This is a genomic window from Paenibacillus aestuarii (assembly GCF_027789125.1).
GTDB lineage: Bacteria > Bacillota > Bacilli > Paenibacillales > NBRC-103111 > Paenibacillus_E > Paenibacillus_E aestuarii.
On the sequence record NZ_JAQFVF010000033.1, the window covers coordinates 230686 to 288356 of the forward strand.

Consider the following 57671-nt stretch of genomic DNA (forward strand, 5'->3'; position numbering starts at 1 on the left):
ACTATGACATCATTCACGTTCATACACCGAATGCAAGTGTGATTTGCCGGATAGCCGCAAGGCTAGCTGGCTGTAAGACTGTCATATATACTGCACATGGATTCCATTTTTTTACAGGTGCTCCTTGGTTAAATTGGCTCATTTACTTCCCTGTGGAATGGTTGATGTCGTTCTGGACGGATACGCTGATTACGATTAATCAAGAGGATTATCAGCGCGCCCAGAAATTCCCTGTTCGGAAGAGGGCTGTTTATGTACCGGGTGTCGGGGTAGATATTCAATCGTACAGAGGGCTTGCAGGGCCTAAACGCAGGCAGCTTCAGCAAGAGCTTGGTCTGCACGGAGGCGAATTTGTCATCTTGTGTGTGGCTGAGTTGAACAAAAATAAAAATCACGAGCAACTGATTCACAGCGTTCACGAAATGACGAAGCAAGGAATCCCGGTTGTATGTTTACTTGCAGGTGTTGGTGACCGTGAGTCAGCATTAAACGATTTGGTTAATCAACTCAAGTTGGAAAAAAATATAAAGTTTCTGGGGTTTCGTAAGGATATTCCTCAGCTCATGCAGATCGCGGATACGGTTGCCTTATTATCTCAGCGTGAAGGTCTTCCGAAAGTGTTGCTCGAAGCGTTGGCGGCCGGTAAACCGATGGTGGCTACGAGAGTTCGCGGGAGCAAGGATCTGGTGAAATCACAAGTCAATGGATATGTGGTTTCACTTCATGACGTTCCAGCGACGGTTCAGGCGCTCACAGCGCTCTATAGGAATGACCATCAGCGCAGTGAAATGGGAAGAAGCAGTTTCGAGCAAGCAGACATGTATGACATCAAGGAAGTTATGCAGAAGCTTGAAGATATCTATGAGGACAAGAGGAATACGCCATCGACATCGACATCGTCCCAAATCAATGGAGAGGGAATGGTATTATGACTAGCACACCTCGCTTAACAGGGCTCAAAGGAATGGTTTCTGTTCTTGATTTCGCCGTGATTCTAGCCTGTTATTTCTTCGCTTTTCAAGTCAGGTTTTATAAGCAGATACCAGATGTTGAGCTTAATTCATTCTTGCACTATATTCCTTGGTTCGGTGTGCTTGGCCTAGTGACCTATCACTTTTTTAATCTATATGCGTTTACAGGCAGGGTATCGATTACGAAATATTTTTATAACCTGTTTATCGCTCATGTCGTTATTGCCATTGAGCTCATCCTATTAAGCTACTGGCTGCAAGTTTTTATTTTACCTAGAAGCATTGTCATCCTTGCGTTAGTCCTTCAACTTATTTGTATTATCGGATCGCGTTCCATACTGCTCTATATGCAGTTCAAGATGGTTGGTAAGAAAAAAGCAGTCGTTATTGTGAGCAATACCAAGGATGAAAGTACGCTCGTTGAAAAAGTACTCTCTAAAGGGGAGAAATGGTTTGATGTCAAAGGGATTATTCAGTCTGATGGCACTGAAGTTAAGAATGAGGCAAAGTTATTCACGGATATAGATCTGTTTATTCTCAGCCATCAAGTAGACGCGAAGCAGAAAGTGGAGATTATGCGGTATGCCGGCAGAGAAAGCAAAGAGGTTCTGCTTATTCCTGAGTTCTATGAGCTCTTCCTCGCCGGGGCAGAATCCCAACAAATTGATGATATGCTGGTATATTCCGTGCAGTCTCCTTTGATGAGCCGTGTCGATCGCATTGTAAAACGAACAGTTGATCTTATTGTTTCTATCGCATTATTGATTCTGACTTCCCCAATCATGCTGCTCATGCTGGTGCTGATCCCGCTGACATCGAACGGTAAAGCCTTTTTCGTACAAGAGCGGGTAGGAAGGGAAGAGAAGCCCTTCATGTTGTTTAAATTTCGCAGTATGGTGGATAATGCGGAGAAAAACACCGGTCCTGTCTTAGCGCAAGAGCAGGACAACAGGATTACAAAGCTTGGAAAATTTATACGTGCGACAAGAATCGATGAGCTGCCCCAATTAATCAATGTAATTAAAGGGGAAATGAGCATCGTAGGGCCGCGTCCGGAGAGAGAGTTCTTTGTAAATTCGTTTAAGCAAGAGCTGCCTGATTACGCGTATCGTTTCAAAGTGAAGCCTGGCATTACAGGCCTTGCCCAAGTGATGGGCAACTATAGTACGATTCCATCGGATAAACTGCGGTATGACCTGATGTACATTAAGAATTACTCGCTCCTGTTAGATCTCAAAATCTTATTGCAGACCATTGTTGTTGTCCTGCAGCGGGAGCAATCTAAGGGAGTCGCTTCGCATGAAATCAAAGCAAGCGGTAAAGTGGCTCGATTGTTAAATACAAATACCCAAGTCGTGATTCCGAAGGAGTAATTATGAGAAAAATTGTAACGATCGTTGGTGCCAGACCGCAATTTATTAAAGCAGCGCCTGTTTCTAGAGTCCTGCGAAGGACTTATCAAGAAATACTTGTGAATACAGGACAGCATTATGATTTTAACATGGCTGGCGTTTTTTTCGACGAGCTGCAAATTCCACGCCCCGACTATAATCTAGAGGTCGGATCTCATTCCCATGGCAAGCAAACGGGTATGATGCTTGATAAAATTGAGGATGTGCTATTTAGAGAGAAACCGGACGGCGTCCTGGTTTACGGGGATACGAACTCAACACTTGCCGGTGCATTAGCGGCGAGCAAGCTGTACATTCCGCTATTCCATATTGAGGCCGGCCTAAGAAGTTATAATAAACAAATGCCAGAGGAGATTAATCGGATATTAACCGATCAGGTCTCTGACTTGTTGTTTGCGCCTACAGAGACAGCTGTTCATAATCTGGCGCTGGAAAATATTAAGCATCATGTACATATGAGTGGCGATGTGATGTACGACGCAGTGCTCTATAACTATGAGCTTGCTCAAAGTAAATTTGATGTTTCCAAATATGGGCTGTCAAAGTACGCCTATTATTTGTGCACCATCCATCGTGCAGAGAACACGGATCATCCAGAGAGGCTCAAGGCCATTGTCGAGTCATTAGTCCGACTGGACCTGCCTGTCATTGTACCTCTGCATCCCAGAACGCACAGGATATTGAAAGAGCAAGGTCTATGGGATTTTATACATAGGCATCCGCACATTCATCTCACTGAACCGGTATCCTATTTAGAGATGCTGATTCTTGAGATGGAGGCAAAGGCAATTATTACCGATTCTGGGGGTGTTCAGAAAGAAGCTTATTTTGCCAAAGTTCCTTGCTATACACTTCGTGATGAGACAGAGTGGGTAGAGACTGTGAACATAGGTTGGAATCAATTAATTGATCCGTTCACGATGGACTTAAGTGCTATGATCAAGCAGGCTGATTTGGGCCCTTACCAGGAGAATCTTTATGGGGATGGTCTTGCATCGCAAAAAATCATTAATGCCATTCAGGAATACTTCGAAAACTAGGCACTAGAACTGTCTGGCGCCAGGGGGCCACCAAATGCAAAGTGGAAAGGCAAGAGCAAAAAAGATACTTCTCACGTTTGATTATGAGATCTTTTTCAAAAAGTCGGGGACTTTTGAAAACTGTATTCAAAATCCTGTGGATGACCTGATATCTTTTTTTGAAAAACATACGATTGGTGCGACCTTCTTCGTTGATGTTCTGTATTATTTGCGATTAATAGAGCATGAAGAAACCAAGCATACGGCTGAGCTTCTGAAAAGCCAGCTGCAGAAATTGGTGAGGGCTGGAAGTCGAATCGAGCCCCATCTGCATCCTCACTGGCTGGATGCCGTCTATATTAACGGAAGATGGGAGTTCCCGCATTATAAGCGGTATCGGCTACAATCTCTAAATGAAAGTGAGATCTATGAGTTATTCAGTAGATCCTGCCGTATTTTGGAGGAAATTGCGAGTGAAGTGGAACCTGGTTATAAGATCATGTCCTATCGCGCCGGAGGATGGTGTATTCAGCCTTTTGAGCTTATGAAAAAATCGTTTGCTGAATGTGGAGTGAAGGTAGATAGTTCCGTCGCCCCGGCGATCAAAGGGGAAAGTAGCGTACATTATTTTGATTTCACTCATGTTCAACCCGTTAATCATTATTTTTTTGATAAGGATCCCGCTCAACTTGAGACTAAGGGCGAGTTTGTTGAAGTACCAATCACAACGTTTAAATGCAGCTTTTTTGCCAAAGTTTTGCGGAAAATAAAAAATAAATTCCATCGTAATGAGTTATTACAGTACGGTGATGGCAGCGGCATTCCGCTGACATCGGTTAGCAGATTCCTCCCAACCTATGAGATGGTTTCCCTGGAAAGGACGCACCCGGACGATTTGCGCCGAGTCATTAAACGTCTGAAACAGGACGTCGTCAACATCATATCGCATCCTAAAGGATTATCCCAAATGTCCTTTAAGTGTCTGAATCAGCTCGTTAAGGAAAATCATCGTTTCATGACATTAAAACAATATTATGAGGAAGAAGTGCTAAGAGACACTGTAAGGGAAGGCAGAATTGAATAGATCATACAAACAAGCACCGGCGAAATCGCCGGTGCTTGTTCATTTACTTTTATATTAGGTGGCAGGACGCTCAAGCTGTATAGTTGAATTGTTTTTATCAATTTGAATAGTAAAGGCTTTGGCTTGTATGGTATTGTCTACACAAAGAATATTTAGCTGCTTCTGGTTCTCTACGTACGTCGTGAAGTCGATTCCACCGCCATTAGGCATAAGAATCTGATTATCGCTAACCGTGCCACGTGAGGCATTTTGCCAGCTCCAGATTCCCCGTTCTCCGTTCTCCAATGTATTGGAGGTGATAGTAAAGTCCTCGATATTTCCCATCCGAATGCCTGCTGTACCCTTCTGATTGCTTTGCGGACCCATCGTGACCTTGTTCGCACTGACCTCGATACTTTTAACTGTTTTGGAGGAAGAGATCTCAATGGCTGAATAGAAGCTTCCTTTGCCGTCTATGGTATTATTAGAGGCTTTAATATTATTTCCATAGATACTAATGGCGGCATACATATCAGGTGCTAGTTTGCCTTTATCTTTACCTTGATAATAATTGTTGTTCAAGTAGTCATTAATAATGTGATTTCCTGTGACGACAATGCCGTTGGCATATAGCTTTATGGCACGTTTGGCACAGTTATAGAAGGTGTTGTTGGTAATGGTACTGTTAGTATTCTGAACAATGTTGTTATCTAGTCCAGGATCCTCATAATAAATCCCGTCACCATCATCTGCAGGCCCGATATCGTGAATTTTAGAATTAGTAATAGTGAGGTTTGCCGAAGCTTTCTCTACGGATCCTGGGGTGCTTGTGATATAAATTCCCCTGGCTATCAAGCTTCCATCGAGAGGATGGAGTGCAACCATATTACGAACTTCCGTATGATCGATGCGGATAGAATCGGTATTCCCATATACGATAATTCCGGCTACGACAGTAGAATAGGAATCATTGGAGGAATCATTGCTTTGAGATGCGTTAGCCACGAGGACGTTGGAGATTTGCACATAGGAGCTTCCAGGTTTGACGACTAGCACGCGATTCACGGCATGGTTGCCATCCAAGTTTATTTTATTAACCGTAATATTCTTACCAGATAAATAGAGTAAGCTCCAACCGAAGGGGGCGTGGTTCGCCTTCACAATGGAACCTGCACCGTCGCCGATCAGCTGCGTGTTCGAGTGGACGGTAACATTCTTGTTAGGGTCAATGATATATGTACCGGAGGGGAAGTATACAGTTCTTCTTATTGAAGTTACGGCAGCCAAAGCTTTCTGAATGGCACCGGTATCATCTTGGATCCCGTCCCCTTTTGCGCCAAAGTCTCTTACGTTAATCGTTTGAGAATTAAGGTAATAATACTTATAACAAGCATAGCCACCGGCTGACAATAAAATGATTAATAAAAAGAAGTACAGCATGTATTTCCTCTGAATTTTAAAAATCAAGGGGATCTCCTCCAGATAGAATTTGTCACGTAATGCCTTCGTTACATATTGTATCATACTTTGGACTCGAATACATATGTAACATTATGCTGTAATTCATCGGCATTTTCATGCACAATTCTAAAAAAAAATTAATAATGTTGACTTTGATACAAATCGTAACTTAATATATAGTCTTAGAGATACAAAATGTAGTCATAAGGTCATAAATCGTAGTCTAAAGGTAATAAAACGTTTTCATTGCAGATAAGCAATTCGTCTCATTTTTCCTGTTTTGCACACTCGCAAATTTACGATTGGGAATATTAGGAATCACTATATGGAAGTGAAATAGATGTTAATCTTCTATTAAACTATATAAAATTCACAACTTTGTTCTTGACGTGATACAAAACGTATCGTATTATTAGCGGTGTAAGTGATACGAAATGTATCGAAATTTGAGAAATGCTGGAGGATGACCATGGAGATCGAATTAAAGGATTATTTGGCTATTTTAAGAAAACGAATTTGGCTCATCGTAATCGTTGTATTGATAGCATGCGTATCTACTGCAGCGATAAGCTTTTATTGGATGAAGCCGGTATATGGAGCAAGCACCAAATTAATTGTGAACAAGTCAGCGGATTTTCAGGGGTTGGACAAGATCGACCTTAATTCCCTTAATGCGAATATCCGACTCATTAATACTTATAAAGAGATTATCAAGACACCGGCGGTCTTGGATAAGGTTGCAGCCAAGTATGCGGATCTACACTTGACTCCAGATCAACTGAGCGCGAAGCTTCAGGTGCAAGCGTCGAACGACTCGCAAGTCATGACAATCAGTGCCGAGGATTACTCGCTGGATCAAGCAGTCCGCATCGTCAACGCCGTCGCCGTCGTGTTCCAAGAAGAAATTCCCACGATCATGAAAGTCGACAACGTCGCCATCTTAAGCGAAGCGAAAGCAGCTGAACATCCTGCACCGATCAAACCGAATAAAACGCTGAACGTCGCCATCGCCTTCGTCGTATCACTCATGGTTTCGGTGGGTATTATCTTCCTACTCGAGTACTTGGATGACACGGTTAAAACGGAGAAAGACGTCGAGGAATACCTTGGTGTGCCCACTCTTGTAACGATTATGAAAACAAAGCAACTAGATTTCAATGATAATAACACGAATGCAAATACGATGCAGAAGGTTGTAGGTGAGAAATCATATGCCAGCGTCAACCAGTAGAAACTACGCTTTGATTACAGAAGTAAATCCGAAGTCTCCAATTTCAGAAGCCTATAGAGCGCTGCGAACAAATATACAATTCTCATCGGTTGATGATCCGGTAAAGGTGATCGTCGTGACATCCGCTCAACCGGAGGAAGGCAAGTCGACAACGATTTCCAATCTGGCCGTGACCTATGCTGCAGAGGGAAAAAAAGTGCTGTTATTGGATGCAGACTTAAGAAAGCCAACGCTTCACCGCTACTTATCGGAGTCCAATAGGTTGGGATTATCCAACTATTTAAGCGGTAAATACGCAGTCGAGGATGTCGTCCTGGATACGAAGATCGCCAATCTCTCACTCATCACATCAGGCAGTATTCCACCGAATCCTTCAGAGCTTCTGTCTTCCAAGAAAATGTCGGCTTTAATCACACAGCTAAAAGAAGATTTTGATATGGTTTTAATCGATTCTCCGCCGGTCCTCGCCGTTACGGATGCTCAAATCCTGTCCAATATCGTGGACGGAACGGTACTCGTCGTCAACCACGGCAAAGTAAAACGCGACGCTGCACGTAAAGCCATCTCCCAGCTTACGCATGCCAAAGCCAAAGTGCTGGGGGTCGTACTCAATAATAAAGAGATGAGTAAAAAAGAATCGTCCTACTACTATTACTATGCACAGAAAGATTAGTGTGTAATACGTTCAGGTAATGTCTACTGTACCTCTATCACTGTAGACACTCGTTCATGCTGTGGGCTTAGGCCTTAGACGTATAGCGTCAGTGGTGTGAAGAGAGGAGGGGTTCGATGCCCCGCTTTAATTAAAAAGCGAGTCCTGTTGTTCTATTTACTAGAAAAACAGGGCTGGGTTTTTAATATATTTTTTGTAAAGGTTGCAAGGTGAATCCGCTTGTTTCTTAATTTTCAGAAAAATCAGTTATTTATAACATTAAATTTTGATCAACAAGCAATATTCTATTGACGCTAGATATTCCAGCACCTAGCCGTGGGCTGTTTATCCATTTTTTTGGAAGTATAAAGAAACAAAAGAAAATCAAATGAAATCATTTTTATTTGAATTTTCAGAAATTTATAAAGTCAAGCGATTCAGGTCTACCGTACATATTTAAAATAGTCTTTAAGTCTGATGATTTAATAAGCTATATACCTAGAGTTTTATAGGTATTTAGTTTTGTTGTAAAAAAATTCCTAGTCAAAAAATATAGGCACATCTTGGAATTTATGCTACAATTCGTCTTAAAGTTAACGAAAACAATGACGTAGCTTGTTAGATTTGTCCAATTTTTGATGAATATCAGGAGTTTTGTCCTATATGGTTGACATACATAATCATATTCTGCCGGGATTGGATGATGGGCCTTCCGGCTTAGAAGTAGCGGTTGAAATGGCCCGGCAAGCAGTAGCCCAAGGGATCGAGGATGTCATAGCCACTCCACACCATAGGAGTCCAAGCTACACAAACTCAGCTGAGTCGGTCATTGAGCAGGTCGAGGCGATCCAAGCCGTGCTGCGGCATAGAAAGATTCCGCTTCGTGTCCATGCCGGTCAGGAAATCCGTGTATATCCCAGCATAATAGACGATTTTGAAGCCGGAAATTTGCTAACTCTAGGCGGTTCCCGGTATATGCTGCTGGAATTCCCGTCAGATCGAGTTTCCACAGGGATTCACGAGCTGATATATGAGCTGCAATTGCTGCAAATTGTACCGATCATTGCTCATCCGGAACGAAATAGAGAAATCGTTGAGGATCCCCGAAAGCTTCTTGAGCTTATTGAAGCCGGTGCATTAGCCCAGCTTACGGCCCATTCGGTCATCGGTCATTTCGGCAAGACGATACAAAGATTTTGCTTGGATCTGTGTCGCAATCATATGGCACACTTCATCGCCTCGGATGCTCATAATACGGGCAGTCGGGCTTTTGCTTTGAGTGAAGCCTATGACACATTAAGAAATAAATTAGGACAAGATATGGTGATTCATTTCCAAAATCGCGCCAAAAGCCTCCTACATGACCTACCACTTGAAATTAGCAGCCCAGTCTGGGAGAAACCGAAGTGGTTTCAATTTTGGAAATCATAATACAATTTAATAATTTTATGGGGTGAGTTTAGCATGACAATGAAAAGAAAGGCTGCCATTACGACCTTAGCTGCCAGCATGATGCTTTCGACATTTGCAGGTCTGCCACTCAGTCAGGGTGGCTTGCTCAGCAAGCTTGGCGTGGCTAATGTTGCATTAGCAACTCCGGCAGATAGTTCCTCTCTTCTGAATCAGCTTATCGGTTTGCGAAGTGAGTTGGAAAGGGATACGGATGGCATTACTGCTGTTCAAGACGTAGCTGCCTATGTGCAATCCAATATGAGTGCACTTCCCACAGACAAGCAGCGTGAGCTGACCAATGAAATTTGGAGCAAAGTGAATGCGAAGGCTCCAGGGTTAGATTACAGCGCGGTTTTCCAGCTAATTAACAGCTTCGATCTATTCTTCAATGGATCAGCCGATGAAATTTCGGCAATCATTGATAACCCTGATTATCGGGCTGCGCTGGACGAATTGTTCGTGTCTGTCGGATTGCCTGGCATTGATGAACCGGCGGGCTTGAAGAAGTCGGACGTGATTAGCTTCCAACAAGCGGTATTACAGGCGCTTAGAAATAACAAGTCTGAGATTGTCTCGGCAATGTCAGCGGCATTTGCTGGCGGAACCGTCGATAAAGAAGCGATTATTAATCAGATCAATACGATTGTAACGAGAGATGTGCTATCGCAGAACTTGCTGATTAGCCAATTGTTGAATAAGTATGGGATTACATTGGGTGATTTGAACGTTGTTCAAAACCGCATTGCCGGCTATATTGAAGCACAAACCGGTGGTGAAGTGAAGGCGAAGAACGCGCGTACAGCAATTGAATCCGCAGCGGTTCGTTATTTGCTGAACGGCAATATTCAGTATGCCAAAGATAGCACGAGCACAGCCTTCGCAGAGAAGCCGACATTGACCGTACTTGGTGTTAAAGTGCCGGCAGGTTTCCTTAGCTGGAGCGCAGCAAGTAATTCCGGGATCAGCTTCAATGGTACTGCGTTCGTATTGACTGGCAGTACAGCGGCAACCGCTCAGGTGAAAGCTCGTGATACGAAGTTTGGCTTGCTGCTTTACATTTCCAAGGTTGATGTATCCTTAACCCCAGACACTGGTGGCAACAGTGGTGGTGGCGGAAACAATGGCGGAGGCGGAAACAGTGGCGGATCCACGCCTGCACCTGCCGGCGGTGGAGGCGGCGCTCCATCCACGCCTACAAGTCCAGCACAACAAGCCATGGAAGAGCTGAACAAGCTGAAGGATCAACTGGCGGGTGCTTCGGAAGAGAAGAAGCAGGAGATTTTCAAACAAGCGCAGGCCCAGGCGGAGCAAGCGATCAAGTCACTCGCTACCTTGGATCTGAAATCATTGATCAAGGTTGAGAATGGAACGGCGAAGCCGACGTTGAACGTAACAGATCTGGTGAACAAACTGAAAGACATCGCTGCACAAGCCAAAGCTTTGAACGATCAGTTGAAAGCACTGAATCCGGATGCCAAAGAAGTGAAGCTTCAACTGACCCTGGATTTCGGAACGATTGATGCCAAGTCGACAGAAATTCCTTTGCCGAAAGATCTCATTAGTGCAGCTATTGCCAACGGCGTAGGAACGATTGCGATTGCTATGAATGGTTTGACCTTAGGTGTCAGCCCGTCTGAATTTAATGCAGACACAACGCTGAAAGTAACCAAACAAGATGCGACTGTAGCGACGAGTGTTACTCAGCTGCCTGTAGCATCCGGTGTCTATGAGTTTGAGTTCGACTCCAACGGCAGCAAAGTGGACAGCTTCAACACGCCTGTGACCGTCAGCATTCCAGTGCCTAACGGCAGCCAGTTTGACACCGAGCTGTTAACCTTAGCGAAGATCGTAGATGGCAAATTGGAATTCTACGGCGGTAATTATGCGAACGGTACACTGAACGGCAAACGCAGCTCATTCTCCACGTACACGGTTGTCGAGAATAAAGTTTCCTTCAACGATACGGCTTCTGTGAAAGCTTGGGCAGGAAGACAGATTCAAGTTGCTGCGGCGAAAGGCATTCTGGAAGGACGCGGCGAGCAAACCTTCGATCCGAATGGCCTTGTCACACGTGCTGAATTCGCCAAAATGATCGTTAAAACATTCAGCTTGGAAAACGCAAAAGCAACCGAAAACTTCGACGATGTAGCGGATGCTGACTGGTTCAAAGTGTACGTAGCATCTGCGGTGAAGAGTGGCATTGTCAACGGCAAGGAAGCTGGCAAGTTCGACCCGAACGGACAGATTACTCGTGCAGAGATGGCCGTTATGGCGTCGAGAGCATTGGCACTCAAAGGCATTACTTTGAATGCAGATAAAGCGAATGAAGCGTTAAAAGGTTTTGTTGACGCAGACACTATTAATGATTCATTGAAGAACGGTGTAGCTCTTGCTGCGAGTGAAGGCATTATCGTAGGGGAAGATGGCAATGCGTTCAACCCGAATGCCAACTCTACACGGGCTCAAGCAGCTGTCGTTATCTATCGTTTGCTTAATAAATAATATTTAAATTCATATTCATGAGGAATCCTTCTCTCTATTCCAGAGTGGGATTCCTTCCTTTTATGGGACTTAATAAGACAAGATACGACATGAATCGACAGGGAGATTGCGGAGGTACACAAGTAATGGAATTAGATTTAAGAGATTATTTGAAAATAATACGCAAAAGGGTGTGGATGATAGTAGCCATTATCATTCTATCAACGCTAACAACAGCTATCGTCAGCTATGTTTTCCTGAAGCCGGTTTATGAAGCCTCGACTAAAATCATCGTAAATAAATCCAACGATCAAGTAGGGGTATCGCAGGTGGATTTGAATTCCGTTAACTTGAACATTCGCTTAATAGATACATACAAGGAAATTATTAAGACACCACGGATTATGGATAAAGTCGTTAGCGATTACCCGGATCTGCAGATCACTTCGACGGAGCTTATCGATAAGGTGAAGGTTAGCTCGGTAAACAACACACAGGTGATGACCATTGCCGTTCAGGATCTGTCTTATGACCGGGCGGCCAATATTGCGAATGCGGTGTCTAAGGTTTTTCGAAGTGAAGTACCGCAGATTATGAAGGTCGATAACATCACTATCCTCAACGATGCCAAGAAAGTGGTCGCACCTGATCCGGTGAAGCCAAATAAGAAGCTGAATATTGCAATCAGCTTTATCGTATCACTCATGATCGCTGTGGGGATCGCCTTTTTGCTGGAATACATGGATGACAAGTTGAAAACCGAGGAAGAAGTCATGCAATATTTGGGACTGCCAACTTTAACCGTGATCACGAAGATGAAGCCGGAAGATCTTCTGCAACAAAGTAAGCAAACGAAAGAGCAGCAAGCAAGGGAGCTATCACATGTCAAACTCAACTCTTAGAAGACGGCCCGTTATTACGCATGAGAATCCGAAATCTCCCATTTCTGAGGCGTATCGCACATTAAGAACGAACATCCAGTTCTCATCTATCGATGAAGACCTCAAGGTGCTTATGGTCACATCAGCCGAACCTGGAGAAGGCAAATCAACGACATTAACGAATCTGGCAGTCGCCTATGCACAGTCGGATAAAAAAGTTTTGATTGTGGATGCAGACCTGAGAAAACCGACGATGCACCATACATTCCGGGTATCCAATCGCTATGGAATGACCAGCCTTCTGACGAATCAAGCGGCCATTCACGAGGTGCTGCAAGAAACGTTCGTTCCGAATCTGAGCATCATTACCTCAGGTGCAATTCCTCCGAATCCATCGGAAATTCTGGCATCCAAGAAGATGGTGAGCATTCTCGATGAGCTCAAGGAGCAGTTTGACATCATTCTGATTGATGCCCCGCCGGCCATAGCCGTTACAGATGCACAGATTGTGGCGACACGAGCAGACGGAGTCATTCTAGTTGTGGATGCGGAAAGAAACAAACGGGATTTGGCCTTGAAAGCGAAGCAAAACCTAGAGAACGTGCGAGCGCGAATTCTTGGTGTGGTTCTGAACAATGTGGATCGTAAAAATAAGGATGCCTATTACTACTATTACTATGGTGAGAGTAAGTAAACGGATTCGACGCGATTAGAAATATGAAGCATCAGGTAATATCTACTGCACCTATATCACTGTAGATACTCGATCATGCCGTGGGCGTCAGCCGCCTTAGATGTGGATCATCAAAGGTGTGATGTGAGGGAGGGTTAGATGCCCTATCATTTTTATTAAAAAATCGAGGTGCACGGTTCTAAACACGTGATTAGGACAGTGAACTTGGCTTTTTTAATGTAAAAAAACTACATATCTAATTTATATATGGAAATAAAAAGGAGGAGTAGACGATGAAATCGAGAGTTAAAAAAGCAATTATCCCTGCAGCGGGCTTGGGGACAAGATTTCTCCCAGCGACAAAGGCAATGCCGAAGGAAATGCTCCCAATTGTAGATAAACCGACGATTCAATACATTGTTGAAGAGGCTGTTGCATCCGGGATTGAAGATATCATCATTGTAACGGGGAAAGGAAAGCGAGCGATTGAAGATCACTTCGACAACGCTTTTGAGCTTGAGTATAATCTCGCTGAAAAGGGGAAACATGCCTTACTGGAAGAAGTGCTAAGACCCGCCAAGGTCGAAATCCACTATATTCGTCAAAAAGAAGCCAAAGGATTGGGTCATGCGGTATGGTGTGCACGGCGCTTCATTGGCAACGAGCCGTTTGCCGTATTGCTGGGGGATGATATCGTATCCGCTGAAACCCCATGCTTGAGACAGCTCATGGACCAGTATGAACTTACGCAATCTTCCGTCATTGGTGTACAACCAGTTTCCGACCAAGAAACCAGACGATATGGCATCATCGATCCGATCGGCAGAAACGGCAGCTTGTATCAAGTGCGTGATTTTGTAGAGAAGCCGGCTCCTGGTACAGCGCCTTCCAACTTGGCCATTATGGGACGTTACATTTTAACACCGGAAATCTTTGATTTCCTCTCCCTTCAAGAACTTGGCGCCGGTGGCGAAATTCAACTGACCGATGCCATCAGTAAATTAAATAAGCTGCAGCAAGTGTATGCTTATCATTTTAGCGGCACGCGCTATGATGTGGGAGAGAAGCTTGGTTTCATACTTACATCCTTAGACTTCGCATTAAGAAATGACGAGCTCAGATTACCACTGCTGAAGGCTTTGCATGAAGTTATAGAAAGAGAAACATCCCCCCGAGCAATTGGATAGGAGGAGCAAAGTGTGTCGAATTTACCGAATGAGACCCAGGTTATGGATTCGAATTCATATTATCCAAGACCAAAAGTGTTAGTAGCTAAGGAAGTGAAGGCACACTATATCGTCACCAAACGAATCCTCGACTTCACGGGAGCACTGGCAGGCATCCTATTTTTATTGCCGGTGTTTGTGATTGTTGCTGTGTTGATTAAGCTGGAGGACCCTAAGGGGTCCATTTTCTTTTATCAGCAGCGGGTTGGCAAGGGTGAGCAAGTATTTCGCATGTACAAATTCAGGTCGATGGTCTCCGATGCGGAGCAGATGCTTGAAAGTCTTCTGGCGAAGAACGAGATTCAGGGGCATATGTTCAAAATGAAAGAGGACCCTCGCATTACGAAGGTGGGAAAATTCATTCGCAAAACCAGCATCGATGAGCTTCCGCAGCTCTGGAACGTGCTGACTGGTGACATGAGTCTGGTCGGCCCAAGACCTCCGCTGATTCGCGAAGTGGAGCAGTACACCAAGTACCATAAGCAGCGTTTGCAGGTGACACCGGGCTGTACAGGGCTGTGGCAGATTAGCGGAAGAAATAGCGTGAGCTTCGAGCAAATGGTGGAGCTGGACTTGGCGTATATCAATAAACGAAGCATTTTATTTGATGTGAAAATCATGTTGAAAACAGTGAAAGTCCTTCTTGGTTCGAAGGATGCTTTCTAACTAGATAAAGAGGTGTCGAGATGGAGCTTGGAGCAAAAATATATGTGGCTGGACATAGAGGTTTAGTTGGCTCTGCGATTTTGCGAGCTTTGCAAGCAAAAGGGTATACGAATCTAGTCGTTCGTACCCGTTCGGAATTGGATCTTAGAAATCCGAATGAAGTGGCTGCATTTTTTACGCAGGAACAGATTGATTATGTCTTCTTGGCGGCAGCCAAAGTAGGGGGCATTGTAGCTAATAACGAGTACCCTGCTGATTTCATTCGAGATAATCTGCTCATTCAAACGAATGTCATTGATACGGCTTATCGAAATAAAGTGAAAAAATTATTGTTCCTGGGCTCGACCTGCATTTACCCAAAACTGGCTCCACAACCACTGAAAGAAGAATATTTACTGACGGGCGAGCTGGAAGCGACCAACGAACCTTACGCAATTGCCAAAATTGCTGGAATAAAGATGTGCCAATCGTATAACCGCCAATACGGGACGAAGTATATTTCGGTGATGCCAACGAATTTGTATGGCTCTAATGATAATTTTGACTTGCATTCTTCTCACGTTTTACCAGCCTTAATGCGTAAGTTTCATGAAGCCAAAGAAAATCAATCACCTAACGTCATCGTCTGGGGGACGGGCACACCGAAGCGTGAATTTTTGTACTCCGATGATTTGGCGGACGCGTGCTTATTCCTTATGGACAATTATGAAGGAAACGATATCGTGAATATCGGTGTAGGTGAAGATGTTTCGATCAAAGACCTGGCGGAGACGATTGGAAGTATTGTGGGCTATAAAGGTGAAATTATTTTTGACACAACCAAGCCGGACGGAACACCTCGGAAGCTTGTCGATGTGATGAAGATCAATCAGTTAGGCTGGAAAGCAAAGGTATCCTTAGAAGAGGGCATTGAGCGGGCTTACGCGTGGTTCTTGGAAAATAAAGCGGTAATGACAAAATAAAAAAATTACGTGGAGGAACCAATGAAAAGGGCACTAATTACTGGGGTAACAGGGCAAGATGGATCGTATTTGGCAGAGTTTCTTTTGGAAAAAGGCTATGAGGTACATGGGGTCATTCGCCGTAGTTCCTCCTACAATCAAGAGCGTCTGGAAGATATTCTCGATGATGAAGCTGCAGGTGCTTTACTGAGCAACCAAAACTTTCATCTCCATTATGGGGATGTTACAGATACTTCCAATGTCATTCGGCTTATGAGTGAAATTCGCCCGGATGAGCTGTACAATCTGGCAGCACAATCCCATGTGCGTGTCTCTTTTGATATGCCAGGTTATACACTCGACGTCGATGGCAAAGGTACGCTGAACATTCTCGAAGCTGTGCGAATTTTGGGATTAACCGATAAAACGAAAGTCTACCAAGCATCGACTTCAGAGCTGTACGGCAAGGTCCAAGAGGTTCCGCAAAAGGAAACGACGCCCTTCTACCCACGTTCTCCGTATGGTGTGGCGAAAATTTATGGCTTCTGGATTACAAAAAACTATCGTGAATCGTATAACATGTTCGCAGTGAATGGTATCTTGTTTAATCATGAGTCCGAACGCCGAGGCGAGACTTTCGTCACGCGTAAAATTTCACTGGCGGCCGCAAGGATTGCCCAAGGCAAACAGAAAAAGCTATCACTCGGCAACCTGGATTCTTTGCGGGATTGGGGCTACGCCAAAGACTACGTGGAATGCATGTGGCTCATCCTTCAACATGATAAACCGGAAGACTTCGTCATCGCTACGGGTGAAATGCACACCGTTCGTGAGTTCGTTGAGCTAGCTTTTAACCATGTTGGGATCGAAATCGAGTGGACAGGTAAAGGCGTTGATGAAAGAGGGATTAACAAAGCGACCGGCGATGTTCTTGTGGACGTTGATCCGAAGTTCTTCCGCCCGACTGAGGTTGATCAACTGTTAGGCGATCCGACTAAGGCAAGAACTTTGTTGGGATGGAACCCGACTAAGACTTCGTTCGAAGAGCTGGTGCGCATCATGGTGCAGGCGGATATGAAGAAGGTTGAGAAGGAAGAGCGAGTTAAGAAGATGTTTGATTGATTCGGAAAAGATATTTTATGGGTGAAAAGATGAGAAGCGAAAAGAAAAAGCTCTTAATATACGCACACTACTATACACCGGATGTGGCCTCCACAGGTCAGATTCTGAAAGAACTGGCGGAAGGCATGCTACACGCATTTGATATAACGGTCATCTGTGTAGTTCCTTCTTATACAGGCAAGATTGCTCCTGAGTATAAGACAAAAATGTTTTATAGCGAAAAGATTAACGGTGTTAAGGTTATCCGAATCCGTGTGCCGGAGTTTTCCAAGGGCCATAAAGTCAGCAGGATTAAAAATATTCTAGCTTACTTTTTTGGGGCGTTAATAGCCACTTTTAAGGTAGGGAAAATGGATTTTGTATACTCCATTTCTCAACCACCCATCCTTGGCGGGTTATTAGGGGTTTGGGGCAAATGGATGAAGCATGCCAAGTACATCTATAATATTCAGGACTTTAATCCTGAACAAACCATGGCTGTTGGCTATAGCAACAATAAGGCGGTCCTGAAACTGATGCTGCTGCTTGATAAGTTTAGCTGTAGATATGCGGACAAGGTCATCGTCGTCGGGCGAGACATGGTTGAGACGCTGAAGGGTAGATTTGGTGGTATTAATGTACCGAATCATGTCTTTATCAATAACTGGATCGATGAGAAGGAAGTTTATCCGTTACCGGCTGGTCATGAAAAAGTGTTGGCTTTTAAAAAGAAGTATGGATTGGAAAATAAGTTTGTCATTATGTATTCGGGTAACCTGGGACTGTATTATGATCTCGAGAATTTAATGGATGTCATTAAGGAGTTTAAAAATAGGGACGATGTGGTCTTCGCCTTTGTTGGAGAGGGCACAATTAGAAATAATCTGGTTCAGTTTACAGAGAAGCATGCTCTGAATAACGTAACCTTCATTCCTTATCAGGACAAAGCGGAACTGGTTTATAGCCTGAATGCAGGGGATGCACACTGGTGTCTTAATGCCAAAGGGATTAAGGGAGTATCCGTCCCAAGTAAGCTCTATGGCATTATGGCGACGGGGAAGCCAATCCTTGCTGCGCTCGAAAAAGGATCTGAAGCACGCTTAATTATTGAGGATACGAAGTGTGGTTATGTGACTGAACCAGGTAATTACGATGAGATTAGGTTAATCATTGAAAGATTTTTAAGTGAGAAAGGGACTTCTGCACCTGCTGAAATGAGTGAACGTGGAAGAACCTATTTGGTTAAGAATTTGACAAAAGATGTTTCGATAAAGAAGTATGTTGAGTCTATTACGTCCTGTTATTGAAGTTAGAATGGCTGGAGAGGTACCTCGATATGAATAGTAACTGGTTTAAATTTTTAATGAAGCTAATGAAAGTTGAATATGGCAAGAAGCTCTTGTTGGAAGGGGTTCCTGTGATCTTCAAGAAATCTGGAGCCAAATTGGTTGTGGGCGAAAATGTCACCATTAAATCCTCCTTCCTTTCGAATTTGGTGGGCTTATATCAACGCACCATTATCATCGCGAGAACTCCGGAAGCAGAGATCCGTATCGGTGATAATGTCGGTATTTCTGGGGCTACGATATATGCAAGAAAATCCATTACAATCGGCGAGAACACATTAATCGGCGGCAACGCAAAGATTTTGGATAACGATTTTCATCCGATTGAAATCGAGGCCCGAAATGCGGATGTGAAAGAAAAGATTGGAACCAGACCAATTATGATTGGGAAGAATTGTTTTATTGGGTGTAACTCTCTGATCCTAAAAGGTACAGTGCTGGGAGACGGTTGTGTTGTTGGAGCCGGTGCTGTGGTCAGTGGGAAGTTTGAGGAGAATTGTGTGATTGCAGGGAATCCGGCTAAGGTGATTAAGAGACTAGAGATAAGTAAGTAGGGGGCTATATGGTAGATTTAACAGTTGTCATACTTACGAAAAACGAAGAAAAAAATCTAAGAAAATGTATCGAGTCATTTCGTGGCATTGCTAAGCGATTTGTTATCGTAGATAGCTTTAGCACAGACGGGACAGAGTCGCTTTGTAAAGGATTAGACTCAGAGCTACGACTGATTGGAAGTAGACTTGATTATTACCAAAATAAATGGATTGACTATGCTACTCAATTAAATTGGGGTTTAACACAGGCCAATATTACTACAGAATGGTCCATGCGCATGGATGCCGATGAAGAGCTAATGGAAGACTTGGTTGAGGAGATCGACTCTGAACTTTCTAAATTAAAGCTGGGTATTAACGGTGTCGTTCTTCGTAGACGGGTTTATTTTATGGGACGTTGGATAAAGCATGGTGGTCGTTATCCAGAACTGCTGCTTCGAATTTTTCGTACTGGTAAGGCTATGTGTGAACAAAAAGTTATGGATGAACACATGATTTTATTTGAAGGAAATACAGTGGACTTTAAGCATGATTTGATTGATAACAATACAAAAGACCTTGAATGGTGGACGAACAAGCATAACTGGTATAGCAACCGTGAAGTGCTTGATTACCAAACGATGGTTGAGAATAAGCTGAATGAAGTAGAGTTGTTGGAAAACGGTAAGTCCACGAAACAGGCTAAGATGAAGCGTGTTGTTAAGAATAAGGGATATTATGGATTACCGAAGTTCTTTAGGGCACACATATATTTCATTTATAGGTATTATTTTAAACTAGGTTTTCTAGATGGGCCGGAAGGAAGAATTTTTCACTTCTTGCAAGCTTATTGGTATCGATTTTTAGTAGATGCAAAGATGTATGAGTGTGAAAAGTTTGATAGGAAGGTAAAACCTCAGGGGGACTTAAAATTTTAGTTTTAAATATGCATATATAAATTGAAAACTAGTCTACTGTTAGGAGATATAACATATGAATAAAGCTATACTATTGGCACCTCTTCCCCCACCATACGGAGGAATTGCTACTTGGGCAACAAAACTACTGAGTACAAATTTAAAAGATGACTGGGAAATAGCAATTGTTGATGAAAAGTTTATTGATAATAGAAGTAGTCACAGTGATAGCAATAAGCCTAATTTGCTAAATGAGGCAAGGAGATGTTTTAAAATATGGAAAAATTTAATGCGCGAGTTGAAAAAGTCTAATGCGAAAGTTGTGCATGCTTGCTCAGCGGCGACTTTAAATGGCATGCTTAGGGATTCAATAAGTTCAATAATCACACGAGTATTTAGAAGAAAATTTGTTATTCATTTTCATTGTACAGTGCCAAACGAAATTAATACATTTATGAAATTAATAGTATTTAAGTTTTTATGCATGAACAGCGATGCTGTTATGGTTCTAAATGAACAAGCTAAAAAGTTTGTCGATGATAACACTAAAACAGAGGTCTTTCTAGTGCCAAACTTTGTTAAAGTGGATGATATTATTAATCAAAGATCATACAAAGAGGTCGTTAGAAAGGTAATCTACACAGGTGGAGTTACGAAGCAAAAAGGCTGTGACGAAGTTATTAAAGCGGCTAAGAGTTTTCCTCATGTAGAGTTTGAATTAATAGGTAGTGTTACTAAAGAAATAGAGTCGCTACAAATACCAGGGAATGTTAAACTCACTGGTGTTAAGGATAAGGATTATATTTATGAGAAGTTAATGGAAGCGGATGTGTTTGTATTCTTTTCCCATATGTCTAGTGAAGGATTCTCAATTTCATTGTTGGAAGCTATGGCAGCAGGTCTACCATGTATTGTTTCAAATTGGGCGGCAAATACTGAAATGGTTGAGAGTCAAGGAGGAATTGTTGTTCCGGTTCATAATGTAGAGGAGTTAACTCGAGCCATTTCAAAAATAATTAATGATCGGGTAAAAAGAGAGCAAATGGGGAAATGGAATGTAGATAAAGTAACAAGTCAGTATTGTGAACAAGTAGTAACAAGTCAATATGTAGATGTTTATAACAGATCAATTGTTGGGTAATACTTGTGTAATTAATTACAACTATTTTTATTCATGTCAACCATTTATTCGTTTGTTGTGTTACTAAGGAGAATTTTTATGTGGATAGTAATTTTTTATTATTTGCGGGTTGTTTATAATTTGTTTGCGTTACCCTTTTGGGCGGTTCTAAATGGATTCCGTATTAAATTCTCACCGATTCAAAAAATATCATCCAAGGCAAACCTTGCAGTAGGGAAAAGTGGCAGGATTATACTGGGGGCTAGATGTCTTTTAGAAACAGGCGTACTGTTGCACGCTGAATCAGGGGTAATTCATTTAGGGGAAAAAGTATTCTTTAATAGAAACTGTACAGTTGTAAGTCATCATGAGATTCGGATTGGAAAACTCTCCACGTTTGGCCCGAATGTTTGCATTTATGATCACGATCACGATTTGGGGAACTGGAACAAATTTGTTAGTAAGCCTATTATTATAGGCGAAAAAGTTTGGGTTGGGGCTAATGTAGTAATTCTAAAGGGAGTAACAATTGGGAATGGTGCTGTGATTGGAGCCGGTTCAATTGTAACAAAGGACATTCCACCTAACACAGCATTTATATCAAAGCATGGGGAATATTTTAAAGCGTTATAGAAATGTTATGTGACTTCAAGTCTTAAATACTATCAAGTTGTAACACTCTAGATGGAGGTTATATGAAAAAAGTTCTAATTGTTGTTCCTCATTTGCGAACTGGTGGTGGACAAAAAGTTGCATTGGACGTAGCGATATATATGAAAAATCCTAATGTGAATGTTCAATTACTTTCATTATATTCAAATGAAAACACAATATTCGATCAATTAGCGCACTCCAATAATATTAAAGTGAAATATTTAAAGAAAAAGTCAGGTATGGATTTGGGCGTAATAACGGAGATCTGGAAAGAACTTAGAAAATTCAAACCAGATGTTGTTCATGCTCATTTACGAGTATTGCCTTATTTAATATTGCCGATGATTTATGAAAAAGTTCCCAAACGGTTCTATACTGTTCATAACCTTGCCCATAAAGATGCATCTGGTTTTATGAGAATGCTTTTAAAGTTCTCATTTCATTTTGCACGGGTAACTCCGGTTGCCATTTCAGATTTATGCAAGAAGTCTATTTCTCAAGTGTATAGCTTACCTGAAGAAAAAATTCCTTGTATTTACAATGGAATAGATGTTGAAAGCTATTCAAATAATCAGGATGAAAAAAACGATAAAAATGGTACTTTTGTACTTATAGCCACGGGTCGATTTTATCATCAAAAAAATCACTTATTAATGATAGATGCTTTTAAAGAGATTCATAATAAAATTCCTAATACCCAGTTAGTGTTGCTTGGCGATGGAGAAATAAGGTCAGAACTCCAAGAAAGGGTGCGCTCTTACAATTTAGAAACCTCAGTTATTTTTAAGGGGCTTGTTTCAAATGTAGCTGAAGAATTGGGGAAATCAGATATCTATATTATGTCATCAAACTGGGAAGGGCTACCACTTTCTGTATTAGAAGCAATGGCAGCGGGTCTACCAATTGTGAGCACAAAAGCTGGAGGAGTCATAGATGTTATAGAAGACGATGTAAATGGCTATTTGGTTGATATAGGCGACAAAGAGGGGCTTGTAAATTCCGTGCTAAAACTAATTCATAGTCCGCAGAAACTCGTTGAGATGGCAAGTAACTCTAAAAAAATGGCACGTAAATATGACGTTTCAGTTTGTGTTAAAGGTCATGAAGAGCTTTATTTACATAGTTAAAAATTAAAACGAAGTAGGGTAAAACATGAGAGGTTATCCGGTTAAGACAAATCTTATAAGTGCTAATCGAGAAGTATTAAATTGGAAGAATGCTCTTATCTTTGTATTGTTTTTATTTCCTTTTTTTGAACCACTATCATTAAGATATGTCCTTTCAAGCTCAATAGCTCCTATTTTTGAATACTTGAGGTTTTTTTTTAGTATTATTGTGATATTTGTATATTTCAATGTAAATAAAAGAATATCAAAAAGTGTATTTTTTCTTGTTTTTTTTATGATGGCATATTTTGTTGTATCGTTAAGTTCGATTCGTTGGACATTATTAGCTTTTTTTATTGTTGATATTACTGGAATAATAATGTTTTTTGAGATCGTGATGAGGCGGAATAAAGGGACTATTATTGTTTCAATGTTTTATCTATTATTCGCATTGTGCTTTATTAACTTGATTTATTTACTAGTTCAGCCAGAAGGCATTACTTCTATAGGTTCACAAGAGGTTTGGAACACGGCAGGATATTATAATACGATTTATGACTACGTAAACTTTCTCGAACGTGATAACAGATTAATGAATTTTTTGTTACCACTTTGGTGTTCTATGATGATTTGTTATTGTAAAGGATATATAAGTAAGAGAATGACGTTTATCGTTATGCTCATTATTGGTATGACGCTTATTTTAGTTTGGAGCGCTACATCAATTATTGGAGGATTAGTAATTTCGATTACTTATTTCTTTATAGTGGTGTGTAAGAGGAAAATGAGATTACTTACATTTAGGAATTTAGCTCTATTGTTATTTATAGTTAATACTGCAATTCTCATTTTTAATATACAAGATAAGTTATCATATTTTATTGAAGATATACTTGGGAAAAGTAGTACCTTAACCGGTAGGACATTTATTTGGGAAATAGCAAAGAGTATGATAGCGGATTCGCCACTAATTGGGTATGGTACACGAGAGAAGGGATACATAATAGCTATATTTGGAAGTACATGGTATGCTCACAATTTTGTTCTAGATATACTCATTCAAGGCGGAATCGTTCTATTAGTAACTTTTTTATTTTTTATATATAGTTGCTACAAATCTGCATCTTCTTTCAAAGATGGATATGCTGTAAAAATAATGTTAGTTGCTCTAGCTGCCTGGGGAATTATGGGGGTTAGTGAGAGTTTCTTTTATCAGTATAGTTTTTGGATAACTGTATCAATCTTATCGAATATAAAATATATCGAAAATACCGCCATTCACTAATGTTAAGAGGGCAAACAATGAAAATAGTATTCGTAGTAAATTGTATTAGCGGTGGTGCAAGCAATGTTATTCAAATGCTAGCGACGCAATATCAGCGGCTTGGGAATCAAGTAGACTTACTATTGTATGATGGGATTGATGTTCCATCACGTTACGATCTTTCAGGTATAAATATAATAGAACTGCCACAATTAATGCCGAAAGGTGTAATGAAATCTTATAAGCGCATTTTCTATCAAATTAATAGTGTGAATACCTATCTAAAAAAGGCCAGGCCAGATCTGATTATCTCATTTCTAGATAATATTAATACCATTACTTGTTTTGCTAGTTGGAATCTAAATATTCCGATTATTGTTTCTGAAAGGAACAACACATTAGCTTTGAAGCCCGCATTTCCCTGGAACAATTTAAGAAGAATTGCTTATAAACGGGCAAATATGGTTGTAGTGCAATGTTCAATTTTTGCTGATTTTTATAATGGATATTTTAAAAATAAAACTCATGTAATACCTAATCCCATTGTAAACCCAAAGATTAAGCGTGTAGCCCAAAATCGTTCTGGTATTCATTTGGTTGCAGCAGGGCGATTAGCAGATCAAAAGAATTTTAACTGGCTAATAAATTCATTTGCGAGGATAATTAAAAGAATTCCGGAGGCTTTTCTTACAATTTATGGTCGTGGTGAGAAAGAGAATGAGTTACAGAGTTTGATCGATGAACTAGGACTAAGTCAGTATGTTACATTAGCTGGATACACAACCGATGTTCACGATAAACTAGCACAGGCAGATATTTATGTTATGACTTCTGTTCAAGAGGGATTCCCTAATTCTTTATGTGAAGCTATGGCGGTAGGGTTACCAGTTGTTGCTTTGAACTGCCACGATGGATTACAAGAGATTGTAATTGATGGACAAAATGGATATTTAATTGAAATGAATGATCAGGAAGCTTTTGTAGATAAAATAATTGAATTATCTCAAGATAAAGAGTTGCGTACGAAAATTGGTAAACAAGCAGAATTGGTAACTCAAAAATATTCGGAGGAAAAAGTGATTGATCTCTGGAATGAAGCTATCAATAAAGTTTTAAAAGTGAGGTGATAATTTTGAGGAGAGTATTGATTTGTACGGAAGCTAGTTTTCCCCGAGGTGGAGCAACTGCAAATTATATTGAATACCTCGCATTGGCGCTAGTATCTAAAGGATATTGTCCAATAGTAATAGGTCAAGGTAGTAACTATGAAACGGATTTGTGTGGCGATACATACGTTTATAAAAATATAATTTATTTTAATTTTCCTCAACCGAGCGAATTCTCGAGATTTAAAATCAAAAGATTTATCGACGCTAATTTATATAGTGGAAAACAAATAGTTAGTATACTCAAGAAGATGATGATAACATCGGATGATTATATTGTATTCTATTCTTCAAATTGTTTTACAATTAATGCAGTATTGAAATATACAACTAAAATGAGTGCAATGGCTACCATGTGCATTACGGAACATCTCAGAAAAAGTCAGTTTGAGAATATACTAATGTATTGGAGATATCAGTATACTTTTAAACACGTAATACCCAAAACGAAGAGTGTTCTCCCAATTAGTCGGTATTTAGATAGTTATTATAAAGAAAAAGGATGCCGCACGTTACTACTACCGATAATGGCAAACCCGTATGAGTACTCACTTGATGTTTTTAAAAATAGAAAAACTGTTAGATTCATTTATTCCGGAGCAGATTTCACTAAAGACTCATTCCTTACAATGCTAAAGTCTTTTATGCTACTAACTACTGAGGAAAAAAAACAAGTGGAGTTCCATTTAACAGGGGTAAAACGAGAAAAACTACTCAAGTATTTAGGGCATCAGAGTAAAGTCCTAGAAGATTTAGATCAGGTGTTAACAATTCATCCTTGGCTTGAATACGATAAATTAGTCGAATTGATGAAGCAGATGGATTATCTTTTTATTGCCAGAGAAATTAATCAGACAACTATTGCTAATTTCCCTAGTAAGGTTCCAGAGTTAATGTGCTATGGAGTGATTCCTTTGGTGTCTCATGTTGGCGATTATACAGACATTTATCTTACAGATGGAAAAGATAGTTTAATATTTGATGGCTGTACTCCAGAAGTCGGTGTAAATGCATTAAGACGTGCTATGCAACTACCTCAAGAACTACGTACTCAGATGAGAATGAATGCAAGAAAAACTGCTGAAGAGAAGTTCTACTATGGGGTTTGGGCTGAGAAAATAAGTAACTTCATTGAAGAAGGCGTTAAAGAAGTCATGGGATGATTTACTAACGTGCATATGAGTGCTTCATCAAGGAATGATGTGTTTGAAATAGACTGAGGGGATAATATGGGAGAAAACAGTCTTAAGAAAAAAGTTGTTTCTAGTATGTTTTGGGCTTTTAGTGAGCGAGTTATGGCGCAAGGTATATCATTTGTTTTGTCGATTATAATTGCAAGACTACTTATGCCAAGCGACTATGGCATTATTGCATTGGTAATAGTGTTTATTAATTTAGCAAATGTATTTGTATCAACTGGAATTGGAGAGTCGTTGATTCAAAAAAAAGATGCAGATGATATGGACTTCTCTACAGTTTTTTATTGTAGTCTTGTTCTGTCTTTATTTTTATATGTTATTTTATTTCTCTTTGCCCCTGATATTGGGCATTTTTATCGAAATGATGAATTAATATGGGTATTACGAAGTCTTGCGTTGATAATACCGATAACTTCTATTGGTACAGTCCAACAAGCGTATGTTTCAAAAAAAATGCTGTTCAAGAAATTCTTTTTTTCTACACTAGGTGGTACAATAATTTCTGGTTTAACTGGCGTATTAATGGCATACTGCGGTTTGGGTATGTGGTCATTAGTGGCGCAATACTTAATTAATAGTTTAGTTAATACAATTGTGTTGTTCTTTATCGTTAAATGGAGACCCAAATTACTGTTCTCCATAAATTCTGCGAAAGCTCTGGTGGGATTTGGGTGGAAACTGGTTGCAGCCAACTTTATTAATACTACCTACGGAGAGCTAAGAAGTTTGATAATTGGTAAGTATTATACAATGGCCGATTTGGCTTATTATAATAGGGGGAATCAGTTGCCTGGTCTTCTTATTACCAATATTGATACGGCTATTGGTAAAGTTGTATTTCCGGTAATGGCAGAGAGCAATGACGATATTTTTCGTTTAAAATCTTTAACAAGTCGGGCTATGAAAACCACATCATATATAATTTTCCCACTTATGATAGGACTGATGAGTGTAGCCCATTCTCTAATATTGTTTTTATTGACGGAAAAATGGCTGTTTTCTGTGCCATATCTACAGATATGTTGTGTTTATTGGTTATTCCAACCAATGCAAACTGCTAATTGGCAGGCAATTAAGGCATTGGGACGAAGTGATCTTCTTGTGAGGCTCGAAATAATAAAAAAAATTATTGGTATATCAATGCTTTTGGTTAGCATGAATATTAGTGTCTATGCAATTGTGGTATCGAATGCTATTTTTGCAGGCATTTCAATGATAATAAATATGATACCTAACAAAAAACTTATGAATTATACTATGATGGAACAATTTCGTGATTTAGCACCTTCATTAGCATTATCGGTTGTAATGGGAGGGAGTATTTATACTATTACTTGGATTCACCTTCCAGTACCGGTGACACTGCTATTGCAAATACTATGTGGTGTGGTAATTTATGTCGGTGGTTCTTTTGTGTTGAAACTCGATAGTTTTAAGTACTTATCAGGCATGGTTTCGAAAACAGTAAAGACTAGATCTCGAAGAGTTTCCGCTAAATCATATTGACATTAATTTCAATTAAGAAGGTGAGCACACATGTTTAAAATCACTGTAGCAGGAACTGGATACGTCGGCTTAGTTGCAGGTGTATGTTTTGCTGAGGTCGGGCATCAGGTCACCTGTGTTGATATTGATGAGAATAAAGTAGATTTAATGAAGTCTGGTATATCTCCGATTTATGAAGCTGGCTTGGAAGAGCTGATGCAGAAGAATTATGCAGAAGGACGGATCAATTACACGACAGATTATCAATCAGCTTACAGGGATGCGGATGCAATTTTTATTGGTGTAGGTACTCCAGAACAACCGGATGGTTCTGCGAACCTATCGTACATAGCAACAGTTGCAAGACAAATTGCGGAGTCTTTAGAAAAGGATTGTTTAGTTGTCGTGAAATCAACTGTTCCGATTGGTACTAATGATAAAGTGGAGCAGTTTATCCGAGATTTTCTAGTTAACGATGTGAATGTGGAAGTGGCTTCAAATCCGGAATTTTTAGCGCAAGGCTCCGCTGTCCATAACACATTGCATGCAGAACGAATTATTATAGGGACTGAAAGTAAATGGGCTCAAGAGATGCTTACGCAGATCTATGAGCCTTTTAATTTGCCTATAGTTTCAGTCAACCGGAGATCAGCTGAAATGATTAAGTACGCATCTAATGATTTCCTTGCACTTAAAATATCGTATATGAATGATATTGCGAACCTTTGTGAGTTGGTGGGAGCAGATATTCAGGATGTTGCAAGGGGAATGAGCTTCGATGATCGAATTGGAAGCAAGTTTTTAAATGCCGGCATTGGTTATGGAGGGTCATGTTTCCCTAAGGATACCAAGGCATTGGAGTATATTGCTAGGCAACAGGGATATGAGTTAAAGACTGTTAAGGCAGCTATTGAAGTTAACAAAGAGCAAAAGACGATCTTATATAAGAAGGCCAGTAAAAGACTTATCACGTTTAATGGCCTCAAGGTAGCGGTACTTGGACTGACGTTTAAGCCAGGAACAGATGATTTGAGAGAAGCAGCGTCTCTTGAGAATATTCCTTTGTTACTGGAGCAAGGTGCAGACGTGTATGCATATGATCCTGTTGGCGCGGAAAACTTTGCTAAGGCATATCCGGATGGTAAGAATCGAAAGGGTAGTATCACATATGTTAATGATATTGAAAAGGCTTTAGAAGGAGCAAACGTCTGTTTTATTTTCACTGAATGGGGAGAGGTGAAAGCATTATCCCCCCTAATTTATAAGAATCTAATGAGGACTCCTCTGGTTTACGACGGAAGGAATATCTACAACGTTGCGCAAATGCAAGAGGCAGGGGTAGAGTATCATTCAGTTGGAAGAAAGCCTGCAAGTAAAGAAGAAACAAGGGAGTCGAAAAAGATTGAATATCAATACTCTTGATACAAATAAAACATTCTTAATCACCGGTGCTGCAGGGTTCATCGGATTTCATCTATCTAAGAGACTCTTAAATCAAGGATGTCGAGTAATAGCAATTGACAATATCAATGACTATTATGATGTAAACCTTAAGAATTCACGACTAGATGTTCTTAAGCCTTTTGAGAACTTTACTTTTATCAAAGCTGATATCGCAGATAGGCTCATGATTAATCAGGTTTTTGAGGAGTATCGGCCGGATATTGTTGTTAACTTGGCAGCACAAGCCGGTGTGAGGTATTCGATTGAGAACCCGGATGCCTATATAAGCAGCAATATCATTGGCTTTTATAACATACTTGAGGCTTGTAGACATTATCCAGTAGCTCATCTTCTCTATGCTTCTTCAAGCTCGGTTTATGGGGCCAATAAAAAAGTCCCATTTGAGGAAACAGACATAGTGGATAGTCCTGTATCACTTTATGCCGCAACAAAAAAGTCAAATGAATTAATGGCGCATACCTATAGCCATCTTTATCAAATTCCTGCGACTGGGCTCCGATTTTTTACTGTATATGGGCCATTAGGACGGCCTGATATGGCTTACTTTGGGTTCACACAGCAATATTTTTCTGAAGAACCAATTAAGATCTTTAACAATGGTGATTTCAACCAAGATTTGTATCGTGATTTTACATACATCGATGATATTGTAGAGGGAATTGAACGACTTCTTGGTAACCCTCCTAACACTAAAGATAATGCTCTTCATAGAGTCTTTAATATTGGAAATAACACGCCTGAGAAACTGATGACTTTTATTGAAACTTTAGAGAAGTGCTTGAGCAATTCATTAAGAAGAGAAGTTATATTTAAAAAATCATTCGAACCGATAAAACCGGGTGACGTACCTGCAACTTATGCCTCAACTGAATTACTAGAAAAAGCTATAGATTTTAAGCCTAAGACCTCAATACAAGAAGGCTTACAAAGATTTACGGATTGGTATTGTGAGTATTATAAAGTGAAATAGTGTGAGGAGGGATTCTATGAAGCTGGTTTTATTATCTGGCGGCTCAGGCAAACGCTTATGGCCTTTATCAAACGACTCTCGCTCTAAGCAGTTTCTCAAAGTACTGGACAATCAACAGCACGACCATGAATCGATGGTTCAAAGGGTTTGGGGCCAGCTGCAGGCTGCAGGTTTGGAACACGACTCGGTGATTGCCACGGGAAACGCGCAAGTAGATATGATCCAGAGCCAACTGGGGAATAACGTGTCCCTCATTGTAGAGCCGGAGCGAAGAGATACGTTTCCAGCGATTGCTTTGGCAGCAACCTATTTATACTCCATGAGGGAAACCAGCCTAAACGAAGTTGTCGTTATTTTACCAGTGGATCCTTATGTGGAGAACGGTTTTTTTGAAAAGGTAAAAGAGCTTGAAGGCGCCATCTCACAATCCGATGCGGATCTTGCTTTGATTGGCGTGAAGCCTACGTATCCATCTTCCAAATATGGCTATATCATTCCCGAGCATCAGGTCGCCGGCCATTCGTATGTCAAAGTAAGTCATTTTAAAGAGAAACCCCAAGAAGACCAAGCGAAGATCTTGATCGAACAAGATGCGCTTTGGAATTGTGGGGTTTTTGCTTTTAAATTGGACTATTTAATTAATCTGCTGATTGAGAAAGGTCTCCCAATTCAATATGAAGAGCTCCTCAAGCAATATGGCAGGCTGGATAAGATCAGTTTTGACTACGAAGTCGTTGAAAAAGCGAATCATATTGTGACGCTTCCTTATGATGGGTATTGGAAGGATCTGGGTACTTGGAACACGCTAACGGAAGAGATGGCAGCGAATGTCATGGGCAAAGGCATGATGAGCTCAGATTCGTCGAATACCCATATCGTGAATGAGTTGGATATTCCTGTTACGGTGCTTGGTTTATCAAATGTTGTCGTTGCCGCAAGTGCGGATGGCATTCTCGTCACCGAGAAGAGCGCGAGCCCTCGGATTAAGGAAATTCTGGGCAGTTATGATGAAAGACCTATGTATGAAGAGCGGCGTTGGGGCTGGTATAAAGTGCTGGATTATTCACGGCATTGCCCGGGGCAAGAAGTGTTGACCAAGCGGATTTGCATTACAGCCGGTAAAAATTCCAGTTATCAAATTCATTACAAGCGAAGCGAAGTGTGGACGTTCACGAAAGGGGAGGGCGACATTGTGATCAATGATCGCTTGATTCCGGTTAAAGCGGGGGACGTCTGGCATATCCCTGTCGGTACGAAGCATGCCGTTAGAGCGAGTTCGGACCTGGAGTTTATTGAGGTGCAAAGCGGCAGTGAGCTCGTCGAAGAGGATATTAGCCGATTGTTAATGACCTGGGATGAGATTAAAAATCATTGTTTAAGCAAGCTATAAGAAGCGGGTGAAGCCCTTGAAGTATTTGAAGTCTTTGAAACGGTGGCAGAGGTGGTTGTTAGGTATAAGTAGTGCATGTGCACTGCTTGTTCTAACAGCTGCCTCTGTCTTTTATTATCAAATTCATTCCATACAAGTTGACGATATTTTGCAAAGGCATCTAGTCCAACAAAGTTCAGGACCGGATTCCTCAACAAAAGCGGAGAGTCAGTCCTCGTCAGAACAAGCTAATGAGAAAAAGGAACAGACGCTGCCCTCCGTTTTGACGGCGCCCGTCGATAAAGCAAATCAGTTCGCGAGCAAACCTATTAAGACACAGGACGCATTGGATGTAGCAGCCATTCTATTGAAAGCCGGCTTGAGCTTGAAAGAGGTCTATTATTTGACAGGCCAAGCGGATAATAATCTGCCCAATGAGCAGAAGCAGAAGATTCGGGATATGCTTCTTTCCAAACTCTCCCCAGATGAGATTAAAGCGCTGCGCTCAATCACCAAACCATATGGGAAAGGTCTTCTGATTCTGGATCCCAACTACCCCATCGAAATGGTAGGCGTGGAAGATCCTGCGGAGCGGAAAAGAATTCAGAAGGAACTGCAGGACAAGAAAAAAGCCGAACACAGTGCTCCTGCCAAAGATCAGGAAGAGAAGCCCGCAGAGGTGGCAACAGTACCGATATCAACATCAACACCAGCATCACCATCGCCAACACCGGATAGCCGGCCGCAGCCTGCTTCGGATCCTGCTGTCGTTGCTGTCTACACGGCTAAGCTGGAGTCGCTGAAAACGAGCTGCCAAGGCGACATTAATAGTCTAGTTTCCAATGTGGTAGGTGCGAAGAAGGCGAATAAAGATTTGGGTTTGAAAGAGCTGCAAGGTATGTTCATGCAAAAGTTTGTCGATGCTGAAGCTAGGTGCGACTCCGGCTTTAACGGAATTCTAGCGGATGCGACGCAAGCAGGAGTCGACTCTAGAGAGATCGATGGCTGGAAGCAAGCCTATCATGCAATGAAGCAAAGCGCGCAGAACGGCGCTATTGCGCAAATCGAGAAAGCTTTTTCAAATAAGTAGTAAAAGGGTATAAGAATAGTAGGTGATTCAACTTGTCAGGACAACCAAGCGCTCTGAAGGTTCTATTGTATTTGATTCCGGTGCTTATTTGCTGCGGCATCATCTTTGGCTTATCGTCGCAAACCCATCAGCAGCAGGATATTACGCCATGGATTAAGAAGGAAGTTTCCGATAAAGCGATAAAAACCTATTTCTCTGGCACAAGCTTTAATTACGGCTCTCAGAAGGTAAGTTTGAAGTCAGGGAGTCCCAGTTCATTCGTCGAGTTCTTCATTCGCAAGTTTGCTCATTTAACGATATATGGCTTGCTAGGATTGCTGACCACCCGTCTCTTTAAGGCTCTGACGCGTTGGGCAGTTAGCTGGAATTTTCTCTACAGTGTGCTCCTCTGTGCGGCGTATGCGGCTTCGGACGAATATCATCAGAGCTTCATTGCAGGGAGAACGTCAAGACCTGCAGACGTCGTTCTGGATACGGTGGGGGCGGCGTTAGGGATTCTCATCTATCATTCTTTATCTTTGGCCGTGCGAGTGATGCGCAAAAGAAAAGCAGCTGAATGGTAGAGAATCGTATAGCTTTTGTTAACTTTATTTGCTACAATTATCCTATTAATGGATATGCGCATAAATCGTACGATAATGGCAAAGCTGGTGAAAACCAGTGACGCAAAGCTAGAGGGACTACATTGGGCTTCCCAACATGTCAGCCAGCTACCGGATACGGGCCTCCGTGTGATTTTATGTAGAACAAGTACATGTACGCACATTTTTCTTAGGAGGTAGATGATCATGTGGTTACTTATTCTGTCGATCATTTGGTTCGTCGTTAGTTTGTTTTTTCTTTGTTTATTCGTAACGGCCAAGCGAGCAGATCAGAAAGCGGAAGCCATGTTCTTGGACACGAAGCGTGACGATGAGATGCTAAACTACGATGAAGAGAGTGAAATGATAGGAAAGATTTGCTTAACTTAACAATGGTAGTCCAAGCGCCCTTATGGGCGCTTTTTTTATGGCGATAAAGCCATATTAGATTACATGAATACATTGAATATGAGGTGTGCCAGTCATGAAAGCGAGTCGTAAAGTGAAAGCAGCAGTAGGATTAACAGCAGCATTGGTTATGGGGATCAGCACGCAAGCTTTTGCAGCGCAGGATGCTGTTGAAGTGAGCGTGTACCAAGTACCTATGCATTTTGTGTTTGACGGGAAGGAGTATGCGCCGCCGGAAGGGCAGCAGGGGTTTATCTATGAAGGCAGCACCTATGTGCCGCTGCGATTCATCTCTTATTCCCTGGGCAAAGCGGTGAAATGGGATGGCGATTCGTACACGGTTTCGGTTTCGGAGCCGAAGGATGCGGACAAGGTCACGATCGATGAGTATAAAATGAATTCGCGGGTTGAGAACTCGAATATCGCTAAAATCGATAAATCCAGCCTCGTTCCAAGTACGCTGCAGGCGTATAAAGAGAACGTTTCTTTTATATTTGATGGTGCAGAAAAGAAAATCGGCGGAGACCTGCCGAGCTACATTATTGACGGCAGTCTGTACGTTCCCATGCGCTTCTTCTCGGAATCGGTCGGAAAAACGATCAACTGGGACCCGGACACTTACAGTGTGTCCGCGAATACCGCTGCAAGCACAGATCCGAAGCAGCCTGAAGTAAAACCGGTGACACCGCCAGCCACACCGGCGGCACCAGCAGCGCCAGCAGCTCCAACGACTCCTGCCGTAGGCGGCGGAAGTGCGGGCGGTGGCGGAGGTGCAGGCGCACCATCGACATCGAATCCGTCGTATGATTCGATCACGTCGGCAGCGGAAGCGAAGCTTCAGCAATTGAAGGAAGAGGACAGGGTTGCGTTTACCGCTTTATATCAAGACTATCTGGATCATGCGAATGATCCTGCAGCTAAAGCAGCGATCAAACAGCAAGTCATCTCCAAATTAGCGGAATCCGACAGCAAGTTTGCGCAAATCATTAGTGACACCCAATCCAAGCTAGAATCGAACCAATACGATACGAGCGTTATTGATTCCTATAAACAGGCTTATCAAGACGAGAGCGATCCGATTCGGAGCGTGGTTCATTAACAGCCAGGAAGCCAGTTCAACCGCCGGGGGACTTTTCATGATGAAAAGCCCCCGGTTTTTTTGCGTTTTCAGTATTTTCATGAAAACCCCTTGATAAGTTACGATTTGTATCATATAATAAATATATAATACATAATGTAACACGAAGCGACAATTGTTTCGATGTTGAGGGGGATGTTTGATGAATAATGTGAATTTGGTATTTTGTGTCGAATGCAATACATTATTGTCTTTGAATAATGCAGAAAAGGTTTTTAAAACCGGTTATTTCAAAACAACGATACCTCTATGCTTCTGCAAAGAATGCGCGAATAAAGAGAATGGTGAAGAGGATATGGATGTGCTCGGTATCAGTCAGGATTGCTACGCGTATTCAGCTATGGCCTTGACGGTGTGAGGTGGTGCAGGTGGCAGGGTACGCCTGGAGACGATGGTTTATCAGCAGTCTTTGTTTGTTGCTTGGGTTAGCGGCGATCATTGCAGCCGTAACATTCACAGCAGCTCCGTAGATTGTTTTTTTTTCGCTCTGATAAGTAAGCGCTTACACATAAACAAAATGAAACGCCCACCGCCGAGGTGGACGCTTTTGTTAATTCAATAGGTGCTTATACGCGCTAAAATCTATCTGCTCCTTCTCCAGGAAGCTGGTCAGGCTCTTGTAGTCGCGTCGCGGTGTCGCTAGTATGTAGCCTTCAATGCAATGTTCCCGCGTTACTTCCGATGCTCCGGCCTCGAGGGCCACCTGCCCGATCCTTGCGGCGATGGAGTGCTTGGCGATATCCCGGAACGGTGTCGGCACCGGGGATACAAGCTGATCGAGGAACGTCTTGGAATCTTCGGTCCATAGATGTCGGGAGCTGTCGACGTAATGATTTTGCCAGTCGAGCTTGGATTTGCCATCTTCCTTAGGCAGTACCTTCAGAAACTTGCGGAACATGAAGTACCCGCCAACGGACATGAAGAACAGCAGGACACAGACCCAGAATATAATGAACCACATGAATAGGTCGTTGCTCATCGCAGATTTAACCACCTCACTGTTAAACGTGTATATCTGAGAAGAATTATAGCAAATTTCTAGATTTCTTGCGACAATACGGGTAAAATAGGAGGATGTAGTGACCACTCGTAAAGGAGTATTTCAGATATGCCTAAAATTGGTTCGCACGTTTCTTTTTCAGATAAAGGGCTTTTAAATGCAGCAGAGGAAGCCGTTTCCTACGGCTCATCTACATTTATGATTTACACGGGAGCGCCGCAGAATACGCGCCGCAAGCCGATCGAGACGCAGTTTATTGAAGAAGGCAAAGCTTTGATGGACAAGCATGCATTGAACGAAATCGTCGTGCATGCGCCTTACATTATTAACCTGGGCTCTTATAAAGAAGATACGTTCGAGTTAGCGGTGCGCTTCCTGCAGGAAGAGATTCGCCGCACGGATTACTTGGGCGTACGTAATATCGTGCTGCATCCGGGCGCTTACACGGATAAGGACGCGGAATACGGCATTGCGCGCATTGCCGATGGCTTGAACGAAGTGCTGGCGGGCGTGAAGGACACGAACGTCAATATCGCGCTCGAGACGATGGCCGGCAAGGGCACGGAGATCGGCAGAAGTTTCGATGAAATTGCCATGATCATGGACAAGGTCGAAGACAACGGCAGATTGACTGTCTGCTTCGATACTTGCCACGTGCACGACGCGGGCTACGACATTATCAATGATCTGGATGGCGTGCTGGACCATTTCGACCGTACCGTCGGTTTGGACAAGCTGGCTGTCATTCACTTGAATGACAGCAAGAACCCGCGCGGCGCCAGTAAAGACCGCCATGCGCCAGTAGGCTCAGGCTGGATCGGCTTCGACGCGATGAATAATATCGTGCGCCACGAGAGCCTGCAGCACTTGCCGATGATCCTCGAGACGCCGTGGATCGGGAAAGAAGACAAGACGCAGCGCCCGATGTACGAAGCGGAGATTGCTCTGTTGTCCGGCAACTTAAACGGACGCTTCGGCGGCGAGTTCCTGGATCATGTGGAACGCATCGATCATCTCTTCACCAAGAAAGACATCCATCATCGCGATTTCGTCTTGAAGACGTGGGAGCTGCTGAAGAATGACGCGAAAGCGAAGAAAGCGGACGGCCGCGAGCCGATGGAACGTCTGTACGATATTTTGTTCGAGGAGCGCCTGCTTCCTGATCTGAGCGAGGAGCAGTTGAATCAGCGATTGACTGTATGGCTGGCGGGTAAAGAAGTATTGAAGCAAGCGTAACTGCGTTGAATATCCCTGTGAAACGACCGAGTTACCGGCGTTTTGCAGGGTTTCACTACATATAGAGATCTATGAGGTTGGGGGATAACATGGAACGAAGAAACGATAGCAACAGAGCGAGAATGCTCATATCTTGTCCGGACAAGCCGGGTATTGTAGCGGCGGTCTCGCAATTTTTATTCGAGTATGGCGCGAACATCGTGCAATCCGATCAGTATACGATGGATCCGGAGGGCGGCATGTTCTTTATCCGCATCGAGTTCGATCTGCCGCAGCTAGAAGATCGTGCCGAGCAGCTGAAGCGGGATTTCTCCCATGTGGCTGACAAGTTCTCCATGGAATGGAGTCTTTCGCTGGCCAGCCAGAAGAAGCGTCTGGCTATTTTCGTCTCGAAGGAGGATCATGCGCTGCTGGAGCTATTGTGGCACTGGCGCGCCGGCGATCTGAATGCGGACATCGCGATGGTCATCAGCAACCACCCGGATATGCGTGAGCTGGTGGAGCCTTTCGGCATCCCGTATCATCACATCCCGGTAACAGCGGATACGAAGGCGGAAGCAGAGCGCCGCCAGCTGGAAGTCGTTGGTGACAAGGTTGATGCGATTATTTTGGCACGTTATATGCAGATCGTGTCCCCGTCCTTTATCAAGCATTACACGAATCGGATTATTAACATTCACCATTCGTTCCTTCCGGCTTTCGTCGGCGGCAAGCCCTACGCGCAAGCGCATAACCGCGGTGTCAAAATCATCGGCGCGACGGCGCACTACGTGACCGACGAGCTGGACGGCGGCCCGATCATTGAGCAGGACGTTCAGCGCGTCAGCCACCGTGACAACGTGGAAGACTTGAAGCGCATCGGCCGCCATATCGAGCGCATCGTTCTCGCCAGGGCGGTAGCCTGGCACGTGGAAGACAGAATTATTGTGCACAACAATAAGACGGTTGTTTTTAATTGATGGAAAGAGACCAAGTCCTGCAGCGGATTTGGTCTTTTTTTTACCCCAATATGGGAATATATGTAAATTAGTTGCAAACGATGGATATAATGAGGAGACAAAGCTTGAAAGTAGGTCAACTGCGATGAGAAGTATCGCCGCCTTATTCTCCATGCTGATGCCAGGTGTGGGTCAGATGTATAACAATCAGTTTGTGAAAGGTGTCGTTTTTTTAATTATTGAACATTATGATAATGTATTCGGCTCGATCAATAAGGCGATACATTTGGATTTTAACGGGGCTCATGCAGAGGCATTAAAGGCGGTGGATTACCAGCACCTCTTATTTTATCCGGGCTTTTATGCCTTCTGTGTATGGGATGCCTGGTTTCATGCCAGGGCTGGCGCAGACAAGACCAAAACAGCAATCATTTTCCTTGTGGGCGGTTTTCTGGGGGAGTTTGCCGCAATCTTTTCCACGCATCTGCCAATACCTTCATTGACCTGCGGTCTGGTCATGGTTATTCCCATGCTTGCCGGTATGTTTATTTTTCGAAAGCAATAGGGGGATGAGGATATGAAAATGGCGCTATACGGTCTCAGGAGCGTGCGTCGACTATTGATGCTGGAGCGAACCATCCTAATGGTTGGTCGTGGCTGAGCCTATAAATTGTGCTGCATCTTACGAATTGGCTGACAAGAAGGTTTATGACGACTATGAAAAACCGCGATTCTCACTAAGAGATACGCGGTTTTTGTGCATTACTGGCTATGAATGCTCCTGCCTGGATAGAACATGTGTCCGGCCTCGACTTCTCTCTCCTTCGCGGACAGGGAAGAAGCGACCAGCTTGAATACTGCCGTTTTACTCCCCATGGAGGAAACGTAACGCTCCAGATGGCTTTGTGCAAGTGGCTTATCATAATAGCCTGGCACATATTTGTTCAGCATGCCCTGCATGGCTGCGGTCGCTTCCGTTATATCACTCACCCGCTCGACAGTGCCAAAGATCATCACGCTCATATAAGCGGTGTCCGTATTAGCCGGTACGGGATCGGTAATCGTGCCGTACTCTTCACTGACCGTGAAGCAGGCTTGCGGATTCATCTGGATGACTTCGATCTTCCTTCCTCCTGCAGCCCCGTGAAAATAGATCGCCTCGTCCTTCCATACGAAGTTGAGCGGGACTACGTAGGGATGATCATCGGACGATAAACCAAGAAATCCTGTGCGGGCTTGGTCGAGAAAGTGCTGGATGGTTGCTGTGTCGGTGCAAGCGCGTTTTTGCATGCGAATAGGGAACATTGTCTTGGCTCTCCTCTCAGGTCATGTGTTACTATGAGTGTAAATGTAATCTGTCCACATACAAAGATACAGATACATGAAATTCTATAGGGACAGTTGGTGGGACAAGTGATCAGTATAACGCCCGAGATTGATAAAACAAGTAGGGTTCCTGTTTATCAGCAGCTTTTTACCTATATGAAAAAACAGATCGAATCCGGCGTGATCAGTGAAAATGACCGCCTGCCCTCGATCCGGCAGCTTGCTGCTTATTTGCTGATCAGCAAAAACACGGTGGAAATGGTGTATCAGCAGCTCCTTGCGGAAGGCTATATTCACAGCAAGCCGCGCAGCGGGCTTTTTGTGCTCCCTGTGGAGAGGCTGCCTGTACCCGGCCACACTGCGGTTGCCGGAGCACCGCCCACCCGGGAGGCTCAAGCGCCGGATAAGTGCACGGAAGCTTGGATCGATTTTGAATACGGGGACGTCGAGTTGGCGCATTTTCCGGTGAAACAGTGGAAGCGGTGCTTGATGGATGCGCTGGACGATCTGACCAACGATGTCTATGGGTACGGCGATCGGCAGGGGCATGCAGGATTGCGGACAGAAATCGCAAGCTATTTGTATCAGTCACGCGGGGTGCTGTGCGGGCCGGAGCAAATTTTTCTCAGTGCAGGGACGCAGCAATCGATCAGTCTGCTCTGTCAGCTGCTGCCCTTGTCCCCGCAAGTGGCTATGGAAGAGCCGGGCTATCATGGCGTGCGAGTCGTGCTTGCCAATCACGGCCGTGAGGTGATGCCAATCCCGCTGGAGCACGATGGTGTGTCTGTGGATCTGCTGCAGGCCAGCAAAGCGCGGACGATTTACGTGACGCCCTCGCATCAATTCCCAATTGGGACAGTTATGTCCGTGCAAAAGAGAGTCCAGCTGCTCCAATGGGCAGCGAACAACGACGGCTACATCCTCGAAGACGATTACGACAGCGAGTTCCGGTACCAGGGCCAGCCAATTCCGGCGCTAAAGGCGATGGATACAGGGGATCGCGTGATCTATCTAGGGACGTTCTCGAAATCATTCCTGCCGGGCGCCCGCCTGAGCTATTTCTTGCTGCCCCAGTCGTTGGCGCACTCCTTCCGAACGGTCATGCAAGCTTACAGCGGCTCCGTTTCGCCCACGCTGCAGGTGGCTGTTTACCATTTTATGGAAAAAGGGTACTTCGAAGGGCATGTCCGCAAAATGAGGCGGCTGTATCAGCTCCGGCATAAAACCTTAATCCGCGCTATTCAGGAGCATCTCGGGAATCGTGTAGACATCATCGGGCAGAAATCAGGGATTCATCTGCTGTTGAACGTCTACAATCGCAGCAGCGCTGAGCTGATTGAACTTGCTGCGCGGCAAGGGGTCAAGGTGTACACCCCCAAAATCCATTGGATGGACCCGGAGGCGTGCCCGGACAGCTACATTTTGCTGGGGTTCGCAAGCTTGAGCGAGGAGATGATCAGGGAGGGGATCCTGCGTTTGGGAGCAAGCTGGTTTCCAGCGCAGGGCTGAGCACCTGGACAGCGTTAGATGAACCGCAGCTTTTCGAAGCTTCCGCCGAGCGTGCTTGTCGCATCGCCCCCGAGCCAGTCCTCAATCAGCGTATAGTAAACCGAGCGGAAATCCACTTCATATTTCAGATCGCCATGAATGAGCTTCGCCAAGCTGGGATACTCGCCGTAAAGTCCGCCTTTTACTTCGCCTCCCAGTACAAATACCGGCGCAGCCGTGCCATGATCCGTCCCGCCGCTCCCGTTTTCCTTCAGCCGCCGCCCGAATTCGGAGAACACCATCGTCACGACATCCCGATGAAGCCTTTGCGCTTGCAAGTCCGTGTAAAAAGCATGCAGCGCCTCGTCCAGTTCCCTCAGCGTACCGGCATGCTGCTCTTTCTCATTGGCATGATCGTCGAAGCCGCCAAGTTCGACATAATACACCCGCGTCCCCGACTTAGCGGCGGCCAGTTTGGCGATCAGCTGCAGCCGGCTGGCTAAGCTGCCCTTTGGGTAGGACACGCCGCTCTTATAGGCGCTGACCATGGACTGGACGCTCTCCATACTTTGGAACGCAGCCAAAGCCTGAGTTGCCGAGATGCGCAGCCATTCATGCTCCGGCTTGTCTTGATAAATCTTCATCAGCGCGGACGTCATCCGCTTATGGTCATTGGCGGGAATTTGGCTGCTGAGCGCGTAGAAGCTGCCCAGCGATTCGATCGACGGCACATTGATGCCAGGTGCGCTGAACGCTTTATTCGTAAAGCCACCGATTTGAACGGCAGGCAGTTGATGCTCGGGCAGCGAAGACTGGATGTAGCGCCCCAGCCAGCCGCTTGCATGGAGCTCCTCCGGCTTGGCCGTCTGCCAAATCTCCATGGAGCGAAAATGCGAATAGTCGGGCTGCGGATAGCCCGCGCCTTGGATAATGGCCAGCTTGCCTTGCTCATAATACTGCTGCAGATGCGCCAGTGCGGGATGGAGGCCCACCGTCTCGTTGAGCGCAAGCACTTCGTGCTGCTGCAAGGCTAATCCAGGCCTGGCGTCATAATAGGCGCCGGACCCGTAAGGGATGACGGTATTCAGGCCGTCATTACCGCCGGAGAGCTGGACGACCACGAGGACAGGCGTCCTGCGGCGGTATTTGAAATCCGCTTCCCCGCGCAGGATGTCTCGCCCTTTCTCGGTCGCCAGCAAGGTGCCTCCAAAGCTTAAGGTGGCGATTACCCCTGCGCTGAGCTTCAAAAAGTCCCTTCGCGTCATCCGCATCACGCTTCACATCCTTTTACTTCAATTGATTCTCCGGGCACATGATCATCATAAGCAGCAGCTGGCGCATCACGGCATCCGTCAAGACGAGCGATTCGCGAGAAAATGCGGCCAGCTCCTCTATGGCTGCCTGCGACAACGGCGCGATACGCAGCTTGCGGCTCCAGAGCTGCAGGCGCTCCTGAATCGGCACCGCAGCCGTGGGCTTGGAACGGTCGGCGAGGAACCATTCCCGCTGGACAAGCCGCACCATGCGTTCCGCATGCTGGAACCGCGCCAGCAAATAATCGGTCGCCAGCCAGTCCCTGCCGCCTCTCCAGCCGGCCACATCGGGAGGAGCGAACAGCTCCTGCCCCATGCCGGGCAGGGCATCCGCCATCTGGCGCGTAAGCGGAATTAGCAGCGTGCGAGCCAAGGCGGCAACGTATTCCACGGGCGATTTGACGAGCGCTCGCAAGCAGGTTTCCTCATAAAATTCATCGGAGATGAAAATTTCGTATAATGCATCCTTAATTTGCAAAGATTGATGAAGTCGGGCGGCAATCCGCGTACGCCAAGAAGGGGAGGGATTCTCACAGGCAAAAGCTTGGAGCAGCTTTAACGATAAATAGTCGTACAAGGCTGGCTGTTTCAATATAATGTCGGACACATCGCGCTCATCCCAATTGCCCTGGCTACCAAGCACAGTTTTCAAGGTGTTGTCATGGCGCTCCGGCCGGAATACCGCTTGATCTTTGTCCTCTTCATAGTCCCATCCCGTTAAAGAGCGGGCAGCCTCTTTGACGTCCGTTTCCGTATAATGGCCTCGGCCCAACGTAAAGAGCTCCATGACCTCTCTTGCGTAGTTCTCATTAGGACTACCTTTGACATTGCGCTCTGTATCCAGCCAGATCATCATGGCGGGATCCGTTCCGACGGCGAGCAGCAGGTCGCCGAAGGAGCCGAGTCCGAGCCGGCGGAATTGTTCGATCTGTCGGACCATCAAGGAGACTTTTTGAACCTTGGCATAAGAGGTGGCAAAATGGCCGTGCCAGAATAGGGCCATCTTCTCGATCAGCGGGGTATCGCTTTGAAGGATCCGGTACAGCCAATACGCTTGTTCATCTTGGAGTTTGCCGGGGACTAAAGCTTTGCCGTCCAGCTGCACTTGCTCAATCGGTGCGATGGTCCGGGACGGGGCTTGCAGCGGCAGCCCATCTACGAGCCTGCGGACGGCTGCTTCTTTGCCCAAGGACAGAGATGCTTCGATGTCAGCATCGGTGGCGCCGAAGGCGGTGCGGCCCAGCAGGTGGTTGATCTCTTTTTCGGTCCATGCGCTGCCCATGTCGTGCGTGCCTCCTGATCGCTCAATTTCTATATATCTATCATACGCGCTCCCTTGAAATGAAGAACGGAGCCCCCGTTTTAGTGCTTTATTGTGGCAAACGCTGAAAGCAAATGGTACAATTAGGCAAGCGACAAAAAATGCAAATTTTTTAGCAAGTACAAGCAGTCCAGACACAAATATAGAGAGCAAATTGGAGGGATTAAGTACTTATGACGGCAACTAATAAAACAATCGAGCAACTGGCAGTCGACACGATTCGCACACTCGGTATCGATGCTGTAGAAAAAGCGAATTCCGGCCATCCCGGAATGGTTATGGGCGCTGCGCCAATGGCTTACGTGCTGTGGAAGCAGCATATGAAACACAATCCTGCGAATCCGCATTGGATCAACCGTGACCGTTTCGTTTTGTCTGCGGGCCACGGATCCATGCTGCTATACAGCTTGCTTCATCTATGCGGATACGATCTGCCGATCGAAGAGATCAAAAACTTCCGCCAATGGGGCAGCAAAACCCCTGGACACCCTGAGTATGGCCACACACCTGGTGTCGATGCGACGACAGGTCCGCTGGGACAAGGCGTTGGCATGGCTGTAGGTATGGCAATGGCTGAAGCGCACCTTAGAGAGACTTATAACAAAGAGAACTTCCCGATCGTTGACCACTATACATATGCGATTTGTGGCGATGGCGACATGATGGAAGGCGTATCTTCCGAAGCGGCGTCCCTCGCAGGCCATTTGAAGCTGGGCAAGCTGATCATGCTTTACGATTCCAACGATATTTCGCTTGACGGCGAATTGAATATGGCTTTTTCCGAGAGCGTGCAAAAGCGTTTTGAAGCTTACGGCTGGCAAGTTCTGCGCGTGGAAGAGCAGAATGACCTGTCGGCGATCTCCAAGGCGATCGCTGAGGCGAAAGCGGACACGACGCGCCCAACTTTGATCGAAGTGAAAACTACGATCGGGTTCGGATCCCCGAACAAAGGCGGCAAAGGCGGTCACGTAGGCCCTCACGGTTCCCCGCTTGGCGGCGAAGAAGTGAAGCTGACGAAAGCGGCATATGGCTGGCCAGAAGAGCCGGACTTCCTCGTTCCGGACGAAGTTAGAGCACACTACGATGAAATCAAAGTGGAAGGCGCTAAAGCGGAGCAAGCTTGGAGCAGCCTGCTTGCTGATTACATCAAGGCTTACCCTGAGCTTGGCAATCAGTTCACCGCGGCGGTGAGCAGCGAGCTTCCAGCGGGTTGGGATGCCGAGCTTCCGGCATACACAACGACGGATAAGCCGCTTGCGACACGGGCCGCTTCCGGCAACGCGATCAATGCTGTAGCGGGCAAGCTGCCGCAGCTGATCGGCGGTTCTGCTGACCTAGCGAGCTCTAACAATACGATGATCAAAGGCGAGTCGAACTACAGCGCCAGCAACTATGCGGGCCGCAACCTGTGGTTTGGCGTGCGTGAGTTCGGCATGGGCGCAGCAATGAACGGTATGGCGCTGCACGGCGGCGTTCGCGTGTATGGCGCAACGTTCTTCGTGTTCTCCGACTACCTGCGCGCATCCATCCGTCTGGCTGCCTTGATGCAGCTTCCGGTTGTGTATGTCCTGACGCATGACAGTATCGCTGTCGGCGAAGACGGCCCGACCCATGAGCCGATCGAGCAACTGCCTGCGCTGCGCGTGATCCCTGGCATCACCGTGCTGCGTCCGGCTGACGGCAACGAGACTTCCGAGGCTTGGCGCTATGCTCTGACGAATCAAAAAGGGCCGGTTGCCCTGGTGCTTACGCGTCAGAACCTGCCGATCCTCGAAGGTTCGGTTACAGGCGCTCGCGAAGGCCTCAGCAAAGGCGCTTACGTCGTATCCGACGCGGCTAACGGCAAGCCGGATGCGCAAATCCTGGCGACTGGTTCTGAAGTGCAGCTCGCGGTAGCCGCGCAGCAATTGCTTCAAGCTGAAGGCATCCACGTGCGCGTTGTCAGCATGCCGAGCTGGGAGCTGTTCGAGAAGCAGCCGCAAGCGTACAAAGATTCCGTCATCCTGCCGGAAGTCAAAAAGCGCCTCGCTGTCGAAATGGCCTTCCCGCTTGGCTGGGAACGCTACGTCGGCGACCAAGGTTCGATCCTGGGCATTTCCACTTTTGGCGCTTCCGCCCCTGGGAATATCGTCCTGAAAGAATACGGCTTCTCGCCTGAGAACGTAGTTGCCCGTGTGAAAGCTCTGTTGTCTTAATTGTGTTATGGGCGCGCCGTACCCGGGAGAGGGGCGGCGCGCATCTACAATCAGCTTAGTCCATATGAGGGGGAAATTGAACGATGTCCAGCTTTGAGAATGTAACGGTAGTAACGAAAGCCAACGTATATTTCGACGGTAAAGTGACGAGCCGCACGGTGATCTTCACAGACGGCACTAAGAAAACGCTTGGTATTCTGATGCCAGGCGAGTATGAATTCGGTACGGACTTGAAAGAAATTATGGAAATTCAGTCCGGCGAATTGAACGTATTGCTGCCGGGCAGCAGCGAGTGGATCTCGATCAGCGGCGAAGGCGAATTCACCGTGCCGGCGAATTCGAAATTCAAGCTCGACGTGAAAACCGTGAGCGACTATATCTGCTCTTACATCAGCGAGTAAAGACATCGGAGACCTCGGAAGTTCGGATCGTATGTCGCCGAACTTGGATCTAGCTCCCGTCTTCTTTTCGAACCTGTGTGGTTGGGAAGAAGGGGGGAGTTTTTTGTGTATCTCGCTAATCCTAAAATAGGGTAGCGTGAATATGCGTTCAAGAATATGCGTTCAATGATCCGCTGGTTAGCGATGAATTGACGTCGCGATTATGAGTAGATGCGGAGGAGTGTAGGTAGCCATGGTTCTATTTTGCCTGATGATTACAGGAATTTTTGGCGGATTTATCGCGCTGGATATGTATATTTCGAGGGTGTGGGACGTCTTCTCGGCCAAAAGCTACACATGCTGAATATGGTCGCCGGAGACCGCATCTCTCATCCATCCTGCGTGCTGAAACGGGGGGGAGCACACAGAGCACACAAAAAAGCTACTACTCCCTGACGAACGCTAGAGCTCCCGATAAGCTACTCCCGCCAACCAACGCTAGAGCTCCCCAAGAAGCTGCTCATCCCGTGATATTGCTGCAGTCCGATTTTGCCGAACTAAAGCGACTAAAGCTTCGACTGATGCTCATGTAGTTGGGAAAAACCCAATTAAAACGAGTTTTTTTATGGCTGGTGTCTAAAAACGCTTCTCCAATTGGGTAAAGTCGGACTGCAGACGCCATGAAGGCAGATAGCCGTGCTGTAATTGGTCAAAACCGGACTGCAGCCGTCGCGGCTCCAATGGCTCGCCACAGCCTGCCCCGGCGGCAGGAAATCATGCTGCAATTGGGCAAAATCGGGCTGCCGGACACCGGCGCGTCGAGGAAATCGACATAGTGCGCCTTTAGCTCCTCGGCGAGCCGTTGGCTCGTAGCCGGAGCTACGGTGCTGCAGTCGATAATCGTCAGCGCCGGATGCAGGCCGCTCAGAATGCTTTGCTTGCTGTAAAACGTTTCCGGCAGCGCCGCGTCATTGCTGAGCATCGTAATCAGCAAGTCCGCCTGGCAGGCCGCTTCAGCCGGCGTCTACACTGCTTCCGCGCCGAGGACGACGAGCTCGTCCACTTTGTCAGCATTCCGGTTACAGGATAACCTTTTTGAATCAGGGTGGCCGCCATAAGTTTGCCCATGGTACCAAGTCCGATAAAACCGATATGTTTCATGAACGATCACCTCATGCATGGTTTTACCCTATTTCGACTTTCGTTTTAAGTTCTACCTCGCCGCAACGGCTTGCATTTGGACGGGCAAAAAAGTATGCTAGGAAAAGGAAAAATATAGAGATGGAGGAGATCATTTTGACTCAAAAGCTACACTTTGATTACAGCAAAGCTTTATCTTTTCTATCCCAGCATGAAGTCGATTACTTGACTCAGCAAGTGAAGGTTGCGCATGACCAACTGCATAACAAAAGCGGCGCAGGTTCCGACTATCTGGGCTGGGTGGACCTCCCGGAGAACTACGACCGTGAAGAGTTTGCACGCATCCAAGCGGCAGCTAAGCAGATCCAATCCGACTCTGACGCGCTGGTTGTCATCGGGATCGGCGGCTCTTATCTGGGCGCACGCGCTGCCATTGAAATGCTGTCCCACTCGTTCTACAACATCATGCCGAAAGACAAACGCAAAACCCCTGAAATTTATTTCGTAGGAAATAATATCAGCTCTACATATGTCACTCACCTGATCCAATTGCTCGAAGGTAAGAATTTCTCGGTCAATGTCATTTCCAAATCCGGTACAACGACGGAGCCGGCGATTGCTTTCCGTATTTTCCGTGAGCTACTGGAGAAAAAATACGGCAAAGAAGCTGCGCGCAAGCGTATCTACGCGACGACGGACCGCGCACGAGGCGCGCTCAAAACACTGGCGACAGCGGAAGGCTACGAGTCCTTCGTCATCCCTGACGATGTGGGCGGCCGTTACTCCGTGCTTACCGCAGTAGGTTTGCTGCCGATTGCTACAGCTGGCATTGACATCGAAGCGATGATGAAGGGCGCAGCTGACGCTAGCCAGGAATTCGCTAATCCGAATTTGAGCGAAAACTACAGCTACCAATATGCAGCTGTGCGCAACGCGCTCTACCGCAAAGGCAAAACGATCGAAATCCTCGTGAACTACGAGCCATCCCTGCATTTCGTATCGGAATGGTGGAAGCAGTTGTTCGGCGAGAGCGAAGGCAAGGACAGCAAGGGCATCTACCCAGCTTCCGTTGACTTCTCCACGGATCTGCACTCCATGGGGCAATTTGTGCAAGAGGGCAACCGCATTCTGTTCGAAACGGTGATCCAGATCGATCAAGTGGCAGACCATATCACAATCGGCACTGACGCCGATGATTTGGACGGCTTGAACTTCCTCAGCGGCAAAACGATGGATTTCGTTAACAAAAAAGCGTTCCAAGGCACGATGTTGGCGCATTCGGACGGCGGAGTGCCGAATCTGATCGTCACGCTGCCGGATATGACACCTTACACGTTCGGCTACATGGTGTACTTCTTTGAAAAAGCTTGCGGCATCAGCGGTTATCTGCTGGGCGTCAATCCTTTTGACCAGCCGGGCGTTGAAGCTTACAAGAAGAATATGTTTGCCCTGCTTGGCAAACCAGGTTACGAAAAAGAGAAAGCGGAGCTTGAAGCCCGCTTGCAGCAATAAGAAACAGGGAACGGCCACTCCTTCATGGAGAGGTCGTTTTTTCCATTATTTATGTGGTAAATTTTCTTTTCATATTGTAGAAGTGATCTGATGTGTGTAGAATGTAATGAAACAGATGTTTCCTTCTACTTAGAAAGGTCGGCTATGCTAGCACATTACAAAACTGTTCAGCAGTACGGATCGTCAGAAATCATCATCAAGAAGTCGCGTTTCATCGGCCATGCCAAACCGGTAGCGTCCGAAGAGGAAGCAATTGCTTTTATAGCGTCGATTAAGAAGGAACACAGCATGGCGACGCACAACTGTTCCGCTTATGTAATCGGAGAGAGGGATCAGATTCAGAAGCAGTCTGATGACGGGGAACCGAGCGGTACAGCGGGCAAGCCGATTCTGGAAGTGATCAAGCATCAAGGGCTCAAGAATGTAGCCATCGTCGTTACCCGCTATTTTGGCGGCATCATGCTTGGTGCAGGAGGACTTGTCCGTGCGTATACGGACGGGGCTGTGGTAGGCATCGAAGCCGCACAACCGATCTATAAGGTCAACCACCGCCTGGTACAGGCTGAGGTGGATTACACGTGGTACGGCAAGCTGGAGAATGAGCTGCGCAATCGCGGCATGCTGCTCGGGGACGTTCAGTTTACGGACCGGGTAACCGTACCGTGTTACCCGTTGGCAGCAGACGCAGACGCTTTTGTGGCCTGGCTCACTGACATTACGCAAGGCCAGGGTATTATTACTGTAGGAGAGGACGAGTACATCGTTCACACAAGCCTGCCTTAAGAGGATGTTCATCATCCTCTTTGGTTTACCGGCGGGTTAGGCAACAGGACAATTACATACAGCTGAGGATGCGGAGGGATTAAAATGGCGAGAAAAGCAGTCACGCAAGAGCTTAGCAGAGAGAGAATACTCGCGGAGGCGCGGGAATTATTCAGTACTTTTGGCTATCGCGCTTTAACGATGCGCAGCATCGCAAAAGCAATGGGGTACAGCCATGGCGCGTTATATTACCACTTCAATGAAAAAGCGGAATTATTTTATGCGTTAATCAAGGATGATTTCTCCTTTCTATTGCAGCGTCAGCGTGAGTTGGTAATGCGTGAGCATGGCTTCAGTGTAGGTCTGCTCCAGAAGCTGATGCTGGAGTTCATCTGGTTTGGTCTGAACAACCCCAATCATTATGAAATGATGTTCATGATTCACGAGCCTGAACTGCAGCAATATTCTCGTACCGAGCAAGCACAGTGTCTGGAGATGTTTGCCATCGTAATCAGACAAGTGGTTGCGGGCCAGCCGGATGCCGAAAGCAAGAAGTATACGCTGCCATGGAACTTGTTTATGTCCCTGCACGGTTTTATCTCATACAGCATTCAATTCAAACTGGACTATGAGGAAGCCCGCAAGCTGGCTGAAGAGCATGTCCGCTTGATATGCGCCAGTCTGAATCTGGATGCGCTGGAACAGCAGCGTCCACACACGCACTCACACGTCACCTTAATCAACACAGAATCTGCATAAGCATCGATATCAAAAGCTTGGTTCAAGCAGGATTTCCCTGCTGGGCCAGGCTTTTTTGTTTGTTTGCATGTGCCTAGGCTCGTTTTGGTGAAAATAAAGGACATATGTCCTATTGGATCAGAAGATTTTATACTAAATTGAGGTAAGATCATGTTCGGAGGGTGTAACTTGCAAAAAAATCAGGATAAGGAAGCGATTCAAAGGCTGGTGCAGGCTAACGGTTTGCACGAAATATTCGGCCCTGATGTAATCGGTGCGATGGAGCTGCGCGTCTACGAGGACCGGGAAATAATCTGCGCCATGGGCTACCAACTGGACGGATTGTATGTGCTTGCCGCCGGTAAGCTGAAGATTTACACGCTTCTGCCCAACGGGAAGACGATGCTGCTGCGCTTCTCCCGGCCGTCCGCCATGATCGGCGATGTCGAGTGGATGGCGAAGCACCCGGTCAAAAATAACGTCGAAGCCGTCGGCGAGTGCTCCTTGCTGTTTATCAGCCGTGAGCTGATTTTGGAGAAAGAGGCGGAGAATGCAGCTTTTTTATGGTTTATGATTCAAAATCTGAGCCATAAATTGTATACGCTCGGCAATGCCTCGGCTGTCAATCTGCTCTACCCGGTAGAGAACCGCTTTGCCAGCTATTTGCTCTCCTTGTTCGCCGCGGAGAACAGCCTTCAGCAGACGGAAGAGCTGCGCACCTCTACGCTGACGGAGACCGCGGAAATGCTGGGGACCAGTTACCGGCACTTGAACCGCATTATTAGCCGGATGATCCAGGATGGCGTCCTGCAGCGGCAAAAAGGTCGGCTGATCATCTTGAACGAGGAACGGCTGCGGGAAATGGCCGGCAATCATTTGTATGTATAGGAAGGGGTTCTACTCTTGGCAGGGATACTATATTCAATGCTGGCAGGTGTATTTATCGCCATTCAAGGTGTTCTCAATACGCGATTAAGTGAAAAAGCGGGCTTCTGGCTGACCAACACGATTGTGCACGGGTCTGGTTTCGTCGTATCGATGATCTTATTTCTATTGATTAGAGACGGCAGCTTGCATTCGCTGCAGAACATGAACAAAGGCTACTTGTTAGGCGGCGTTTTCGGGGTCGTTATTGTTTTCTCCGTGATGAAAGGGATGGGACAGCTGGGTCCGGCGTATTCCGTCATTATTTTGCTGGCAGCGCAGCTGCTTTTCGCCTTGCTGATCGATACGTTCGGCTGGTTCGGGGCGGCGTCGACACCGCTGACGTGGAACAAAATCGCAGGCGTACTGGTGATTATCGGAGGTATTCTTGTTTTTAAAATGAAATAAAATAGCGGATACGTTCATTTGGGTTCCGGGGGATGACGTGTTACAATGAGGTCCGAAAGTCTAGCGAAGGGTTTAGGTAACTATGAATTCCTCTCATTTATTACGTTCTTTTAATTTTTTGTACTTTGCGTTGTTGGCTTTATTCGTCTCGTTTTTGCCCGTTTATTTGGATGCGCAGGGACTGACAACGTCCAAAATCGGCTTAATCATTGGCACTGGGGGGATTATCACTATCTTTTCCCAGCCGTTATGGGGCATGATTAGCGACCGTACGAGGACGATCAAAAAGATCATGCTTCTCCTACTGGCTTGCTCCACAATCACGGGATATTTTCTGTATGCGTCAAACAGCTTCTTCATTCTCCTGTTGTTCACGATGCTGTTGTATTTTTTCCTGATGCCGCTGGACCCGCTTACGGAAAGCTTGAATTTTCAGATCGCCGAACTGAACGGAGTAAGTTATGGCTCCATCCGGACATTCGGCGCTTTCGGCTACGCGGTGACGTCACTTGTGGTCGGCTATGCGATGCTTTACTTCGGTGCCCACAGCTTGGCGCTGCTTTTTGCCGGTACCGGGGTTCTCAGCTTCCTGATCTGTTTGTGCTTGCCTGATGCGCCGGCTACAGGGAAGCCTGTTACGTGGAAAAGCCTGCGCAATTTTTTGAGCTATCGGGAGACGCTCTGGTTCCTGGTTCTCATCTTCATTGCCGCGGTACCGCAGCGGATTAACGATACTTACTTGGGTGTCTACATCCGTAAGCTCGGCGGAACCTCGGACTTGGTTGGGCAAGCCTGGTTTCTGGCTGCAGGCAGTGAAATTCTCGTCTTCGCGCTGAGCTTTTGGTGGATGCGCAAAGGCAAAGAGATGCTGATGATATCGATCGCTTGTCTGTTCTATGTCATCCGCTTTTTCTTATCAGCCTGGATCACAGATCCGCATGTGCTGACCTACTTGCAGCTGCTTCAGACGTTCACCTTCCCTGTCTTTTACTCGGCGGCGATCCAGTATTTATACCGTATCGTACCTGAGGAGTGGAAGGCAACGGGGCAAACCGTCTTGGCCCTGCTGTTCTTCGGCGTATCGGGGATCGTCGCTTCCTATCTGGGTGGCTTGGCCTACGAGTATTTGGGCGCCAGAACGATGTACTTGCTGATCTCCAGCATGTCCTTTGTGGGGCTGCTGCTGAGCTTTGTGCTTCATCGCGTATACGGTGGCAGGCATTCAGCCATACCTAGACCTTCATAATTTACGATGAAGCCCTTCATTCCGGCAAAATGGTTAAGCCCGGTTGGAGGGCTTTGTCATATGACAAATGTCATCTTGAAGTCATGACATTTCAGAATTGTTGAGGTTCAAGTTTGGGGTTATAGTAAGAAGTATCAAAGCGTAACCAACCAATCTCATGGACAAAGGAGTTCTATACAATGAATGTTCCAACATTAATTGGCTACGGCGTAGCCGCGGTAATTATTGTTCTCGTTTTTTGGCTGAGAACCCGGAGAAGCAGGCGTCCCATTCGAAATAAAGGATACGGTATGCTCATTCCGCTTGTCATTCTGCTGATCGTCTTCGGGCTTAGTATTCATTCGATGACGCTAATTCCGAATCATCCATTCATACTGCCTGCGTGGTGGGAAATGTGCGCTGCCGCCTTGCTAGGCGTTGGGCTGGGCAGCCTGATGCTGTATCATACGGGCTACGAAAAGCGGGAAGACGGTCAAGTGTATGCGAAACCGAACAAAAATTTCAAATTCGTGCTGATCGCTGTCATTATTATCCGTGTTGCTTTATCGCAATACTTTAAAGGCCTTGATTATGTTGAGCTGAGCCTGCTGACCATGGTGATGGCGTTCTTGTACATCTGTGTATGGCGTGTCGGTAGTTTCCTCAAATTTCGCCGCGTATATTCCACCGCAGTTTAATAAGCAAGCGAGTCCCTTAAGACTGGAGTCATATGTTCCGGGTAGAGGGGCTTTTTTAATGAAATAATGAGGCCAAGTATTGAATCGGCTTGGAAGGATGCGTGTTTTTATGCATGATCATTTGCGAGTAAAAAAGCGGAAAATGCTCATCCCGCAGCTTCACGCCGCATAGTGTGCCTTTGTCCAGCTCGTCTTTGGCTGCAATTCGCGGAATCAATGCGGCGCCCATTCCAATCATGACGCACTGTTTGACAGCTTCGATACTGCCCAATTGCGAGACTACCTGATAGAGCACCTGCTCGTCTTTCAGCGAACGCTCCAGCGCCATCCGATACGTGCAGCCGGCCTCGGTCAAGATGAGATCGTTTTGATGCAAATCACTAAGTTGAATCTCTTCTCTGTCACCGAGCGGATGTCCCGGCGGGCAAATGACGATCAACTCTTCTTGCCGCAGCGGCTCGGCGCAGATCTCCGGATCGGAGAACGGCGACTCGAGGATGAAGCCGATGTCGAGCTCGCCGTTTTTCACTTTGTTGATAATCTCATCTTTGGATGAGGGAAAGATCGTCACATGGAGAGCCGGATACTGCCGGCGGAACGCCTGAAAAAAGGGCGGCAAATAATACGCGGCGAGCGATTCGATCGTACCGATGGCGATATGCGTTTGGTCCGGGATGGCAAACGTTTCGTCGGCTTCCCTGTAGGCCGAAGTAATTTGATCGGCATAGCGGAGCAGCTTCAGGCCTTCTTCGGTCAGCTGTAGGCTTTTGCCGCTGCGCTGCAGCAGCTTCGCCCGGTAATGCTTCTCCAGCTTCTGGATCTGCACCGACACCGTGGGCTGGGCATAGCCAAGCCGTTCGGCTGCGCGTGTTAAATTCAGTGTCCGCGCGACTTCTCGAAACGTGATGTAGTACTGGATGTCCATGCTCCGCCTCCCATTTAACCATTAAAGATTGTAATAGTTAGGATTACAATGTATAGCTAATTGTAATTGTAATCCTCATGCTATAGTATACATAAATTTACTGGCCCTTGTTGAGCGTGAAAAGCAGCGGGAGTGCAGTGCGGCGGCGGCGGCGGTCAGCGGCACGATGCGACCACGCGGCGAGAGTGAAACCCGCGCATAGCGCTACCGCTCGCGGCGAGAGTGAAACCGCGCAGAGCTCCACCGCTCGCGGCGAGAGTGAAACCGGAGCAGAGCGCTACCGCTCGCGGCGAGAGTGAAACCCGCGCGGAGTGCCACCGCTCGCGGCGAGAGTGAAACCGGCGCAGAGCTCCACCGCTCGCGATAGTTGGTGCACGAAGCCTGCCACAGGCGGCGACAGTCAGACTCATGCTGACCGGCACCGCGTTCGGCCTGCGCACGGAGATCGTCAACCCTGGACGGATATCCTTCGCCGCGCGAGACATCAGCCACACGGAGTCAGTCAAACCTGCGCGCTTCAAGGGCTGCTTAGGAGGATTTGAATGAGAGAAGTTGTGGAGCAATTACAAGCGTGGGTGCATGTACTTCCGGAGCGGTTATTGGCAGTGGGGGACGAGATGCTTACGCAGAAGCCTGAGCCCCACAAGTGGTCCGCAAAAGAGATTCTCGGCCACCTGTGCGATTCGGCCGTGAATAACTATGCTCGCTTTATTCGCGCCCAGTATGAACCGGCACCATTTTTAGTGCCCAAATATAATCAGAACGAGTGGGTACTCGTGAACGATTACCAGCACGTGCCGCTTGGCGAAGTTCTTATGTTATGGACCGCGCTGAACAAGCAGATCGTCAGAACCATCGCGAACTTACCCGAGGCCAAACGTGATGTGCCCTGTGAGATCGGATTGGAGCAACCGGTGACCTTAGAGTGGCTCATGCGCGACTACTTGGACCATTTGGAGCATCATGTGCGGCAAATGTTGGGGTGAGCTTCCATCTAGCGCATTTTCATGCGCGACTACTTGGACCATTTGGAGCATCATGTGCGGCAAAAGTTAGGGTGAGCTTCCATCTAGCACACTTTTATTAGCTACTGCGACTTGGCGGTGTGTGTGTGAAGACAGGGTTTTCAAAATAGTAAGTATTTGGTAAAATTGTAATCATAAAGTTGCAAAGCATGCGCCGAATTCACGATTGTCGTGGGTCGGCGCTATTTTTATTTGGATGGAGGGGAGAGCGTTCATGTTCGAACAATTTCACCGTGCCTGGGTGAGCACACATTTGAGCAAGCGGAGAGGTGAGTCTAAGAGAAGGCTAGAAAAGGGGCATGCGTATGCGGAGAAGCAATTTTTGAGATGCGTTTGGTGGCCGGCTTTTGGTCAATTTGATTATTTGCATCCTGAATACGAGGTGCATGACTTTTTTGATGGCAGCAGGTACCTTGATTTTGCGTATATCCGCTCTGGGGTTCGGCTAGGGATTGAGGTGGACCCCTACGGCACACATTACGAGAAGCTCGATCGCACGCAGTACGCCAATCAATGGGTACGTCATATGCATCTGCTTAATGATGGCTGGTTAATTTCCAGAATTAGTCTGGATGATGTGAAGGAGCGGCCGCGGATGTGGCAGCAGCTTTTTCAGCAAATGATTGGACAATTGTTTGGCAGCAGCGAGCGCATGAAGGATGAAGTGGAACTGAGCAGTCGTGAACGGGATATACTGCGGTTGGCGTTGCGGTTGGACAGGCCGATCAAGCTTCATGATGTTCAGACGCTTTTGCAGTGTGGGTATGACAAGGCACGATCGTTAATCAGCCTGCTGGAGAGCAAAAAATGGCTCGTGGCGATGGGCAAGGGCACAAGAAGAGCCCACGCTTGGCGGGTGGATGTGTCGCGCAGGCCTCCTTTGTTGTAGGGGGCGGTGGCGACTCGTGCCGAGAGCACAAGCTGTAGCAAGAGCTCGGCCTGGCTCGCGTATGCTGCAGTCCGGAATTGCCCATTTGCGGCTGCATTTTGGCGCGTGCGGGCGAAAAAGCCTGCTGTAGTAAGGCAAAACCGGACTGCAGCGCGTACCCCCGCGCCGAAGCCTGCTGCAATTGGGCTTTCCCGGACTGCAGAGGAATTCCGGCTCATGAGTGGGCGCTCGCGCATGCTGCAGTCCGGAATTGCCCAATTGCGAGAGGGGGAGCACGTGTCGGAGGAGCTGCAGTCCGGATTTGCCCAATTGCGGCGTGCATTTTGGCGCGTGTGGGCGAAAAAGCCGGCTGTAGTCCGGCAAAACCGGGCTACAGCGCGTACCCCCACGCCGGACCCTGCTGCAATTGGGTTTTCCCGGACTACAGCTGGAGCTCAGCGCGTAAACGGTCTCGCAAGAGGTGGCTTCCCGGACTACAGCCGGAACCCCGCGCCTGAACCCGCTCGCAATAAGCAGCGCCGGCCAGCCAAGCTACCTCCCCGACCGCCTGTACGCCGACGGTGCCATGCCGGACCACTTGCGAAACTGCTTGGAGAAGTACAGCGCATCGTTGAAGCCGACGGAGGAGGCGACCTGATCGATCGTCATGGACGTCCCGAGCAGCTGCTTGGCGCGTTCCATGCGGATGTTGAACAGGTACTGCATCGGCGCCAACCCCGTGGACTGCTTGAACATTTTGCACAGATAAGTGCGGTGGTACCCGAGCGATTGCGCCAGGGCTTCGATGGACACGGGCTGCGTATACTGCAGCTCCAGGTAGCGGATCGCCCGCCCGATTTGGCGCTCGATCTCCGACTCGGCGGCCGGCTTCTCCATCAGCCGCTGGCGGTTGGCCTGCCCCAGCTTGCCGAGCAGGAGGCGCAGCCAGCCTCCCGCCTCCATATCTTCCAGCACCGGATACCCGGATTGCTGGAAGCTGGTGCGGAGGCGCCGGTACAGGTGCCGCACATCGCGCGGGCTGCGGCCGGCACCAGTGACGACAGCGTTCTCGGGCGTAATCCCGAGCACAGCCAGCGTCGTCCCGACGGAGCGGCCGACGAAGGCCACCCAGGCGTAATGCCATGGCCGCTCTGCGTCCGCCACATAGCTGAACAGCTCGCCAGGGAAGATGACGAAGGTATCTCCGGG

55 protein-coding genes, 2 pseudogenes and 1 riboswitch (2 of these 58 only partly in view) are annotated in these 57671 nt (G+C 46.0%); of the genes and pseudogenes, 48 read left to right on the top strand and 9 right to left on the bottom strand.

What is annotated here, in order from left to right; genetic code table 11:
• The 4 genes in view from O9139_RS16225 to O9139_RS16240 are tightly spaced (at most 34 nt apart) and all read left to right on the top strand, a layout consistent with a single transcriptional unit that may run on beyond the window.
• Positions 1-932, top strand: partial view of a glycosyltransferase family 4 protein gene (locus O9139_RS16225; protein WP_270880503.1) — the 3' portion only. The gene continues 247 nt to the left of window position 1, outside the view; 932 of the gene's 1179 nt are visible here — the last part of the coding sequence; its start codon lies off the left edge, out of view; its stop codon occupies positions 930-932.
• Positions 929-2344 carry a sugar transferase gene (locus tag O9139_RS16230; protein WP_270880504.1) on the top strand — a complete coding sequence of 472 codons (1416 nt, stop codon included), beginning with the start codon at positions 929-931 and terminating at the stop codon, positions 2342-2344. The genes O9139_RS16225 and O9139_RS16230 overlap by 4 nt, the downstream gene beginning before the upstream one ends.
• Positions 2345-2346: 2 nt before the next feature.
• A complete protein-coding gene (wecB, locus tag O9139_RS16235; protein WP_270880505.1) occupies positions 2347-3423 on the top strand; it encodes a non-hydrolyzing UDP-N-acetylglucosamine 2-epimerase in 1077 nt (358 codons plus the stop codon).
• A gap of 34 nt (positions 3424-3457) precedes the next feature.
• Positions 3458-4486, top strand: a complete 1029-nt coding sequence (locus O9139_RS16240) for a polysaccharide deacetylase family protein (RefSeq protein ID WP_270880506.1) — start codon at positions 3458-3460, stop codon at positions 4484-4486.
• Between the two features lie 54 nt (positions 4487-4540).
• Here O9139_RS16240 and O9139_RS16245 read toward each other — a convergent pair whose 3' ends face one another.
• On the bottom strand, positions 4541-5932 hold the full coding sequence (locus tag O9139_RS16245; protein WP_270880507.1) for a glycosyl hydrolase family 28-related protein: 1392 nt from the start codon (positions 5930-5932) through the stop codon (positions 4541-4543).
• 463 nt (positions 5933-6395) lie between these two features.
• Here O9139_RS16245 and O9139_RS16250 point away from each other — a divergent pair, with 463 nt between their 5' ends.
• The 28 genes and pseudogenes from O9139_RS16250 to O9139_RS16385 all read left to right on the top strand — a co-directional run bounded on the left by O9139_RS16250 (position 6396) and on the right by O9139_RS16385 (position 35398).
• A complete protein-coding gene (locus O9139_RS16250; RefSeq protein ID WP_270880508.1) occupies positions 6396-7157 on the top strand; it encodes a YveK family protein in 762 nt (253 codons plus the stop codon).
• Positions 7138-7830 (top strand): CpsD/CapB family tyrosine-protein kinase, encoded by a 693-nt coding sequence (locus tag O9139_RS16255; RefSeq protein ID WP_270880509.1) that lies wholly within the window; start codon positions 7138-7140, stop codon positions 7828-7830. Before O9139_RS16250 ends, O9139_RS16255 begins: the two co-directional genes overlap by 20 nt.
• A 642-nt stretch (positions 7831-8472) precedes the next feature.
• Positions 8473-9240 (top strand): tyrosine-protein phosphatase, encoded by a 768-nt coding sequence (locus O9139_RS16260; protein WP_270880510.1) that lies wholly within the window; start codon positions 8473-8475, stop codon positions 9238-9240.
• Between the two features lie 33 nt (positions 9241-9273).
• Complete coding sequence (locus O9139_RS16265) at positions 9274-11763, top strand: S-layer homology domain-containing protein (RefSeq protein WP_270880511.1); 2490 nt, start codon at positions 9274-9276, stop codon at positions 11761-11763.
• A 125-nt stretch (positions 11764-11888) separates the two neighbouring features.
• Positions 11889-12644: a YveK family protein gene (locus O9139_RS16270; RefSeq protein WP_270880512.1), complete on the top strand. Its 756-nt coding sequence runs from the start codon at positions 11889-11891 to the stop codon at positions 12642-12644.
• Positions 12625-13317 (top strand): CpsD/CapB family tyrosine-protein kinase, encoded by a 693-nt coding sequence (locus tag O9139_RS16275; RefSeq protein ID WP_270880513.1) that lies wholly within the window; start codon positions 12625-12627, stop codon positions 13315-13317. Before O9139_RS16270 ends, O9139_RS16275 begins: the two co-directional genes overlap by 20 nt.
• Positions 13318-13589: 272 nt before the next feature.
• The gene (gene galU, locus O9139_RS16280; RefSeq protein WP_270880514.1) at positions 13590-14483 is read left to right on the top strand and encodes a UTP--glucose-1-phosphate uridylyltransferase GalU; all 894 of its coding nucleotides are present in this window, start codon (positions 13590-13592) and stop codon (positions 14481-14483) included.
• A 42-nt stretch (positions 14484-14525) separates the two neighbouring features.
• Complete coding sequence (locus tag O9139_RS16285; protein WP_270880602.1) at positions 14526-15188, top strand: sugar transferase; 663 nt, start codon at positions 14526-14528, stop codon at positions 15186-15188.
• A gap of 20 nt (positions 15189-15208) precedes the next feature.
• A complete protein-coding gene (gene fcl, locus O9139_RS16290; protein WP_270880515.1) occupies positions 15209-16150 on the top strand; it encodes a GDP-L-fucose synthase in 942 nt (313 codons plus the stop codon).
• Between the two features lie 21 nt (positions 16151-16171).
• The gene (gene gmd / locus O9139_RS16295) at positions 16172-17251 is read left to right on the top strand and encodes a GDP-mannose 4,6-dehydratase (protein WP_270880516.1); all 1080 of its coding nucleotides are present in this window, start codon (positions 16172-16174) and stop codon (positions 17249-17251) included.
• Between the two features lie 17 nt (positions 17252-17268).
• Positions 17269-18537, top strand: a complete 1269-nt coding sequence (locus O9139_RS16300; RefSeq protein ID WP_270880517.1) for a glycosyltransferase family 4 protein — start codon at positions 17269-17271, stop codon at positions 18535-18537.
• 29 nt (positions 18538-18566) lie between these two features.
• On the top strand, positions 18567-19130 hold the full coding sequence (locus tag O9139_RS16305; RefSeq protein ID WP_270880518.1) for an acyltransferase: 564 nt from the start codon (positions 18567-18569) through the stop codon (positions 19128-19130).
• Positions 19131-19138: 8 nt separating this feature from the next.
• Entirely contained in the window at positions 19139-20047 is a 909-nt protein-coding gene (locus O9139_RS16310) for a glycosyltransferase family 2 protein (RefSeq protein ID WP_270880519.1), read from the top strand.
• A gap of 55 nt (positions 20048-20102) precedes the next feature.
• A complete protein-coding gene (locus O9139_RS16315) occupies positions 20103-21167 on the top strand; it encodes a glycosyltransferase family 4 protein (protein ID WP_270880520.1) in 1065 nt (354 codons plus the stop codon).
• Positions 21168-21623: 456 nt separating this feature from the next.
• Positions 21624-21737: pseudogene (locus tag O9139_RS33330) on the top strand (DapH/DapD/GlmU-related protein); the annotation flags it as partial.
• 104 nt (positions 21738-21841) lie between these two features.
• Positions 21842-22927 (top strand): glycosyltransferase, encoded by a 1086-nt coding sequence (locus O9139_RS16325; RefSeq protein WP_270880522.1) that lies wholly within the window; start codon positions 21842-21844, stop codon positions 22925-22927.
• 25 nt (positions 22928-22952) lie between these two features.
• Entirely contained in the window at positions 22953-24191 is a 1239-nt protein-coding gene (locus O9139_RS16330; RefSeq protein WP_270880523.1) for an O-antigen ligase family protein, read from the top strand.
• A gap of 17 nt (positions 24192-24208) precedes the next feature.
• Positions 24209-25297: a glycosyltransferase gene (locus tag O9139_RS16335; protein ID WP_270880524.1), complete on the top strand. Its 1089-nt coding sequence runs from the start codon at positions 24209-24211 to the stop codon at positions 25295-25297.
• A gap of 5 nt (positions 25298-25302) precedes the next feature.
• Entirely contained in the window at positions 25303-26499 is a 1197-nt protein-coding gene (locus O9139_RS16340) for a glycosyltransferase (protein ID WP_270880525.1), read from the top strand.
• Between the two features lie 66 nt (positions 26500-26565).
• Positions 26566-28041: a lipopolysaccharide biosynthesis protein gene (locus O9139_RS16345; RefSeq protein ID WP_270880526.1), complete on the top strand. Its 1476-nt coding sequence runs from the start codon at positions 26566-26568 to the stop codon at positions 28039-28041.
• Positions 28042-28071: 30 nt separating this feature from the next.
• Entirely contained in the window at positions 28072-29442 is a 1371-nt protein-coding gene (locus tag O9139_RS16350; RefSeq protein WP_270880527.1) for a UDP-glucose dehydrogenase family protein, read from the top strand.
• Positions 29423-30454: an SDR family NAD(P)-dependent oxidoreductase gene (locus tag O9139_RS16355; RefSeq protein ID WP_270880528.1), complete on the top strand. Its 1032-nt coding sequence runs from the start codon at positions 29423-29425 to the stop codon at positions 30452-30454. The genes O9139_RS16350 and O9139_RS16355 overlap by 20 nt, the downstream gene beginning before the upstream one ends.
• A gap of 16 nt (positions 30455-30470) precedes the next feature.
• Positions 30471-31844: a sugar phosphate nucleotidyltransferase gene (locus tag O9139_RS16360; protein ID WP_270880529.1), complete on the top strand. Its 1374-nt coding sequence runs from the start codon at positions 30471-30473 to the stop codon at positions 31842-31844.
• A 55-nt stretch (positions 31845-31899) separates the two neighbouring features.
• Positions 31900-32913: a hypothetical protein gene (locus O9139_RS16365; protein WP_270880530.1), complete on the top strand. Its 1014-nt coding sequence runs from the start codon at positions 31900-31902 to the stop codon at positions 32911-32913.
• A gap of 32 nt (positions 32914-32945) precedes the next feature.
• Positions 32946-33476: a VanZ family protein gene (locus O9139_RS16370; protein WP_270880531.1), complete on the top strand. Its 531-nt coding sequence runs from the start codon at positions 32946-32948 to the stop codon at positions 33474-33476.
• Positions 33477-33543: 67 nt separating this feature from the next.
• Positions 33544-33631, top strand: a riboswitch (cyclic di-GMP riboswitch).
• A 70-nt stretch (positions 33632-33701) separates the two neighbouring features.
• The gene (locus tag O9139_RS16375) at positions 33702-33884 is read left to right on the top strand and encodes a hypothetical protein (RefSeq protein WP_270880532.1); all 183 of its coding nucleotides are present in this window, start codon (positions 33702-33704) and stop codon (positions 33882-33884) included.
• A gap of 94 nt (positions 33885-33978) precedes the next feature.
• Entirely contained in the window at positions 33979-35001 is a 1023-nt protein-coding gene (locus O9139_RS16380; protein WP_270880533.1) for a copper amine oxidase N-terminal domain-containing protein, read from the top strand.
• A 181-nt stretch (positions 35002-35182) separates the two neighbouring features.
• Complete coding sequence (locus tag O9139_RS16385; protein WP_270880534.1) at positions 35183-35398, top strand: hypothetical protein; 216 nt, start codon at positions 35183-35185, stop codon at positions 35396-35398.
• 192 nt (positions 35399-35590) lie between these two features.
• On the opposite strand, the gene O9139_RS16390 is transcribed toward O9139_RS16385, so the two are convergent.
• On the bottom strand, positions 35591-36019 hold the full coding sequence (locus O9139_RS16390; protein ID WP_270880535.1) for a DUF2621 domain-containing protein: 429 nt from the start codon (positions 36017-36019) through the stop codon (positions 35591-35593).
• Between the two features lie 129 nt (positions 36020-36148).
• On the opposite strand from O9139_RS16390, the gene O9139_RS16395 reads away from it, so the two are divergent.
• The 3 genes from O9139_RS16395 (at position 36149) to O9139_RS16405 (ending at position 38779) form a co-directional block, all read left to right on the top strand.
• Positions 36149-37276 carry a deoxyribonuclease IV gene (locus tag O9139_RS16395; protein WP_270880536.1) on the top strand — a complete coding sequence of 376 codons (1128 nt, stop codon included), beginning with the start codon at positions 36149-36151 and terminating at the stop codon, positions 37274-37276.
• Between the two features lie 89 nt (positions 37277-37365).
• Positions 37366-38235, top strand: coding sequence for a formyltetrahydrofolate deformylase (gene purU / locus O9139_RS16400; protein ID WP_270880537.1), 870 nt, complete (start codon positions 37366-37368; stop codon positions 38233-38235).
• A 124-nt stretch (positions 38236-38359) separates the two neighbouring features.
• A complete protein-coding gene (locus O9139_RS16405; RefSeq protein ID WP_270880538.1) occupies positions 38360-38779 on the top strand; it encodes a hypothetical protein in 420 nt (139 codons plus the stop codon).
• A gap of 197 nt (positions 38780-38976) precedes the next feature.
• Here the strand turns inward: O9139_RS16405 and O9139_RS16410 are convergent, their stop codons facing one another.
• Positions 38977-39519: a pyridoxamine 5'-phosphate oxidase family protein gene (locus O9139_RS16410; RefSeq protein ID WP_270880539.1), complete on the bottom strand. Its 543-nt coding sequence runs from the start codon at positions 39517-39519 to the stop codon at positions 38977-38979.
• Positions 39520-39627: 108 nt separating this feature from the next.
• On the opposite strand from O9139_RS16410, the gene pdxR reads away from it, so the two are divergent.
• On the top strand, positions 39628-41049 hold the full coding sequence (pdxR, locus tag O9139_RS16415; RefSeq protein WP_270880540.1) for a MocR-like pyridoxine biosynthesis transcription factor PdxR: 1422 nt from the start codon (positions 39628-39630) through the stop codon (positions 41047-41049).
• 14 nt (positions 41050-41063) lie between these two features.
• Here pdxR and O9139_RS16420 read toward each other — a convergent pair whose 3' ends face one another.
• Both O9139_RS16420 and O9139_RS16425 read right to left on the bottom strand, forming a co-directional pair.
• Positions 41064-42299, bottom strand: a complete 1236-nt coding sequence (locus tag O9139_RS16420; RefSeq protein WP_270880603.1) for a DUF1501 domain-containing protein — start codon at positions 42297-42299, stop codon at positions 41064-41066.
• Positions 42300-42315: 16 nt separating this feature from the next.
• A complete protein-coding gene (locus O9139_RS16425; RefSeq protein ID WP_270880541.1) occupies positions 42316-43623 on the bottom strand; it encodes a DUF1800 domain-containing protein in 1308 nt (435 codons plus the stop codon).
• 212 nt (positions 43624-43835) lie between these two features.
• Here O9139_RS16425 and tkt point away from each other — a divergent pair, with 212 nt between their 5' ends.
• The 3 genes from tkt (at position 43836) to O9139_RS16440 (ending at position 47073) form a co-directional block, all read left to right on the top strand.
• A complete protein-coding gene (tkt, locus tag O9139_RS16430; protein WP_270880542.1) occupies positions 43836-45857 on the top strand; it encodes a transketolase in 2022 nt (673 codons plus the stop codon).
• A gap of 83 nt (positions 45858-45940) precedes the next feature.
• Positions 45941-46258, top strand: a complete 318-nt coding sequence (gene ppnP, locus O9139_RS16435; protein ID WP_270880543.1) for a pyrimidine/purine nucleoside phosphorylase — start codon at positions 45941-45943, stop codon at positions 46256-46258.
• Between the two features lie 659 nt (positions 46259-46917).
• Complete coding sequence (locus O9139_RS16440; protein ID WP_270880544.1) at positions 46918-47073, top strand: hypothetical protein; 156 nt, start codon at positions 46918-46920, stop codon at positions 47071-47073.
• A 23-nt stretch (positions 47074-47096) separates the two neighbouring features.
• Here O9139_RS16440 and O9139_RS33335 read toward each other — a convergent pair.
• Together O9139_RS33335 and O9139_RS33340 are read right to left on the bottom strand one after the other, a co-directional pair.
• Positions 47097-47219: pseudogene (locus O9139_RS33335) on the bottom strand (NAD(P)-dependent oxidoreductase); the annotation flags it as partial.
• A 5-nt stretch (positions 47220-47224) separates the two neighbouring features.
• Positions 47225-47398, bottom strand: coding sequence for an NAD(P)-binding domain-containing protein (locus tag O9139_RS33340; protein ID WP_408638364.1), 174 nt, complete (start codon positions 47396-47398; stop codon positions 47225-47227).
• Positions 47399-47533: 135 nt separating this feature from the next.
• Between O9139_RS33340 and O9139_RS16450 the strand changes: the two genes are divergently transcribed.
• The 7 genes from O9139_RS16450 (at position 47534) to O9139_RS16480 (ending at position 53644) form a co-directional block, all read left to right on the top strand.
• Entirely contained in the window at positions 47534-48889 is a 1356-nt protein-coding gene (locus O9139_RS16450; RefSeq protein ID WP_270880546.1) for a glucose-6-phosphate isomerase, read from the top strand.
• A gap of 144 nt (positions 48890-49033) precedes the next feature.
• Entirely contained in the window at positions 49034-49672 is a 639-nt protein-coding gene (locus tag O9139_RS16455) for a YigZ family protein (RefSeq protein WP_270880547.1), read from the top strand.
• Between the two features lie 84 nt (positions 49673-49756).
• On the top strand, positions 49757-50410 hold the full coding sequence (locus O9139_RS16460; protein ID WP_270880548.1) for a TetR/AcrR family transcriptional regulator: 654 nt from the start codon (positions 49757-49759) through the stop codon (positions 50408-50410).
• Between the two features lie 168 nt (positions 50411-50578).
• Positions 50579-51277 carry a cyclic nucleotide-binding domain-containing protein gene (locus O9139_RS16465; protein WP_270880549.1) on the top strand — a complete coding sequence of 233 codons (699 nt, stop codon included), beginning with the start codon at positions 50579-50581 and terminating at the stop codon, positions 51275-51277.
• Between the two features lie 15 nt (positions 51278-51292).
• Entirely contained in the window at positions 51293-51721 is a 429-nt protein-coding gene (locus O9139_RS16470; protein ID WP_270880550.1) for a DMT family transporter, read from the top strand.
• Positions 51722-51803: 82 nt separating this feature from the next.
• Positions 51804-52967: an MFS transporter gene (locus tag O9139_RS16475; RefSeq protein ID WP_270880551.1), complete on the top strand. Its 1164-nt coding sequence runs from the start codon at positions 51804-51806 to the stop codon at positions 52965-52967.
• A 179-nt stretch (positions 52968-53146) separates the two neighbouring features.
• Positions 53147-53644: a CcdC protein domain-containing protein gene (locus O9139_RS16480; RefSeq protein ID WP_270880552.1), complete on the top strand. Its 498-nt coding sequence runs from the start codon at positions 53147-53149 to the stop codon at positions 53642-53644.
• A 55-nt stretch (positions 53645-53699) separates the two neighbouring features.
• Here O9139_RS16480 and O9139_RS16485 read toward each other — a convergent pair whose 3' ends face one another.
• Positions 53700-54569 carry a LysR family transcriptional regulator gene (locus tag O9139_RS16485; RefSeq protein ID WP_270880553.1) on the bottom strand — a complete coding sequence of 290 codons (870 nt, stop codon included), beginning with the start codon at positions 54567-54569 and terminating at the stop codon, positions 53700-53702.
• Between the two features lie 542 nt (positions 54570-55111).
• On the opposite strand from O9139_RS16485, the gene O9139_RS16490 reads away from it, so the two are divergent.
• Positions 55112-55555: a DinB family protein gene (locus O9139_RS16490; RefSeq protein WP_270880554.1), complete on the top strand. Its 444-nt coding sequence runs from the start codon at positions 55112-55114 to the stop codon at positions 55553-55555.
• Positions 55556-55808: 253 nt separating this feature from the next.
• Positions 55809-56483 (top strand): DNA-binding response regulator, encoded by a 675-nt coding sequence (locus tag O9139_RS16495; protein WP_270880555.1) that lies wholly within the window; start codon positions 55809-55811, stop codon positions 56481-56483.
• A gap of 531 nt (positions 56484-57014) precedes the next feature.
• On the opposite strand, the gene O9139_RS16500 is transcribed toward O9139_RS16495, so the two are convergent.
• Positions 57015-57671 carry the 3' portion of a helix-turn-helix domain-containing protein gene (locus O9139_RS16500; protein ID WP_270880556.1) on the bottom strand. 201 nt of this gene lie beyond the right edge of the window, so the window shows 657 of its 858 coding nt (coding positions 202-858); its start codon lies beyond the right edge, outside the window — the gene reads right to left on this strand; its stop codon occupies positions 57015-57017.

Bases quoted from the DNA above. Each gene is read 5' to 3' on its own strand.
- O9139_RS16405 (WP_270880538.1), top strand. From the start codon at position 38,360: ATGAGAAGTATCGCCGCCTTATTCTCCATGCTGATGCCAGGTGTGGGT.
- O9139_RS16325 (WP_270880522.1), top strand. From the start codon at position 21,842: ATGAAAAAAGTTCTAATTGTTGTTCCTCATTTGCGAACTGGTGGTGGA.
- ppnP (WP_270880543.1), top strand. From the start codon at position 45,941: ATGTCCAGCTTTGAGAATGTAACGGTAGTAACGAAAGCCAACGTATAT.
- O9139_RS16425 (WP_270880541.1), bottom strand. From the start codon at position 43,623: ATGGGCAGCGCATGGACCGAAAAAGAGATCAACCACCTGCTGGGCCGC.
- O9139_RS16440 (WP_270880544.1), top strand. From the start codon at position 46,918: ATGAAGGCAGATAGCCGTGCTGTAATTGGTCAAAACCGGACTGCAGCC.
- O9139_RS16305 (WP_270880518.1), top strand. From the start codon at position 18,567: ATGAATAGTAACTGGTTTAAATTTTTAATGAAGCTAATGAAAGTTGAA.
- O9139_RS16490 (WP_270880554.1), top strand. From the start codon at position 55,112: ATGAGAGAAGTTGTGGAGCAATTACAAGCGTGGGTGCATGTACTTCCG.
- O9139_RS16380 (WP_270880533.1), top strand. From the start codon at position 33,979: ATGAAAGCGAGTCGTAAAGTGAAAGCAGCAGTAGGATTAACAGCAGCA.
- O9139_RS16260 (WP_270880510.1), top strand. From the start codon at position 8,473: ATGGTTGACATACATAATCATATTCTGCCGGGATTGGATGATGGGCCT.
- O9139_RS16420 (WP_270880603.1), bottom strand. From the start codon at position 42,299: ATGCGGATGACGCGAAGGGACTTTTTGAAGCTCAGCGCAGGGGTAATC.
- O9139_RS16310 (WP_270880519.1), top strand. From the start codon at position 19,139: ATGGTAGATTTAACAGTTGTCATACTTACGAAAAACGAAGAAAAAAAT.
- O9139_RS16410 (WP_270880539.1), bottom strand. From the start codon at position 39,519: ATGTTCCCTATTCGCATGCAAAAACGCGCTTGCACCGACACAGCAACC.
- O9139_RS16300 (WP_270880517.1), top strand. From the start codon at position 17,269: ATGGGTGAAAAGATGAGAAGCGAAAAGAAAAAGCTCTTAATATACGCA.
- O9139_RS16385 (WP_270880534.1), top strand. From the start codon at position 35,183: ATGAATAATGTGAATTTGGTATTTTGTGTCGAATGCAATACATTATTG.
- O9139_RS16315 (WP_270880520.1), top strand. From the start codon at position 20,103: ATGAATAAAGCTATACTATTGGCACCTCTTCCCCCACCATACGGAGGA.
- O9139_RS16250 (WP_270880508.1), top strand. From the start codon at position 6,396: ATGGAGATCGAATTAAAGGATTATTTGGCTATTTTAAGAAAACGAATT.
- fcl (WP_270880515.1), top strand. From the start codon at position 15,209: ATGGAGCTTGGAGCAAAAATATATGTGGCTGGACATAGAGGTTTAGTT.
- O9139_RS16485 (WP_270880553.1), bottom strand. From the start codon at position 54,569: ATGGACATCCAGTACTACATCACGTTTCGAGAAGTCGCGCGGACACTG.
- O9139_RS16240 (WP_270880506.1), top strand. From the start codon at position 3,458: ATGCAAAGTGGAAAGGCAAGAGCAAAAAAGATACTTCTCACGTTTGAT.
- O9139_RS16475 (WP_270880551.1), top strand. From the start codon at position 51,804: ATGAATTCCTCTCATTTATTACGTTCTTTTAATTTTTTGTACTTTGCG.
- O9139_RS16375 (WP_270880532.1), top strand. From the start codon at position 33,702: ATGTGGTTACTTATTCTGTCGATCATTTGGTTCGTCGTTAGTTTGTTT.
- O9139_RS16265 (WP_270880511.1), top strand. From the start codon at position 9,274: ATGACAATGAAAAGAAAGGCTGCCATTACGACCTTAGCTGCCAGCATG.
- O9139_RS16480 (WP_270880552.1), top strand. From the start codon at position 53,147: ATGAATGTTCCAACATTAATTGGCTACGGCGTAGCCGCGGTAATTATT.
- O9139_RS16350 (WP_270880527.1), top strand. From the start codon at position 28,072: ATGTTTAAAATCACTGTAGCAGGAACTGGATACGTCGGCTTAGTTGCA.
- O9139_RS16255 (WP_270880509.1), top strand. From the start codon at position 7,138: ATGCCAGCGTCAACCAGTAGAAACTACGCTTTGATTACAGAAGTAAAT.
- wecB (WP_270880505.1), top strand. From the start codon at position 2,347: ATGAGAAAAATTGTAACGATCGTTGGTGCCAGACCGCAATTTATTAAA.
- O9139_RS33340 (WP_408638364.1), bottom strand. From the start codon at position 47,398: ATGAAACATATCGGTTTTATCGGACTTGGTACCATGGGCAAACTTATG.
- O9139_RS16330 (WP_270880523.1), top strand. From the start codon at position 22,953: ATGAGAGGTTATCCGGTTAAGACAAATCTTATAAGTGCTAATCGAGAA.
- O9139_RS16395 (WP_270880536.1), top strand. From the start codon at position 36,149: ATGCCTAAAATTGGTTCGCACGTTTCTTTTTCAGATAAAGGGCTTTTA.
- O9139_RS16360 (WP_270880529.1), top strand. From the start codon at position 30,471: ATGAAGCTGGTTTTATTATCTGGCGGCTCAGGCAAACGCTTATGGCCT.
- tkt (WP_270880542.1), top strand. From the start codon at position 43,836: ATGACGGCAACTAATAAAACAATCGAGCAACTGGCAGTCGACACGATT.
- O9139_RS16390 (WP_270880535.1), bottom strand. From the start codon at position 36,019: ATGAGCAACGACCTATTCATGTGGTTCATTATATTCTGGGTCTGTGTC.
- gmd (WP_270880516.1), top strand. From the start codon at position 16,172: ATGAAAAGGGCACTAATTACTGGGGTAACAGGGCAAGATGGATCGTAT.
- O9139_RS16285 (WP_270880602.1), top strand. From the start codon at position 14,526: ATGGATTCGAATTCATATTATCCAAGACCAAAAGTGTTAGTAGCTAAG.
- O9139_RS16495 (WP_270880555.1), top strand. From the start codon at position 55,809: ATGTTCGAACAATTTCACCGTGCCTGGGTGAGCACACATTTGAGCAAG.
- galU (WP_270880514.1), top strand. From the start codon at position 13,590: ATGAAATCGAGAGTTAAAAAAGCAATTATCCCTGCAGCGGGCTTGGGG.
- O9139_RS16455 (WP_270880547.1), top strand. From the start codon at position 49,034: ATGCTAGCACATTACAAAACTGTTCAGCAGTACGGATCGTCAGAAATC.
- purU (WP_270880537.1), top strand. From the start codon at position 37,366: ATGGAACGAAGAAACGATAGCAACAGAGCGAGAATGCTCATATCTTGT.
- O9139_RS16345 (WP_270880526.1), top strand. From the start codon at position 26,566: ATGGGAGAAAACAGTCTTAAGAAAAAAGTTGTTTCTAGTATGTTTTGG.
- O9139_RS16335 (WP_270880524.1), top strand. From the start codon at position 24,209: ATGAAAATAGTATTCGTAGTAAATTGTATTAGCGGTGGTGCAAGCAAT.
- O9139_RS16460 (WP_270880548.1), top strand. From the start codon at position 49,757: ATGGCGAGAAAAGCAGTCACGCAAGAGCTTAGCAGAGAGAGAATACTC.
- O9139_RS16270 (WP_270880512.1), top strand. From the start codon at position 11,889: ATGGAATTAGATTTAAGAGATTATTTGAAAATAATACGCAAAAGGGTG.
- O9139_RS16230 (WP_270880504.1), top strand. From the start codon at position 929: ATGACTAGCACACCTCGCTTAACAGGGCTCAAAGGAATGGTTTCTGTT.
- O9139_RS16275 (WP_270880513.1), top strand. From the start codon at position 12,625: ATGTCAAACTCAACTCTTAGAAGACGGCCCGTTATTACGCATGAGAAT.